The sequence below is a fragment of the Inquilinus limosus DSM 16000 genome (genome assembly GCF_000423185.1).
GTDB classification, from domain to species: domain Bacteria; phylum Pseudomonadota; class Alphaproteobacteria; order DSM-16000; family Inquilinaceae; genus Inquilinus; species Inquilinus limosus.
The window spans coordinates 68,817-125,269 of sequence record NZ_KE383988.1 but is presented as its reverse complement, the minus strand read 5'-3'; the positions used below and the strand labels follow the sequence as shown (position 1 = coordinate 125,269).

Annotated in this window: 50 protein-coding genes (1 of these 50 only partly in view); 18 read left to right on the top strand and 32 right to left on the bottom strand. The window is 69.6% G+C overall.

The genetic code is table 11. From position 1 onward, the window contains the following. Positions 1-1,032 carry the 5' portion of a hypothetical protein gene (locus G537_RS0134715; RefSeq protein WP_155888919.1) on the bottom strand. The gene continues 30 nt to the left of window position 1, outside the view, so only the first 1,032 of its 1,062 coding nucleotides appear in the window; the start codon lies at positions 1,030-1,032; the stop codon falls past the left edge of the window. A 434-nt stretch (positions 1,033-1,466) separates the two neighbouring features. Here G537_RS0134715 and G537_RS0134710 point away from each other — a divergent pair, with 434 nt between their 5' ends. Then, on the top strand, positions 1,467-2,561 hold the full coding sequence (locus tag G537_RS0134710) for a YeiH family protein (RefSeq protein ID WP_081689246.1): 1,095 nt from the start codon (positions 1,467-1,469) through the stop codon (positions 2,559-2,561). Positions 2,562-2,565: 4 nt separating this feature from the next. Here G537_RS0134710 and G537_RS0134705 read toward each other — a convergent pair whose 3' ends face one another. The 6 genes from G537_RS0134705 to G537_RS0134680 form a co-directional block, all read right to left on the bottom strand. Continuing rightward, positions 2,566-2,982: a type II toxin-antitoxin system VapC family toxin gene (locus tag G537_RS0134705; protein WP_026873952.1), complete on the bottom strand. Its 417-nt coding sequence runs from the start codon at positions 2,980-2,982 to the stop codon at positions 2,566-2,568. Further along, positions 2,979-3,251: an AbrB/MazE/SpoVT family DNA-binding domain-containing protein gene (locus G537_RS0134700; RefSeq protein ID WP_026873951.1), complete on the bottom strand. Its 273-nt coding sequence runs from the start codon at positions 3,249-3,251 to the stop codon at positions 2,979-2,981. The genes G537_RS0134705 and G537_RS0134700 overlap by 4 nt, the downstream gene beginning before the upstream one ends. Positions 3,252-3,334: 83 nt before the next feature. Then, entirely contained in the window at positions 3,335-5,146 is a 1,812-nt protein-coding gene (gene edd, locus G537_RS0134695; protein WP_034854019.1) for a phosphogluconate dehydratase, read from the bottom strand. A gap of 130 nt (positions 5,147-5,276) precedes the next feature. After that, on the bottom strand, positions 5,277-5,975 hold the full coding sequence (gene pgl / locus G537_RS0134690; protein WP_026873949.1) for a 6-phosphogluconolactonase: 699 nt from the start codon (positions 5,973-5,975) through the stop codon (positions 5,277-5,279). A gap of 13 nt (positions 5,976-5,988) precedes the next feature. Next, positions 5,989-7,467, bottom strand: a complete 1,479-nt coding sequence (zwf, locus tag G537_RS0134685; RefSeq protein WP_026873948.1) for a glucose-6-phosphate dehydrogenase — start codon at positions 7,465-7,467, stop codon at positions 5,989-5,991. A gap of 172 nt (positions 7,468-7,639) precedes the next feature. Next, the gene (locus G537_RS0134680; protein WP_026873947.1) at positions 7,640-10,456 is read right to left on the bottom strand and encodes an ATP-dependent Clp protease ATP-binding subunit; all 2,817 of its coding nucleotides are present in this window, start codon (positions 10,454-10,456) and stop codon (positions 7,640-7,642) included. Positions 10,457-10,755: 299 nt separating this feature from the next. Here G537_RS0134680 and G537_RS41570 point away from each other — a divergent pair, with 299 nt between their 5' ends. Beyond that, complete coding sequence (locus G537_RS41570; protein ID WP_051249496.1) at positions 10,756-11,838, top strand: C45 family autoproteolytic acyltransferase/hydrolase; 1,083 nt, start codon at positions 10,756-10,758, stop codon at positions 11,836-11,838. A 13-nt stretch (positions 11,839-11,851) separates the two neighbouring features. On the opposite strand, the gene G537_RS0134670 is transcribed toward G537_RS41570, so the two are convergent. The 3 genes from G537_RS0134670 to G537_RS0134660 form a co-directional block, all read right to left on the bottom strand. After that, positions 11,852-12,190 carry a hypothetical protein gene (locus G537_RS0134670; protein WP_026873946.1) on the bottom strand — a complete coding sequence of 113 codons (339 nt, stop codon included), beginning with the start codon at positions 12,188-12,190 and terminating at the stop codon, positions 11,852-11,854. Positions 12,191-12,290: 100 nt separating this feature from the next. Beyond that, a complete protein-coding gene (locus tag G537_RS0134665) occupies positions 12,291-12,932 on the bottom strand; it encodes a chloramphenicol phosphotransferase CPT family protein (RefSeq protein WP_026873945.1) in 642 nt (213 codons plus the stop codon). A 45-nt stretch (positions 12,933-12,977) separates the two neighbouring features. Then, complete coding sequence (locus G537_RS0134660) at positions 12,978-13,598, bottom strand: phytanoyl-CoA dioxygenase family protein (RefSeq protein ID WP_211230617.1); 621 nt, start codon at positions 13,596-13,598, stop codon at positions 12,978-12,980. 172 nt (positions 13,599-13,770) lie between these two features. Between G537_RS0134660 and G537_RS0134655 the strand changes: the two genes are divergently transcribed. Both G537_RS0134655 and G537_RS0134650 read left to right on the top strand, forming a co-directional pair. Next, positions 13,771-14,424: a MarC family protein gene (locus G537_RS0134655; protein WP_026873943.1), complete on the top strand. Its 654-nt coding sequence runs from the start codon at positions 13,771-13,773 to the stop codon at positions 14,422-14,424. Between the two features lie 255 nt (positions 14,425-14,679). Continuing rightward, positions 14,680-15,624, top strand: a complete 945-nt coding sequence (locus tag G537_RS0134650; RefSeq protein ID WP_034854017.1) for a threonine/serine dehydratase — start codon at positions 14,680-14,682, stop codon at positions 15,622-15,624. A gap of 523 nt (positions 15,625-16,147) precedes the next feature. Here the strand turns inward: G537_RS0134650 and G537_RS44180 are convergent. The 8 genes from G537_RS44180 to cyoA all read right to left on the bottom strand — a co-directional run bounded on the left by G537_RS44180 (position 16,148) and on the right by cyoA (position 24,376). Further along, the gene (locus tag G537_RS44180) at positions 16,148-16,552 is read right to left on the bottom strand and encodes a hypothetical protein (RefSeq protein WP_155888918.1); all 405 of its coding nucleotides are present in this window, start codon (positions 16,550-16,552) and stop codon (positions 16,148-16,150) included. Between the two features lie 111 nt (positions 16,553-16,663). Continuing rightward, entirely contained in the window at positions 16,664-17,587 is a 924-nt protein-coding gene (locus G537_RS0134640; protein ID WP_155888917.1) for a hypothetical protein, read from the bottom strand. 236 nt (positions 17,588-17,823) lie between these two features. After that, on the bottom strand, positions 17,824-19,254 hold the full coding sequence (locus G537_RS0134635; RefSeq protein ID WP_026873939.1) for an aldehyde dehydrogenase family protein: 1,431 nt from the start codon (positions 19,252-19,254) through the stop codon (positions 17,824-17,826). Positions 19,255-19,417: 163 nt separating this feature from the next. Beyond that, on the bottom strand, positions 19,418-20,179 hold the full coding sequence (locus tag G537_RS41565) for an SURF1 family protein (protein WP_051249494.1): 762 nt from the start codon (positions 20,177-20,179) through the stop codon (positions 19,418-19,420). Next, positions 20,176-20,553: a cytochrome o ubiquinol oxidase subunit IV gene (gene cyoD / locus G537_RS0134625; protein WP_026873938.1), complete on the bottom strand. Its 378-nt coding sequence runs from the start codon at positions 20,551-20,553 to the stop codon at positions 20,176-20,178. The genes G537_RS41565 and cyoD overlap by 4 nt, the downstream gene beginning before the upstream one ends. After that, positions 20,550-21,173, bottom strand: a complete 624-nt coding sequence (cyoC, locus tag G537_RS0134620) for a cytochrome o ubiquinol oxidase subunit III (RefSeq protein WP_026873937.1) — start codon at positions 21,171-21,173, stop codon at positions 20,550-20,552. The genes cyoD and cyoC overlap by 4 nt, the downstream gene beginning before the upstream one ends. Then, a complete protein-coding gene (gene cyoB / locus G537_RS0134615) occupies positions 21,173-23,185 on the bottom strand; it encodes a cytochrome o ubiquinol oxidase subunit I (protein WP_026873936.1) in 2,013 nt (670 codons plus the stop codon). Before cyoB ends, cyoC begins: the two co-directional genes overlap by 1 nt. Positions 23,186-23,290: 105 nt before the next feature. Beyond that, positions 23,291-24,376, bottom strand: coding sequence for a ubiquinol oxidase subunit II (gene cyoA, locus G537_RS0134610; protein ID WP_026873935.1), 1,086 nt, complete (start codon positions 24,374-24,376; stop codon positions 23,291-23,293). A gap of 259 nt (positions 24,377-24,635) precedes the next feature. Between cyoA and G537_RS0134605 the strand changes: the two genes are divergently transcribed. Together G537_RS0134605 and G537_RS0134600 are read left to right on the top strand one after the other, a co-directional pair. Continuing rightward, positions 24,636-25,955, top strand: a complete 1,320-nt coding sequence (locus G537_RS0134605; RefSeq protein ID WP_026873934.1) for an MFS transporter — start codon at positions 24,636-24,638, stop codon at positions 25,953-25,955. A gap of 144 nt (positions 25,956-26,099) precedes the next feature. Continuing rightward, positions 26,100-27,932: an adenylate/guanylate cyclase domain-containing protein gene (locus G537_RS0134600; protein WP_281171523.1), complete on the top strand. Its 1,833-nt coding sequence runs from the start codon at positions 26,100-26,102 to the stop codon at positions 27,930-27,932. Between the two features lie 55 nt (positions 27,933-27,987). Here the strand turns inward: G537_RS0134600 and katG are convergent, their stop codons facing one another. The 4 genes from katG to G537_RS0134580 form a co-directional block, all read right to left on the bottom strand. After that, positions 27,988-30,168, bottom strand: coding sequence for a catalase/peroxidase HPI (gene katG, locus G537_RS0134595; protein WP_026873932.1), 2,181 nt, complete (start codon positions 30,166-30,168; stop codon positions 27,988-27,990). Positions 30,169-30,274: 106 nt separating this feature from the next. Then, positions 30,275-31,042 carry an SDR family NAD(P)-dependent oxidoreductase gene (locus tag G537_RS0134590; protein ID WP_026873931.1) on the bottom strand — a complete coding sequence of 256 codons (768 nt, stop codon included), beginning with the start codon at positions 31,040-31,042 and terminating at the stop codon, positions 30,275-30,277. Between the two features lie 59 nt (positions 31,043-31,101). Continuing rightward, a complete protein-coding gene (locus G537_RS0134585; RefSeq protein ID WP_034854015.1) occupies positions 31,102-32,301 on the bottom strand; it encodes an arabinose transporter in 1,200 nt (399 codons plus the stop codon). A gap of 74 nt (positions 32,302-32,375) precedes the next feature. Beyond that, a complete protein-coding gene (locus tag G537_RS0134580) occupies positions 32,376-33,689 on the bottom strand; it encodes an amidohydrolase family protein (protein ID WP_026873929.1) in 1,314 nt (437 codons plus the stop codon). A 114-nt stretch (positions 33,690-33,803) separates the two neighbouring features. Here G537_RS0134580 and G537_RS0134575 point away from each other — a divergent pair, with 114 nt between their 5' ends. Continuing rightward, positions 33,804-34,718 carry a LysR family transcriptional regulator gene (locus tag G537_RS0134575; protein WP_245579205.1) on the top strand — a complete coding sequence of 305 codons (915 nt, stop codon included), beginning with the start codon at positions 33,804-33,806 and terminating at the stop codon, positions 34,716-34,718. A gap of 21 nt (positions 34,719-34,739) precedes the next feature. On the opposite strand, the gene G537_RS0134570 is transcribed toward G537_RS0134575, so the two are convergent. Further along, complete coding sequence (locus G537_RS0134570) at positions 34,740-35,882, bottom strand: alpha-hydroxy acid oxidase (protein ID WP_026873927.1); 1,143 nt, start codon at positions 35,880-35,882, stop codon at positions 34,740-34,742. 136 nt (positions 35,883-36,018) lie between these two features. Here G537_RS0134570 and G537_RS0134565 point away from each other — a divergent pair, with 136 nt between their 5' ends. Then, the gene (locus G537_RS0134565; RefSeq protein WP_026873926.1) at positions 36,019-37,575 is read left to right on the top strand and encodes a D-aminopeptidase; all 1,557 of its coding nucleotides are present in this window, start codon (positions 36,019-36,021) and stop codon (positions 37,573-37,575) included. Here G537_RS0134565 and G537_RS0134560 read toward each other — a convergent pair. After that, positions 37,572-38,459: a LysR family transcriptional regulator gene (locus tag G537_RS0134560; protein WP_026873925.1), complete on the bottom strand. Its 888-nt coding sequence runs from the start codon at positions 38,457-38,459 to the stop codon at positions 37,572-37,574. The genes G537_RS0134565 and G537_RS0134560 overlap by 4 nt on opposite strands. 243 nt (positions 38,460-38,702) lie before the next feature. Between G537_RS0134560 and G537_RS0134555 the strand changes: the two genes are divergently transcribed. The 3 genes from G537_RS0134555 to G537_RS0134545 all read left to right on the top strand — a co-directional run bounded on the left by G537_RS0134555 (position 38,703) and on the right by G537_RS0134545 (position 41,373). Further along, positions 38,703-39,551, top strand: coding sequence for an NmrA family NAD(P)-binding protein (locus tag G537_RS0134555; protein WP_034854013.1), 849 nt, complete (start codon positions 38,703-38,705; stop codon positions 39,549-39,551). 78 nt (positions 39,552-39,629) lie between these two features. Continuing rightward, positions 39,630-40,460 (top strand): isocitrate lyase/PEP mutase family protein, encoded by an 831-nt coding sequence (locus G537_RS0134550; RefSeq protein ID WP_026873923.1) that lies wholly within the window; start codon positions 39,630-39,632, stop codon positions 40,458-40,460. Positions 40,461-40,506: 46 nt separating this feature from the next. Further along, positions 40,507-41,373, top strand: a complete 867-nt coding sequence (locus G537_RS0134545) for a TauD/TfdA dioxygenase family protein (protein WP_026873922.1) — start codon at positions 40,507-40,509, stop codon at positions 41,371-41,373. On the opposite strand, the gene G537_RS0134540 is transcribed toward G537_RS0134545, so the two are convergent. The 4 genes from G537_RS0134540 to G537_RS0134525 all read right to left on the bottom strand — a co-directional run bounded on the left by G537_RS0134540 (position 41,370) and on the right by G537_RS0134525 (position 44,953). Beyond that, positions 41,370-41,762: a RidA family protein gene (locus G537_RS0134540; protein WP_026873921.1), complete on the bottom strand. Its 393-nt coding sequence runs from the start codon at positions 41,760-41,762 to the stop codon at positions 41,370-41,372. The two genes, G537_RS0134545 and G537_RS0134540, sit on opposite strands and share 4 nt — an antisense overlap. An 8-nt stretch (positions 41,763-41,770) precedes the next feature. Continuing rightward, on the bottom strand, positions 41,771-42,592 hold the full coding sequence (locus tag G537_RS0134535; RefSeq protein WP_026873920.1) for a carbohydrate ABC transporter permease: 822 nt from the start codon (positions 42,590-42,592) through the stop codon (positions 41,771-41,773). Next, the gene (locus G537_RS0134530) at positions 42,585-43,478 is read right to left on the bottom strand and encodes a carbohydrate ABC transporter permease (RefSeq protein ID WP_081689245.1); all 894 of its coding nucleotides are present in this window, start codon (positions 43,476-43,478) and stop codon (positions 42,585-42,587) included. Before G537_RS0134530 ends, G537_RS0134535 begins: the two co-directional genes overlap by 8 nt. A 236-nt stretch (positions 43,479-43,714) precedes the next feature. Continuing rightward, positions 43,715-44,953, bottom strand: coding sequence for an ABC transporter substrate-binding protein (locus G537_RS0134525; RefSeq protein ID WP_026873918.1), 1,239 nt, complete (start codon positions 44,951-44,953; stop codon positions 43,715-43,717). Between the two features lie 310 nt (positions 44,954-45,263). On the opposite strand from G537_RS0134525, the gene G537_RS0134520 reads away from it, so the two are divergent. The 7 genes from G537_RS0134520 (at position 45,264) to G537_RS42635 (ending at position 52,536) form a co-directional block, all read left to right on the top strand. Further along, positions 45,264-46,058: an SDR family oxidoreductase gene (locus G537_RS0134520; protein WP_026873917.1), complete on the top strand. Its 795-nt coding sequence runs from the start codon at positions 45,264-45,266 to the stop codon at positions 46,056-46,058. 14 nt (positions 46,059-46,072) lie between these two features. Continuing rightward, positions 46,073-47,140, top strand: a complete 1,068-nt coding sequence (locus G537_RS0134515) for an ABC transporter ATP-binding protein (protein ID WP_026873916.1) — start codon at positions 46,073-46,075, stop codon at positions 47,138-47,140. Between the two features lie 13 nt (positions 47,141-47,153). Beyond that, complete coding sequence (locus G537_RS0134510; RefSeq protein WP_051249493.1) at positions 47,154-48,461, top strand: amino acid deaminase; 1,308 nt, start codon at positions 47,154-47,156, stop codon at positions 48,459-48,461. Between the two features lie 337 nt (positions 48,462-48,798). Further along, positions 48,799-49,746 (top strand): SIS domain-containing protein, encoded by a 948-nt coding sequence (locus G537_RS41560; protein ID WP_051249492.1) that lies wholly within the window; start codon positions 48,799-48,801, stop codon positions 49,744-49,746. After that, complete coding sequence (locus G537_RS0134500) at positions 49,739-51,196, top strand: N-acyl-D-amino-acid deacylase family protein (RefSeq protein WP_026873914.1); 1,458 nt, start codon at positions 49,739-49,741, stop codon at positions 51,194-51,196. Before G537_RS41560 ends, G537_RS0134500 begins: the two co-directional genes overlap by 8 nt. A gap of 88 nt (positions 51,197-51,284) precedes the next feature. Then, a complete protein-coding gene (locus G537_RS41555) occupies positions 51,285-51,626 on the top strand; it encodes a DUF6404 family protein (protein WP_051249491.1) in 342 nt (113 codons plus the stop codon). A gap of 13 nt (positions 51,627-51,639) precedes the next feature. Further along, entirely contained in the window at positions 51,640-52,536 is an 897-nt protein-coding gene (locus G537_RS42635; protein ID WP_051249490.1) for an ATP-grasp domain-containing protein, read from the top strand. A 293-nt stretch (positions 52,537-52,829) separates the two neighbouring features. Here G537_RS42635 and G537_RS0134485 read toward each other — a convergent pair whose 3' ends face one another. The 4 genes from G537_RS0134485 to G537_RS0134470 form a co-directional block, all read right to left on the bottom strand. Continuing rightward, positions 52,830-53,333 (bottom strand): DUF4262 domain-containing protein, encoded by a 504-nt coding sequence (locus tag G537_RS0134485; protein WP_026873913.1) that lies wholly within the window; start codon positions 53,331-53,333, stop codon positions 52,830-52,832. A gap of 52 nt (positions 53,334-53,385) precedes the next feature. After that, on the bottom strand, positions 53,386-53,790 hold the full coding sequence (locus G537_RS0134480) for an MAPEG family protein (protein ID WP_026873912.1): 405 nt from the start codon (positions 53,788-53,790) through the stop codon (positions 53,386-53,388). Positions 53,791-53,977: 187 nt separating this feature from the next. After that, positions 53,978-55,456 (bottom strand): DUF1176 domain-containing protein, encoded by a 1,479-nt coding sequence (locus G537_RS0134475; RefSeq protein ID WP_081689244.1) that lies wholly within the window; start codon positions 55,454-55,456, stop codon positions 53,978-53,980. Positions 55,457-55,530: 74 nt separating this feature from the next. After that, positions 55,531-56,154, bottom strand: coding sequence for a YqaA family protein (locus tag G537_RS0134470; protein WP_245579203.1), 624 nt, complete (start codon positions 56,152-56,154; stop codon positions 55,531-55,533). Positions 56,155-56,453: the final 299 nt, after the last annotated feature.

The window sequence follows — 56,453 nt, the reverse complement described above, 5'->3', positions numbered from 1 at the left end:
CCGCGCGATCACGGCATCGCCGTCCGTCGTGCCTTCGATCCGGTTCACGACGGCGTGCAGATTGTCCAGGGCGCTGCCCTCGAACGACTCCATGTCTCCCTTCCAGCCGGTGAAGTCGATCGGATCGGGCAGGCCGCCGATGCTCTCCATCACGTTCAGGGACTGGCCGACGACCTGCGCGGCCAGCGGCCCGTCCATGTCCTTGGTCAGCCATTCGAGGCGCCGGAACATCTCCAGCCCGCCTTCGTGCAGGCTCCGATCGCGATCCTCCAGCGGCATCGTCACGAACTGACTGAGGGACGAGAGGGCCAAGGGCTCATCGGACAGCTTCTGCGCCAGCTCCTGCTGCGCCGCCGATGACGCATATCGGGCGCCGATCGCGAGATCGTAGAACTGCTGGTTCGGGATCCCGTATTCCTGCGTCTCGGAATAGCCGCCCATGGCGGCGGCCCGGGCATAGATGGCCTGGGCCGCCGCATGCGTGCCCGCGCCCTTGTGCGAGGTCGGCTCCAGTTCAACTCCACCTTCCGCGGCGACCTGCTCGATAGCCTGCATCACGGGCCCGGCATCGACCCAATCCCGCTCATAGAGCCGATTGAGGACTTCCCCCTTGGTGACCGAAGCGCCGCGCGTCGTCTCGTCGAGGAATGCCCGGATGTCTTCCGCCATCGCCCCGGCGCTGTCGTCGGTCTCGTCGGCGTGATACTCGAGCCGGTTGCCACGGCTGCGCAGCTGCGTCGCGAACGCCTCCTCGCCTTCGCGCCGTTCCGCCTCGGCGGGGTCGGTGGCGAGTCCCGACAGGGCGGCGGCGTATTCGATGCCGTTTCGCACCCAGGCTTCCCTCGCGTCCGTGGTGTCCGATGTGCCGCCCTCGGGGAAGGCCTCGAGCAGGCGCAGCACGGTCGCCTGCCGCTCCGCCGGGGACTGCTTCTCGAGGAAGGGCATCACCTGGTTGAGGGCCATGGCCCCGCCCATCTCGTTCGCCTCGGGATTCTGCCCCGCCACGATCTCGCTGCGGAGCAGCTCGACCAATTCCGTCTCCGTCGACGGCTCGTCCGGCAGGTAGGTGGACAGCGAGGCGGGACGCGCCGAGGCCGCCCGCTGCAGCGCCGCCTGGAAGGCCTGCTGCTGCGGCGCCGAAATGCTGGTGCGGACGATCGGCCGGTCACTGCGCTCGATTCTGAGCGACATGGTCTCTCCCCCAAGAGAAGCTCACGGTCGCCCTTCTTACGCGACTCCTAGGGAGGAAATCCTCACCTTCTGCCGGTACAAATGTGAATTTATTGTTGCAATTTTGTGTAACACATTCCTATTGGATCGCCCTCTTCACACTCCAAGGATGTGCCGCGCCGGCAGCCTGTAAAATACAGACCGATCGGCAAAATCGATCGATTTCAAAAAATGAATGCGTTGGATTGGTTGAAAGCCGCGGATCATCTTTGTGACAGTTCTGCAACGAGACTGTCATGGCGATCGTCGATCCGCTCCAGCCCTCCCTTCCCACAACGCAGCGTCTGAGAGCGGCGGCCAGCTCGATCCCCGGCGCCGTCGCCCGGCTGGCGCCCGGCTTGGTGCTGTGCGGTGCGGTGACCCTCGCCGCCCTGCTGCTGGAGCGTATCGAAGCCGGGCTGTTCGGCCATGCCTGGCTGGAGGCGCTGGTGCTGGCGATCCTGGTCGGCGCCCTGGTGCGCACGCTGTGGAGCCCGAGCCAGCGCTGGACGCCTGGAATCTCGTTCAGCGCCAAGACCCTGCTGGAGATCGCGGTCGTCCTGCTGGGCGCCTCGGTCAGCGTCGGCGCGATCGTGACGGCGGGCCCGGTGCTGCTGCTCGGGATCGCCGTCGTGGTGGTCGTGGCCATCGCCGCCAGCTACGGGCTGGGGCGCCTGCTGGGCCTGCCCCACCGCATGGCGGTGCTGGTCGCCTGCGGCAACTCGATCTGCGGCAACTCCGCGATCGCGGCGGTGGCGCCGGTCATCGGCGCCGACGGCAAGGAGGTGGCGGCGTCGATCGCCTTCACCGCCGTGCTCGGCGTGCTGGTGGTGCTGGGCCTGCCGTTCCTGCCGGCGCTGCTGCAGATCAGCGAGGTGCAGTACGGCGTCCTGGCGGGGCTGACCGTCTATGCCGTGCCGCAGGTGCTGGCCGCCACGGCGCCGATCGGGGCGATCGCGCTGCAGCTCGGCACCCTGGTCAAGCTGGTGCGCGTGCTGATGCTCGGGCCGATGATCCTGGTCCTGACGCTGGTGACGCGGCGCCGGACCGACGGCGCCGCCCCGGCCCCCACGCGCCGGATGCCGTGGCACAAGCTGGTGCCCTGGTTCATCGACGGTTTCCTGCTGCTGGCCGTGCTGCGCTCCTTCGGGCTGCTGCCGGAGGCGGTGCTGGCCCCGGCCGCCGCGGTGGCAACCTGGCTGACCGTGTTGTCGATGGCCGCGCTCGGCCTCAGCACCGACCTGGGCAGCGTCGCCAAGGCCGGCGGCCGGGTCACGGCAGCGGTCACCCTGTCGCTGCTGGTGCTGGGCGCGATCAGCTTCGGGCTGATCCGGCTGCTGGGGATCGTTTGATTCTTCAGGTCCCGGCCGCTGAATTCGGAGAGATCAAAGTTACCGCCGGAAAGTAAGCCCGGTAGCGCTCGACATCGCGTGTGAGGATCGACAGCCCGCTGACCTCTGCTTGGCTGCCGATGAAGAAATCGGGCAAAAGTCGATCCCGCTTCCCGCCTGTCTTGCGGTATTCCGCGAATGCCTTCCCGGCGCGAAACAGCGCCGGGCGGGTCATTGGCAAGACCTCCAAGCCGGTCTCATCGATAAAAGTGTCGAGTTCCTCGATCCGAGGGTAGCGGATACTCAATTCGGCATAGACGATGTCATTGATCAGAAGCGGCCCACGCTCGGCCGCAGCTTCGAGTTGCTCAAGCGACCATTTCGCCCAGGCTGGATCCCCGGTCACGATGTCGAGCAGGACGTTGGTATCGACCAGCGTCATTCATCGCCGCGCGTGAGCGCCATGATCTCGTCTGTCGTCGGGCCGGGCCCGGCATGTCCGAGAAACTCGGCGAACCGACGTCTCGGGCGCCTCTCCTCGACCACCCCGATCACACGGCCTCGGGCATCTTTCAGCCGCACCGTCCAATTCCCGTCGCGCGTCCGAACGAACTCCATCTTCGTTCCCGGCCGGATATGGAGCTGATCCCGCACGGATTTGGGAATGGTGACGCGACCTCCCGGCCCCACCGTTGCTTCAGCTGTGCTCATGTGACGTCCATCGAACGATCGGTAAGGCGTTGCACTTCGACAGAAGATATCATGCACATTCGCCGATGGCGCCAGGGGTCGTCTCAGAAGATCGACGCCCCGGCATCGGCGCGGCCGGCGGCGTGGCGGAAGGCGGCGAAGAGCTCGCGTCCGACGCCGACATGCGACGGCGCCAGATCGGCCGTGGCGTCAGCACGCGCCGCCCATTCCTCGGCGTCGATGCCGCGGATCTCGAGCCGGCCGGTCACGGCGTCGAGGCGCAGGATGTCGCCGTCGCGCAGCTTGGCGATCGGCCCGCCGACCGCGGCCTCGGGCGTCACATGGATCGCCGCCGGCACCTTGCCGGAGGCGCCGGACAGGCGGCCGTCGGTGACCAGCGCCACCTTGCGGCCGCGGTCCTGCAGCGCGCCGAGCGGCGGCATCAGCTTGTGCAGCTCCGGCATGCCGTTCGCCTTCGGGCCCTGGAACCGGACCACGGCGATGAAGTCCTGGTCCAGCGCCCCGGCGCGGAACGCGGCCTGCAGCTCCTCCTGCGAATGGAAGACCTTGGCCGGCGCCTCGATCACATGGCGCTCCGGCGCCACGGCCGAGGTCTTGATCACCGCCCGGCCGAGATCGCCGTCCAGCACGCGCAGCCCGCCGGTGGCCTGGAACGGCTCGGCCGCGCCGCGCAGCACCGTGGTGTCGCCGCTGGCCGTCGCCGCGTCGCGCCACACCACCTCGCCGTTGCCGTCGAGGCCGGGCTCGACCGTGTAGCGGTCCAGCCCCCCGCCCCAGATCGTGGCGACGTCGTCGTGCAGCAGGCCGGCGCCGAGCAGCTCGCGGATCAGGAAACCGGTGCCGCCCGCCGCATGGAAGTGGTTCACGTCGGCCTTGCCGTTCGGATAGACGCGGCACAGCAGCGGCGTGACCTCGGCGAGATCGGAGAAGTCGTCCCAGGTCAGGGTGATGCCGGCCGCATGGGCCATGGCGATCAGGTGGATGGTGTGGTTGGTCGACCCGCCGGTGGCGTGGAGCCCGATCACGCCGTTGACGAAGGCGCGCTCGTCGAGCAGCCGGCCGACCGGCAGGAACTCGTTGCCCAGCGCCGTGATCGCCAGCGCCCGCTTCGCCGCCTCGATCGTCAGCGCATCGCGCAGCGGCGTGTTCGGGTTGACGAAGGACGAGCCCGGCAGGTGCAGGCCCATGATCTCCATCAGCATCTGGTTGGTGTTGGCGGTGCCGTAGAAGGTGCAGGTTCCCGGCCCGTGATAGGACTTGGCCTCGGCTTCCAGCAGGGCGTCACGCCCGACCTTGCCCTCGGCGTAGAGCTGCCGCGCCTTGGCCTTCTCGTCGTTCGGCAGGCCTGAGGTCATCGGCCCGGCGGGGATGAACACCGCCGGCAGATGGCCGAAGGACAGGGCGCCGATCACCAGGCCCGGCACGATCTTGTCGCAGACGCCGAGGAACACGGCGGCGTCGAACATCTGGTGCGACAGCGCGACCGCGGTCGACAGCGCGATCACGTCGCGCGAGAACAGCGACAGCTCCATCCCCGCCTCGCCCTGGGTGACGCCGTCGCACATCGCCGGCACGCCGCCCGCGACCTGCGCCGTGCCGCCGACCGACCGTGCCGCCTGCCGGATCAGGTCCGGAAAGCGCTCGAAGGGCTGATGCGCCGACAGCATGTCGTTGTAGGAGGTGACGATGGCGAGGTTCGGTCCCTCGCCCTCACGCAGCGCGCCCTTGTCGATGCCGCAGGCGGCGAAGCCGTGCGCGAAGTTGGCGCAGCCCAGGCGCCGGCGGGCCGGCCCCTGCTCCGTCGCCTTGACGATGCGGTCCAGATAGGCGGACCGGGCGTCGTGGCTGCGCCGCGCGATCCGCTCGGTCACCTCGGCAATGCGGGCTTGCACCATCGGGCTGGCTCCTTGGCTCACTGTCTCGCCGCCGACCGGGCCAGGCAGCACCCTCCGACCCGATCATGCCTCATGATCAATACGTTAGCACATTTTGTTGAAGTTTATATTTGGCCTTCCGGCAGGGCCGTCACGGGCACCAGAAGATCTCGACCGGCCGCTCGGACCGGGTCAGCACGGCACGGATCGGCATCGCCTCGGCCGGGCCGCTGACCAGCGCCGCCTCCAGGACGCGCTGCTTCCCTGCCCTCTCGATATGAAGGCACAGAGTCTCCGCCGCCAGCAAGACCGGCAGCGTCAGGGTGATGCGCGGCTCGCCCGCCGCCGGCGCCCGCATGGTCTCTAGCAGTTGCCCGGCGGCCGGGTCCAGGGCCCGCGCCAGCCGGTCGCCACCCGGGAAGAAGGAGGCGGTGTGCCCGTCATCGCCCATGCCCAGCACCACGGCCGCGAAGGGTAGCGGCAGGGCGGCGATCCGCGCCTCCACCTGCGCCCTGCCGTCCTCCGGCGTCGGTGCATCGACATGCAGCGGCACGAAATTCGCCGCCGCGGCCGGGCCTTGCAACAGATGCTTCCGCACCAGGGCGGCGTTGGAGCGGTCGGAGTCCTCGCCCACCCAGCGCTCGTCGACCAGGGTGACGTCGATCCGGGACCAGTCGACCGGCCGCTTCGACAGCGCCTCGAAGAACCGGGTCGGGGTGCGCCCGCCGGAGACGGCGAGCGCCGCCCGGTCGGACCGGGACAGGCGCGCCGTCAGCGCCGCCGCGACATGGTCGGCCAGGGCGTCGGCCAGAGCCTCGGGGGTCGAGAAGTCGTGGCGGGCGATGGACATGGCCTTGGTCCTCTCAGTCCTCGTCCTCGTGCCAGGTGCGGCCGTCGCGCTCGATCAGGGCGATCGCGGCGGATGGGCCCCAGGTGCCGGCGGTGTAGGGCTTCGGCGGCTCCTTCGACGCCTTCCACGCCTCGATGATCGGGTCGACCCAGGTCCAGGCCTGCTCGACCTCGTCGCGGCGCATGAACAGGCTCTGGTTGCCGCGGACGACGTCCATCACCAGCCGCTCATAGGCGTCCGGGTTCCGCACGTTGAAGGCCTCGGCGAAGCTCATGTCCAGCGGCACGTGCTGCAGCCGCATGCCGCCCGGGCCGGGGTCCTTGATCATCAGCCACAGCTTCACGCCCTCGTCCGGCTGCAGCCGGATGACGAGGTGGTTCTGCGAGATCGTGCCGGCCGAGCTGTCGAACACCGAATGCGGGATGGCGCGGAAGGTGACCACGATCTCCGACATCCGGGTCGCCAGGCGCTTGCCAGTGCGCAGGTAGAAGGGGACGTTGGCCCAGCGCCAGTTCTCGATCTCCGCCTTCAGCGAGACGAAGGTCTCGGTGTGGCTCGCCGAATTGCCGAGCTCCTCGAGATAGCCGGGCACCGCGCCGCCCGAGGAGGCGCCGGCGCGGTACTGGCCGCGCACGGTGACGTGGTTGACCGTGGCCTCGGTGATCGGCTTCAGCGCCTTCAGCACCTTCAGCTTCTCGTCACGCAGCGCGTCCGCGTCCATCGAGGTCGGCGGCTCCATGGCGACGAGGCAGAGCAGCTGCAGCATGTGGTTCTGCACCATGTCGCGCAGCGCGCCGGCGCCGTCGTAGTAGCCGGCGCGGCCCTCGACCCCCAGGCTCTCGGCCACGGTGATCTGGACATGGTCGATGTGCGAGGCGTTCCACAGCGGCTCGAACAGGGCGTTGGCGAAGCGCAGCGCCATCAGGTTCTGCACCGTCTCCTTCCCGAGGTAGTGGTCGATCCGGTAGATCGACTCCTCGGGGAAGACCTTGCCGATGGCGTCGTTCAGGGCCCGGGCCGAGTCCAGGTCCTTGCCGATCGGCTTCTCGACCACCACCCGCGCCCGCTCGGTGACCAGCCCGTGCCGGCCCAGCTGGCCGCAGATCTCGTCGAACAGGTCGGGCGAGGTGGCGAGATAGAAGATGCGGATGCGGTCGGCGTTCGCGCCCAGCGCCTCGCCCAGCTCTTCCCAGCCCTTCTTGGCCGTGGCGTCGACGGGAACATAGGACAGCCGCGCCAGGAAATCGTCCAGTACCGTGCCGCTCTGCTCCGCGCTCGGCACATGCTCCACGATCGCCTTGCGGGCGAAGTCGCGGAACTCGGCGTCCGACATCGGCCGCCGCGACGTGCCGATGATCCGGGCCTCCCGCGGCACCTGCCCGGCCTTGTCGCGCTCGAAGAGCGCCGGCAGCAGCTTGCGCTGGGACAGGTCTCCCGTCGCGCCGAACACGACGATGTCGAATGGCTCCACGGCGATGACGCGCGCGATCATGTATCCAATCCTCGGGACCACATCGAGCCGCTGTTATCGACGGCCCGGGCGGCAAGTGCCAGAGGGAAATGCGGGCCGAGGGCCGGTCCGGCGCATGCGTCGGTTGAGGCAGGCGCGGGTGCGGCCCGTCGCCGCCCCGTGCCTGCCCAAAGTCTGGGCAAATGCCCGTGGATCAGCCCTTCGGCCGGGCCGGCGGGCTGCGTTTGGTCGTCTTGGCTGTCTTGGCCGCCTTCGCCGCCGCCCGCTTCGCCGGCGCGCGGCCGCCTTTCGCCGATTTGGCGCGCCGCGCCGGCGCTGCCTTGCCTTCCCACGGCTTGGCGGGCCTCGGCCCCCGGACCTTGATGGCGACCCCGCCCTCGTCGTAGCTGAAGACGACGCGGTCCCCCTCCTTCACCTCGCCGCTCAGCATCGCCTTGGCCAGCCGGGTTTCCACCAGCTGCCGGATCTGCCGCCGCAGCTCGCGGGCGCCGTATTCCGGCTGATAGCCTTCGGCGGCGAGGTGGTCGACCAGCGTGTCGTCGATCACCAGCTCGATATCCTGCCCCCGCGCGTTCTTGATCACGCCGTCGAGCTGCAGCCGGACGATCTGCTTGATCTGCTCCGTGGTCAGCGTCTGGAAGATGATGATCTCGTCGATCCGGTTCAGGAACTCCGGCCGGAAGTGCTGGCGCAGCACGCCCATCACGTCGTCCCGGACGCCGCTGGCCGTCGGGTTGAAGCCGATCCGGCTCTGCCGCCCCATGATGATGTCGGAGGCGAGGTTCGAGGTGGCGACGATCAGCGTGTTGGTGAAGTCGACCACCCGGCCCTTGCCGTCGGTCAGCCGGCCGTCGTCGAACACCTGCAGCAGCACGTTGTAGACATCGGCATGCGCCTTCTCGATCTCGTCGAGCAGGATCACGCTGTAGGGCCGCCGGCGCACCCGCTCGGTCAGCTGGCCGCCCTCCTCGTAGCCGACATAGCCGGGCGGGGCGCCGATCAGCCGAGACACGGTGTGGCGCTCCATGTACTCGCTCATGTCGATGCGGATCATGGCGGTCTCGTCGCCGAACATCACCTCGGCCAGGGCCTTGGCCAGCTCGGTCTTGCCGACGCCGGTCGGGCCGAGGAACAGGAAGGTGGCGATCGGCTTGTCGGCCTGCCGCAGCCCGGCCCGGGCCAGGCGGATGGCGTCGCTGACGGCGCGGATCGCCTCCTCCTGGCCGATGACGCGCTGGTGCAGCCGCTCCTCCATCTGCAGCAGCTTGGTCTTCTCCTCCGCCGTCAGCTCGGTGACCGGGATGCCGGTCAGCTTCGATATGATCTCGGCGACGTGCTCGACCATGACCTCGGCCGTGCTCGATCCGATCCGGCGCTTCCACTCGTCGGTCAGCGTCGCCAGCTGCTTCTGCTTCTCGGCGATCTGCTCCGCGAAGGCCTTGGCCTGGTCGTACCGCTTGCGCGAGCCGGCATAGTCCTGCTCGCGCTTGAGCTGGGCGATCTCCGCCTCCAGCTCCTGGATCTCGGCCGGGCGCGAGGTGGTGGAGAGATGCACCCGCGCCGCCGCCTGGTCGATCAGGTCGATCGCCTTGTCCGGCAGGAAACGGCCGGTGACGTAGCGGTCCGACAGCTCGGCGGCCGCGACAAAGGCCTGGTCCTGGATGGTCACGTTGTGGTGTCCCTCCAGCCGGTCGCGCAGCCCGCGCAGGATATTGATCGTCTGCTCCACCGTCGGCTCGGAGACGAAGACCGGCTGGAAGCGCCGCTCCAGCGCCGCGTCCCTCTCGATGTACTTCTGATACTCGTTGAGCGTGGTGGCGCCGATCAGGTTCAGCTCGCCGCGCGCCATCGCCGGCTTGAACACATTGGCGATGTCGAGCCCGCCCTCGCCGCCGCCCTGCCCGGCGCCGACGATGGTGTGCACCTCGTCGATGAACAGCACCAGCTCATCGCGGTGCTGCCTGATCTCGTCGAGAGCCTGCTTCACCCGCTCCTCGAACTCGCCGCGGTATTTCGAGCCGGCGACCAAGCTGTTGACGTTGAGCTCCACCAGCCGCTTGTCGCGCAGCGTCTCCGGCACGTCGCCGCCGATGATGCGCTGCGCCAGCCCCTCGACGATCGCGGTCTTGCCGACGCCGGGCTCGCCGATCAGCACCGGGTTGTTCTTCTTCCGCCGGGCCAGGACCTCGATCGTGGTCTCGACCTCCCGCGACCGGCCGATCACGGGATCGAGCTTGCCGGCGCGCGCCAGCAGGGTCAGGTCGCGGCTGTACTTGTCGAGCTGCGGGGTGTTGGACGGGCCGGCCACCCGCCCCTCCTCCGCCCCGGCGCCGATGATGCGCACGGTCTGCTGCCGCAGCGCCTGCGGCGTCAGCCCGTATTTGCGCAGCAGGTTGCCGGCGAAGCTCTCCGGCACCTCGGCGAGGCCGAGCAGCATGTGCTCCGGCCCGACATAGGAATGGCCGAGCTGGCGCGAGATCAGGAAGGCCTGGTCGAGCGCCGCCTTCATCCGCGGCGAGACGCCGATCTCGGTGCGCGGGCCGACCCGGGCGTCGCCGCGCAACGCGTTCTGGTCGATATAGCTGCGCAGATCCTCCGGTGAGATCTTGAAGGCGTGCAGGATGGTCTGCACCACCTCGCTCTCCGACAGCTCGTGGAGCAGGTGCTCGGTATCGACCTCAGCCTTGCCGAACTGGACCGCCCGTTCGGCCGCGCGCTGCAGCATCTCCTTCGCCTGCTCGCTGAAATGGCTCTGCAGATCCACGCCGGCATGCTCGGGCCGGGGCGGGCCGCGCCGCGGCATCCCGACCGGCTGGGCCTGGCCGAAGAAGTCCTCCAGCATGCCGCCGCGGACCAGCGCCTCCAGCGGCGAGACGTAGCGCTGATGGCGGGCGATCTGGGCATAGTGGTAGTCGCAGACATCGAGCTGCCGGCGCTGGCCGTCCCGCAGCACGGTGACGCGCACCGTGGCGGGCCTGGCCTGGCAGATGTCGCAGAGCTTCTGGGGCATGTGACGTCTCCACTCCGAAGCCTTCGGACGAGGCCTGTTGCGGAACGGCCCGGCGTACGTCCGGGTCGGGAAGGCGGTCGAGGCTGCTCCCCCTCTCCGCCAACGGTCAGCGCCGGCAGCGGTTCCGGCGCCGGGCCATAATGCCTGCGCCGGACCCCGAAATTAAGATTGCGGGCGCTGCGGCCGGGCTGGCGACGACCGGCTTCACCCGCCTCCGCTCGCCCGCCCCTTGACGCCGGCATCGCGATCACGCTTCCTATCCATGCCTTTCATTAATACAAAAGGCACAGAGAGGCACCATGCGGACCGAGGACATGCCGATCGTCGACATCACCGGCACGCCGCATCAGCGCGGCCGGGCGCATGGCGAGGCGCTGCGGCCGCAGATCGCCGAGATGGTCGATCGCTGGAGCCGCCGGGTCGGGCACCGGACCGGCGCCGCGGCCGACGCGTTCCTCGGCCGCTTCTTGACCGAGACCGGTTTCCGGCCGGCGATCGCCCGCTGGACGCCGGAGCTGGAGGCGGAGGTCCGGGGCATCGCCGAAGGTGCGAATCAGCCGGCGGAGATCATCTTCGCGCTGCAGCTTCTGGACGAGGAATGGTGGTACGGCGGCGCCCGATGGCCGGCCCATTGCAGCAGCCTGGCCCTGGCGCCGGGCGACGCCCGGCCAGCCCGGGTGGCGCAGACGCTGGACCTGCCGCAATGGCGCGAGGGGCTGCAGGCAGTGCTGCGCGTCACCGATGCGAAAGGCGGGCCGGCTTATGTCTTCACCTGTGCCGGGATGATCGGGCTGATGGGCGTGACCGGCCGCGGCTTCGGCCTGTGCGTCAACACCCTGATCCAGCTGAGCCACAGCCCGAAGGGCCTGCCCGTCGCCTTCGTCGTCCGCGGCACGCTGGCGCAGCCCGACCGCGCAGCGGCGACCCGGTTCCTGACCGAGATCGACCATGCCTCGGGCCAGAACTACGTGCTCGGCGACCGGCACGGCGTCGCCATGATCGAATGCTCGGCCGGGGCCAAGGCAGAGGACCGGCCCGGCGCCGACCGGCTGTGGCACACCAACCATCCGCTGGCCAGCAAGGACTTCGCTTCAGGCGGCATCGGCGACGACTGGCGCACGGATTCGGTCCTGCGCTGCGCCGCGCTGGAGCGGCGCCTGGCTGATCCCACGGCGCCGGTCGACCTGGCGGCGGTGAAATCCGCCCTGGCGTCGCGCGACGATCCGGCGTCGCCGGTCTCGATCGTGCCCGACCCGGCCGCGTCGCCGGACCGGAGCTGCACGCTGACGGCCGTGATCTACGAATTCGACGACGCCACCACCCTGCACTACACGGGCGGCGCCCCCTCCGCCACCGGCTGGGCGACGCTGCGGGTGGCCTGAGCGCCGGACCGGATCATGCGCCGCTTCGGATCGCCCCGCCCGGCAGATCCTGGATCGCCAGGTCGAAATGCAGGCAGCGGGCGTCGAAGCGGTCCAGCAGCTCCCGGGCCCGCGGCGCGACATGCGCCGCCTCGAGGTCGTCGCCGGCGAAGCGCCGGATGGCCTCCAGCGAGTCGAAATACGTCACGGTCATGAACTCGATCTCCGCCCCGGCGGGGCGACACAGAACCGAAGCCCCGCGATACCCGTCGATCGCATGGGCCGCGGGCAGGAACTCCGAGCGCAGGAACGCCTCGTAGAGATCCGCCGTCTCCACGGTCGACGCCCAGCCTCGCCACACGCGCGCGATCATCAGCTTCTCCTTTGGATCGCATGACACCCAAGTCCAGTTGGGTCCTGGCGGCCCCCCCCGTATTGGCGGAAATTGCACGGCAGGCTCGGAACCGCACCGATCAGGCCTGCTCCGCCAGCCGACGGAAGGCCGAGGGCGGCGTCGGGTCGTCGAGGCGCCGGCGGATCGCCGCGGCGCAGTCCTCCGGATTCAGCCGCGCCGTGTCGACCTCCAGGTCGTAGATCCCGGGGCGGTGCACCTCACGCTGCCAGCGCAGGACCGCCTCTGGCACCGGTTCGGCCGCCGAGCCGGTGACGTATTCGCCCTCCCGCCCCGGCTGCCCGGCCAGCCGCCGGCGCATGATCTCCTCCACCGGGCAGCGCACGCCGACCAGGAGCGCCGGCAGCCCCGCCAGGCGCCGGGCGCAGTCGCGCAGGATGCCGTGAGGCGCGGCGTGCGCCTCGTGATGCCCGACATCGACCACCACGTTCAGCCCGGCACGGCTGTGGGCGGCGACCGCGTCATAGAGCGCGGCATAGAATACCGGGACCCAGGCCTCGATCTCCGGCCGCTCGCCGCCGGGCCGCAGCCCGATCCCGGGCCGGTAGCGCGGCGGCGTTACATGCCGGGCGTGGACGTCGACGCCCAGATTCATCCACGGGCCGTCGAATCCGTCCTGGATCGCCGCGACGATGCTCGACTTCCCCGATCGTGGCGCCCCGTTGAGGACGACGATCCATCCCGGCTCCGTCACCTGCGTCATCGGCCTGGCCTCACTTCAACGATGATCCGGCTGGGGCCTCTCGGCTCAGACCCCAGACCATTCCAGCCCGCCCGGCAGCTCGCCGGCTGCGAAATCCACCTGCAGGACCCTGCGGCGCGCAGGCTTCCGAGCCGCCTCCGACGCATGCAGTATCGCTGTCGCGTACAGCCAGATGTCGCCGGCGTCCGCGAGGCAGGCCGCTGTGCCGCACCGCCCGACGACATCCGCCACCTCCGCCTCCGCGATGCGGCCGAACCGATGCGATCCGGGCGCAACCAGCAGCGGGGCATTGGTGATGGGCACCGGGTCGAGATGGACACGCAGCGTCACCATGCCGGCCAGCACGCCGAAGGGCGGGGCGACGTGGAGCTGGCCGTCCTTCACCGTCCAGGGCCCGAAGCCTTCGACCTCGACGCGGCGCGCCACGGCCACGGTGCGGTCCTGATGCCAGGCGAGCGACCAATTGGCGGCCGGCGTCTTGTCGAACAGGATCGCCCTGACCGGACGCGATTCGCCGCCCAGGATCGAGGCGGCCGCAGCGCCGACGGGCCCATCCTTCGCCAGAAGGGGCCGCAGGCCGGCGATGCCTCGCAGCCTGATGCCGGCGCGATCCGTCGGCATGCCGGCGAGCGCGGCGTCGAGGCGGCACAGCTCGGCTTGCGTCATCGCCGACCGCAGGCGTCGCGCGCCATGCGGAACGAAACGCAGCACATCCGGATCGGGCCAGTCGGGAGAAGGCATGCCTCAGCTAAGGCGACGGGGGCTCGCGGCGCAACACCCGGAGTTGCAGCACGCCCGGCAGATCGGTCAGGCTGTCGGCAGCCAACCGGAGTCGCGGATGAGCGGTTCGATCCAGACCTTTCTGCTCACCCTCTCGGCCCTGTTCTCGATCGTCAACCCGATCGGTGCCGCCCTGATCTTCAGCCAGATCACCGCCGACCGGTCGCATGCGGAGCGGCTGCAGCTGGCGCGGATGATCGGGGTCTACTCCGCCCTCGTCATGCTCGGCGCGCTGTGGGGCGGCGCCTATGTCCTGAGCTTCTTCGGCATCAGCCTGTCCGCCCTGCGCATCGCCGGCGGGCTGATCGTCGCCGCCAGCGCCTGGCGGCTGCTGCAGTCGCCGGAGCAGCAGGAGGAGCGCAAGCAGCAGCAGGCGTCGGAGGCGGAGGGCATCGATTCGGTCGCCTTCTACCCGCTGACCATGCCCTTCACCACCGGGCCCGGCACGATCTCCGTCGCCATCGCGATCGGCTCGAACCTGCCGGTCGGGCAGCCGAGCTTCCTGCCCTTCGTGCTCGGCGCCTCGGCGGCGGCGCTGGTGATCGCGATCGGCGTCTGGATCGCCTATGCCTCGGCCGACCGGCTGGTCGCCCTGCTCGGCCAGTCCCAGGTCCGCGTGCTGTCGCGGCTGATGGCCTTCCTGCTGCTGTGCGTCGGCACGCAGATCACGCTGAGCGGCATCAGCGACTTCGTCCACTCGCTGACGCGCTAGGCCGAGCGACGGTCCAGGACTTTTCCGGAACTCCCAACATCGTCATTGCGAGCGCAGCGAAGCAATCCAGGGCCACTCGCACCGGCTTCTGGATTGCTTCGTCGGCTTCGCCTCCTCGCAATGACGGATGGGGTGTTCCAAAAAGAGTCCTGCCCAGACTGCACGACACGCCTGTTGCGTTCGGGCCCATAGGGAATTAGCAATGCGACGAAGTATCTGACCGACAGGCCGATCCGAAACCAGGGAGAGACGACAATGGCCGAGACGCGGGTGGACCGGGACAGCATCGCACGAATCGAACCGGTCATCCGGCCGCATATCCGGCGGACGCCGGTGATCGAGGCGGCCGGGCGCGATTTCGGCGTCGACGCCGGGCCGATCACCTTCAAGCTGGAGCTGCTGCAGCACGCCGGGTCGTTCAAGACCCGCGGCGCCTTCGCCAACCTGCTGACCCGCGCGGTGCCGGCGATCGGGGTCGCCGCGGCCTCCGGCGGCAATCACGGCGCGGCGGTGGCCCATGCCGCGGCGTCGCTGGGCCTGCCGGCGCGGATCTTCGTGCCCGGCATCTCCTCGCCCGCCAAGATCGAACGGATCCGCCGCACCGGCGCCGATCTGGTGGTCGGCGGCGACCGCTACGCCGACGCGCTGGCCGCCTGCGAGGCCTGGGCCGTGGCCTCCGGCGCCCTCTCGGTCCACGCCTTCGACCAGGCCGAGACCATGCTGGGTCAGGGCACGCTGGCGCTGGAGCTGGAGGACCAGGCGCCGGACCTCGACACCGTGCTGGTCGGGGTCGGCGGCGGCGGCCTGATCGGCGGCATCGCCGCCTGGTACGCCGGCCGGACCAAGGTCGTCGGCATCGAGCCCGAGGCCTCGCCCACCCTGCACCGCGCCTTCGAGGCGGGGCGGCCGGTCGACGCCGAGACCGGCGGCATCGCCGCCGATTCCCTGGCGCCGAAGCGGATCGGCGAGCTGGTCTTCCCGGTGGTGCGGCGGCACGTCTCGGCCGCGGTCCTGGTCACCGACGAGGCGATCCGCGAGGCCCAACGCGCGCTGTGGCAGGGGCTGCGCGTCGTCGCCGAGCCGGGTGGCGCCGCTGCCTTCGCGGCGCTGCTGTCGGGCCGCTACCGGCCGGCCGCGGGCGAGCGGGTCGGCGTCGTGGTCAGCGGCGGCAACACCACCGCGGTCGATTTCGACCGATGAGGGCGCGTCACGCAGGGCAATCGCTTGAAAGCCGTGGGATATTCTGGTCCATTCTGTCCACGATCTATCCGGTCCGGACCATTGCGTTGCCTCTCCCGCCGGACGCGGGAAAGGCCGGACATCCGCCAGGATGTCCGGGTGAGGGCAGGTCCCGGCCTCGACAAAATCCCCTCACCCGGAGCCGCTTCGCGTCTCCGACCTCTCCCGCAAGCGGGAGAGGCAATCGGACCGCGCTTTTTGCCACTGTAGGCGCTTCAGGCGATTGCCCTGGCGCGTCACGGCGGCGACAGTGACTTCCCCGTACGATATCGTTCCCGAGTGCGGCGCATCGATGCGCCGACACCGGGGGAACACCATGGATCGAAAATCTGCGCTCACACGGAGCAGGGCTATCGTCGTGGCTCTTGCCCTCGCTGCCTGTCAGGGCAGCGAGAACGGAACGAAGATGCTAACAACCACCACGCCGCCGGCTTCCGGCCAGACCGCAGGGGTCCAGGGCATCAGGATTCCCGAGATCTGCCGCTCAACAATGCAGACCCTGTCGACGCGGGATCAGGAAATCTGGGACAAGCTCATCGGCGATCCCGCATATCGGCACGACAGCAAAGCTCACTCCGACTTCATGCACGCCCAGATCTCGGCCTATCTCAAGGCCGGCTGCAAGGAGAAGCCCGGAGCTGATCTTGGGAGTTGTCTGGCCGACGGCACTGAATCCGGCCAAGCCAACACCGTCGAGGCGAACCGCGCCCTTCACGACCGTTGCTTTGCCGCCTTCTTGGCAAACTACTGAGCTTTCGGGCGGCGGACCCGGCGGCTTCAGCGGACCCACCTCGGCCGAGCGCATCTGGCCGCCATTCTTCAGCAGCAGCACGGCGCCACCTGCATTCAGCGAGAAGATCACCTCCTTCACCGTGTTGGTGACCACCATGGCTATGCCCGGTCGAAATCGGCCTATGCCAAGGCCCAGGGGCTGGGGGCCCAGAAGCTTCGCCGGCGCGCCGGCAGCCAGAGATCCCGCCGCACCGCCTGAGCCGCGCCTTCAGGCGGCCGCGGCGCTTCCTTCGTCCGGCTGCGGCAGGGTCAGCACCCGGCCGTCACCGACGGCGATGCCGGCCAGCCCGGCCTCGGGCCGGAAGCAGCAGCGCCAGGACGGTCGCGTCCGGTCGTCGGCCGGTGCCGGAGCGCCGTCGAGAAGCAGCGCCCGTCCGGTTTCGTCGATCAGGAAGTCCAGCGTGAAGAGGATCCCGTCCGGCCGCGCCGGATCGCCCTGCAGCCGCCGCAGGACATGTTCCGCCCGCATCCGGTCGAACAGGCGCCGGGCCGCCGCCAGCGCCGGGCCGCAGCCGGATCCGGCAAGCCATTCCGGCGCCACCGGCGCTTCCGGATGGACCAGCGACGCGGCGATGATCCCGTCCGCGCCCAGGAAGATCCGCCACGCCTCCGGATGCGGCCGCGTGTCGCCGGCGATCTTGCGCGGCTCGATCCAGGGCCTCAGCCACGCCGCGACCCGTGGCTGCGGCCACAGGATCGCCTGCCGCGCCAGCCGCGCGTCGCGAAAGCAGGGATGGACCCGGCCGCGGAACACGCTGTAGCCGCGCTCCGCCCCCTCCGGCCGGCGACCGGCCTTCGCCGCCGCCCGCGTGATCTCCAGGCAGCCGATGTCCCAGCGCAGGACGCTCGCCGCCGGGGCGTCCCGCAGGGCTGCGGTCAGGCGCTGCACGGCCGCATGGCCATCGGCGCTGACCGGATCCTCCGAGTCGCCGGCCAGCGAGGCCAGGTCGAACGCCGCGATGTCACCGAGCCGAAGGGCGGGCACGGCCGCGACCCCGGCCGCAGCCGCCAGGGCAAGCCAGTCGCCGAGCCGGACCGGGCTGAACGGCGCCAGGCACTCCTCGGTCCGGACTGCCTCGGTGGCGCGCTCACGGCCAGCCGCGCGGAAGAGAGAACGCAGAGCAAGCGTCAAGGACACATCGACCTCCAGGTCCCACCCCGATGCCGCGGAGGGCCGCAATCGGGTGTGCCGCCGACGCGGACAGCACGTATGGGTTGTGGCCGAGAATACGTCCGAATCCTTACCGCATGGTTTCGATTTATTACTGCAAAATTGTCGTAAAATTATAGAAATCGCAGGCGCCGCAGCACCGGGTCGGGGTGCCGAGACGGGCCGGAGCCCTCCCGCAGGAAGGCTCCGGCAAGGACTCAGGCGGCCTCGTAGCCGATCACGCCCTTGATCTCGAGGAACTCCTCGAGGCCGAACTCGGCGTATTCCCGGCCGTTGCCCGACTGCTTGTAGCCGCCGAAGGGCGCGGCGGTGTCCCAGGCCGGGTAGTTGATGTGGACATTGCCGACGCGCAGCTGCGACGCCACCTTGCGCGCCCGCTCCAGGCTGCCCGACTGGACATAGGCGGCCAGGCCGTAGGGGGTGTCGTTGGCGAGTTCGATCGCCTGCGCCTCGGTCTCGTAGGTCAGGATCGACAGCACCGGGCCGAAGATCTCCTCGCGTGCGATCGTCATGTCCGGCGTCACCCGGGCGAAGACGGTCGGGCGGACGAAATAGCCGCGGTTCAGCCCCTCTGGCCGGCCGGGGCCGCCGGCCACCAGCTCCGCCCCCTCGGCGATGCCGCTCTCGATCAGGCGCTGGATCTTGTCGTACTGCAGCTGGCTGACCACCGGCCCGAGCATGGTGTCCGGCGCGTCGGCCGGGCCGACCTTGAAGCTCTCGGCCGCCGCCTTGGCGTAGCCGATCGCCTCGTCCTCACGGTCGAGCGGCACGAACATTCGGGTGGGGGCGTTGCAGGACTGGCCGCTGTTGCCGAAGCAGCCGGCGACGCCCTTGGTCACCGCCCGCTTCAGGTCCGCATCCGGCAGGATGATGTTGGCCGACTTGCCGCCCAGCTCCTGGTGCACCCGCTTGACCGTGTCGGCCGCGGCCTTGGCCACCAGGATGCCGGCGCGGGTGGATCCGGTGAAGGACACCATGTCGACGTCGGGATGGCTGGAGATCGCAGCGCCGACCGTGGGCCCGTCGCCGTTCACCAGGTTGAACACGCCCTTCGGCACGCCGGCCTCGTGCAGGATCTCGGCGAAGATGATGGCGTCCAGCGGCGCGATCTCGCTCGGCTTCAGCACCATGGTGCAGCCGGCGGCCAGCGCCGGGCCGACCTTGCAGGTGATCTGGTTCAGGGGCCAGTTCCACGGGGTGATCATGCCGACCACGCCGACCGGCTCCTTCACCACCATCGACGTGCCCTTGGGCCGCTCGAACTGGAAGGTCTCCAGCGCCTCGATGATCCGGGTCAGGTGCGCCTCGCCGGCCCAGGTCTGGGAATCGAGCGCGAACTTCCGCGGCGCGCCCATCTCGCGCGACACGGCCAGCGCGATGTCGGGGGCGCGGCGCTTGTAGATCTCCAGGATCCGGCGCAGCAGGGCCAGGCGCTCCTCGCGGCTGGTGCGGGCGAAGGCCGGGAAGGCCCGCTTCGCCGCCGCCACCGCGCGGTCGACATCGGCCGCGGAGCCGAGCGAGATCTGGGCGAAGGGCTCCTCGGTCGAGGGATCGATCACGTCGAGCGTCTTCGGCGTGATCGGGTCGACCCATTCGCCGTCGATGTAGAACTGCAATTCGTGCGCCATCAGAACCTCGTGCGGTCGTGGGGCGGAGGGGAGCCAGGGCCCCTCCTCCGTCGCATCGCCGTCGCCTCCCGCGACGGCCTGATGGACGGTAGAGCACGGCAGCAGGGGGGAGAAGCGCCGCCGGGTGGGGAGCGGCCATGCGCGGCCCCTGCCCGGCGCCCCGTCAGCCCGCCGCGGCCTGTTCCCGCCGGGCGCGGCGCTCCGACCGGATCGCGCGGACCACGCCGAAGGCCAGCAGCGCCGCCAGCCCGTACCAGGTGACGGCGTAGACCAGGTGGTTGTCCGGGAAGGAGATGACGGTCAGGCCGCCGATCGGCAGCCCGCCCGGGTTGGGCGTGGCGTCGGCATCGATGAAATAGGGGGCGACGTTCGTGAGCCCGCGGGCGGCGGCGATCGCGGCGACGTCGCGGGAATACCAGCGCTCCGCCGCCGGCTCGTTCGAGCGCAGGAAGCCGCCCTTGGGCTCGGTCATGCGCAGGAGGCCGGTGACTGAAACCGGGCCGTCGACCTGCCCCGCCGCCCGGGTCGCCGGGTCGCGGTTCTCGTTCGGCACGAAGCCGCGATTGACCAGGATCACCGAGCCGTCCGCCGTCTGCAGCGGCGTCATCACCCAATAGCCGCTGCCTTTCGCCGTCGAGGCGACGACCTGGGCCTCGCGGTCGTTCAGGAAGCGGCCGGAGATGCGGACATGGCGGTACTCGTCGGCGGCGGCGTTGACCTTTGCCCAGTCGGCCGGGCCCGGCGGCGCCACCGGCTCGGCGCCGACGCGCTGGTCGACCCGGGCGATCAGCTCGTGCTTCCAGGCCCGCCGTTCGACCTGCCAGGTGCCGAGCGCCAGCAGGCCGACGAACACCGCGAGGGCCGCCGCCCCGAGGACGATCAGGGCGGCGATCGAGCGGGGCCGGCGGGCCTCGCCCTCGGTCACGGCATGTTGCGCATGTCGTGCGCGGAGACCGGCATCATGTTGTGGTTGAGGTGGTACATCACCCACAGCGAGCCGGCGAGCGTGATCACCACCAGCACCACGGTGAAGATCAGCGACAGCATGGTCCAGCCGCCTTCCGACTTCGAGTTCATGTGCAGGAAGTAGACCATATGGACGATGATCTGGACGACCGCGAACGCCATGATGACCAGCGCCGTGGTCTGGGCGTCGGCCAGCACGTCGCCCATGACCAGCCAGAACGGGATCGCGGTCAGGATCACCGACAGGATGAAGCCGGTCAGATAGCCCTTCAGCGTGCCGTGGGCCGGGGCGTCGCCGTGATGATCGTCGTGGGCGTGGGACTGTGCGCTCACTGGAGGGTCCCCATCAGATAGACGAAGGTGAAGACGCCGATCCAGATGACGTCGAGGAAGTGCCAGAACAGGCTGAGGCACATCAGCCGCCGCTTGTTGTCGGCGATCAGCCCGTGCCGGGCGACCTGGACCATCATCGTCACCATCCAGACGATGCCGACGGTGACGTGCAGCCCGTGCGTGCCCACCAGGGTGAAGAAGGACGACAGGAAGGCGCTGCGCTGCGGCCCCGCCCCTTCATGGATCAGATGCGCGAACTCGTAGAGCTCGAGCCCAACGAAGACGATGCCGAACAGGGCGGTGACGCCCAGCCAGAACAGCGTCGCCCCCACCCGCCGCCGCTCCATCTCCAGCATGGCGAAGCCGCAGGTGATGGAGGAGAGCAGCAGCATCGAGGTGTTGACCGCCACCAGCGGCAGGTCGAACAGGTCGGCGCCGGACGGGCCGGCCGCGAAGTTGCGGCCGAGCACGCCGTAGGTGGCGAAGAGGACTGCGAAGATCAGGCAGTCGCTCATCAGGTAGATCCAGAAGCCGAGCATCGTGCTGCCGCCCGAATGCTCGTGCTCCTCCTCGACGTGGAAGCGGACCGTGCCGTTTGCGGCTTGATCGAGTGGCGACATCAGGAAGCGGCTCCCGCCCGGGCCAGCACGCGGCTGCGCTCACCCTCGGCCTTGGCGACGATGTCGGCCGGGATGTGGTAGTCGCGCTTGTAGTTGAAGGTGTGCCCGATCGACACGGCCAGCATGGCCAGGAAGCTGAACGCCGCCAGCCACCAGATGTGCCAGACCAGGGCGAAGGAGAGGACCACGCTGAGCCCCGCCAGGATGACGCCGGTGCCGGTGTTCTTGGGCATGTGGATCGCCTTGAAGCCGGCCAGCGGACGGGCGTAGCCGCGCTTCTTCATGTCCCACCAGGCGTCGTGGTCGTGCACCAGCGGGGTGAAGGCGAAGTTGTACTCCGGCGGCGGCGACGAGGTGGACCATTCGAGGGTGCGGGCATCCCACGGGTCGCCGGTCAGGTCGCGCAGCTGCTCGCGCCGGACGAAGCTGATCACCAGCTGGATGATGAAGGACAGGATGCCGAAGGCGATCAGCACCGCGCCGAAGGCGGCGATCACGAACCAGATCTGCAGCGACGGGTCGTCGAAGTGGTTCATGCGCCGGGTCACGCCCATCAGGCCGAGCACGTAGAGCGGCATGAAGGCGAAATAGAAGCCGGTCAGCCAGAACCAGAACGACATCTTGCCCCAGAAGGGATCGAGCTTGAAGCCGAAGGCCTTCGGGAACCAGTAGGTGACGCCGGCCATCAGCCCGAACACCACGCCGCCGATGATGACGTTGTGGAAGTGGGCGATCAGGAACAGGCTGTTGTGCAGCACGAAGTCGGCCGGCGGCACCGCCAGCAGCACGCCCGACATGCCGCCGATGACGAAGGTCACCATGAAGCCGACCGTCCACAGCATCGGCACCTCGAAGCGGATGCGGCCGCGATACATGGTGAACAGCCAGTTGAACATCTTCGCCCCGGTCGGGATCGAGATGATCATCGTGGTGATGCCGAAGAAGGAGTTCACGCTGGCGCCGGAGCCCATCGTGAAGAAGTGGTGCAGCCACACCAGGTACGACAGGATGGTGATCACCACCGTGGCGTAGACCATCGAGGTGTAGCCGAACAGGCGCTTGCCGCAGAAGGTGGCGACGACTTCGGAGAAGATGCCGAAGGCCGGCAGGATGAGGATGTAGACCTCCGGATGCCCCCAGATCCAGATGAGGTTCACATACATCATCGGGCTGCCGCCGAGATCGTTGGTGAAGAAGTTCGTCCCGACGTAGCGGTCGAGCGACAGCATGGCCAGGACGGCGGTCAGCACCGGGAAGGCGGCGACGATCAGGACGTTGGTGCACAGCGCGGTCCAGGTGAAGACCGGCATCTTCATCATGGTCATGCCCGGCGCCCGCATCTTGACAATGGTGGCGATCAGGTTGACGCCCGATAACAGCGTTCCTATGCCCGCGACCTGCAATCCCCAGATGTAGTAGTCGACGCCGACATCCGGGCTGTAGGCGATGCCGGACAGCGGCGGATAGGCCAGCCAGCCGGTCTTCGCGAACTCACCGACGAACAGCGAGATCATGATGATCACCGCGCCGGCGGTGGTCATCCAGAAGCTGAAGTTGTTGAGGAACGGGAAGGCGACGTCGCGCGCGCCGATCTGCAGCGGCACCACGAAGTTCATCAGGCCCGTCACGAAGGGCATGGCCATGAAGAAGATCATGATCACGCCATGGGCCGTGAAGACCTGGTCGTAGTGGTGCGGCGGCAGGTAGCCTTCGTTGGCGCCGAAGGCGATCGCCTGCTGCGCCCGCATCATGATCGCGTCGGCGAAGCCGCGCAGCAGCATCACCAGCGCCAGGATCACGTACATGATCCCGATCTTCTTGTGGTCGATGCTGGTGAACCAATCGCGCCAGAGAGTGCCCCACAGGCGGAAATAGGTGATGCCCCCGAGCAGCGCGATGCCGCCCAGCGCCACCGCGATGAAGGTGACGACCAGGATCGGCTCGTGCAGCGGCAGCGCCTCGAAGGTCAGCTTTCCGAAGACCAGCTTCTGGAGATCTATGTCAGAGAACATCGGGCTACTCTGTCGTTCCGGAGGCCGCAGCACCGGGCGGCGGCCTCCGTGGAAGGTGTCGGTTGCGCGGCCCCCTTCGGAGCCGCGGCGGGCACGGATCGGCCGTCACTCCGTTCGCGGGGGCGTCCAGCGGGTCAGCAGCGGGGCCGCCGCGCTGGCCTCGGCCATGTCGCCCTCGGTGGTGCAGATCGCCGCGACATAGGTCCGGACCGGACCGGCGCCGCGCCGCACGTCCTTGTCGTGGGTCAGCGCGATGACGTTGTTGAGGCCGGCCATGCCGCCGCCGCCGCGGGCGTCGATGCTCATCATCTCGTTCATGCACATCTTCGATCGGTCGACGCACATGTTGAGGATGGCGGTGTAGAGGTCCGGGGCCACCGTGCCGTAGTGGCGCACCGGCTCGCGCTCGCTCGGCCGCTCCAGCGTCAGATATTCCTCGCGGCTCAGATTGCCGCCCTCGGACTTCACCTTCTGCACCCAGGCGTCGAAATCGGAAGGGGCCAGGCCGTGGAAGGCGAAGCGCATGCCGGAGAAGCCGGCGCCGCTGTAGTTGGCGGAGAAGCCCTCGTATTCGCCGGGCTTGTTGATCACGGCGTGCAGCTTCGTCTCCATGCCCGCCATGGCGTAGATCTGGCCCGCCAGCGCCGGCACGTAGAAGGAGTTCATGACGGTGGCGGAGGTGATCTTGAACTGGATCGGCACGTCGACCGGCGCCGCCAGCTCGTTCACCGTGGCGATGCCCTGCTCCGGGTAGAGGAACAGCCACTTCCAGTCGAGCGCCACGACCTCGACTGTCAGCGGCTTGACGTCTGCCGCCAGCGGCCGTTCAGAATCGATCCGGTCGAGCGGCCGGTACGGGTCGAGCTTGTGGGTGGCGACCCAGGTCAGCGCCCCCAGCGCGATGATGATGGCCAGCGGCGCCGACCAGATGACGAATTCGAGCCGAGTCGAATGGTGCCAGTCGGGGTCGTAGGTGGCGGCCTTGTTCGACTGCCGGTACTTCCAGGCGAAGAACAGCGTCAGAGCGATCACCGGCACGATGATCAGCAGCATCAGGACCGTGGAGACCACGATCAGGTCCCGCTGCTGCACCGCAATATCGCCGGAGGGTTGCAGGACCACCATGTTGCACCCGCCCAGGAGGACCAGGAGCGGAAGCGCAGCGAGGCGGCCTAAAGCTTTGATGGGCATGCCGTTGCCTGAAAGAGAGAGTACGAAGGGCGCCGGTGCCTTACCGAAGCGTAACGCGGTGTAACAAGTGGACAGTTTGTCCTACCAGATAGCGAATGGTTGCAGTGCAACATCGTCGCACCGGGGTTGACGCGAGGCATCCCGGGTGATTCAGGCGCCGCTCCGCCTCGCTTGGTACGATTTGACGCACCGGAATCCTGGGTCATACTCAAAAGAAAAAAGCGGCATCTCGGCCCCGGCCCACCCAGGAGGAACCCTAATGGCCACTGTCAGTCGAGACCTCGGCTCCCGCGCCCCGACCGCCGCGTCTCGACGCCGTACCGGCGTATCCCCCGGCGATATCGCGATCGGAGTCATCATCGGCCGGACCGCGGAGTTCTTCGATTTCTTCGTCTACGCGATCGCCTCCGTCCTCGTCTTCCCGCGCTTCTTCTTCCCCGACGCCGCACCGCTGCAGGCCCAGCTCTACTCCTTCGCCGTCTTCGCCCTCGCCTTCGTCGCCCGCCCGATCGGGTCGGTCCTGTTCATGGCGATCGACCGGCGGCACGGGCGCGGCGTCAAGCTGACCGCGGCGATGTTCCTGCTCGGCAGCTCGACCGCGGCGATGGCCTTCCTGCCCGGCACCAACGACATCGGCCCGGCGGCGATCGTCCTCCTGTCGCTGTGCCGGATCGGCCAGGGCCTGGCCCTCGGCGGCACCTGGGACGGGCTCGCCTCGCTCCTCGCGCTGAACGCGCCGCAGAACCGGCGCGGCTGGTACGCGATGATGCCGCAGCTCGGCGCGCCGCTCGGCTTCATCCTGGCGGCCGGGCTGTTCTCCTATTTCGTCGCCAGCCTGTCGGCCGCGGACTTCGTCGACTGGGGCTGGCGGTTCCCGTTCTTCGTCGCCTTCGCCATCAACGTCGTCGCCCTCTTCGCCCGCCTGCGGATGGTCGAGACGCCGGAATTCATACGGCTGATGGAGAGCCGCGATCTCGAGGCGCGGAGCGTGCCGGAGACGCTGAAGGCGCAGGGCCACAACATCCTCGTCGGCGCCTTCGTGCCGCTGGCGACCTTCGCCCTGTTCCACCTGGTGACCGTGTTCCCGTTCAGCTGGGTCGTGCTCAACACCGATCACGATCCCGGGGCGTTCCTGCTGCGGGAGATCGGCGCCGCCGTGCTCGGCGTGATCACGATCATGGCCTCGGGGATCATCGCCGACCGCACCGGGCGGCGCACCCTGCTGGCGATCTGCGCGGTGCTGATCGCGATCTACAGCTTCGTCACGCCGCTGCTCCTCGGCGGCGGGCCGGAGGCGCGGGTCGCCTATGTCATGATCGGCTTCGCCCTCCTCGGCCTGTCCTTCGGCCAGGCCAGCGGCGCGGTGGCGGCGAACTTCCCGAACGCCTACCGCTACACCGCTTCGGCCCTGACCTCGGACCTGGCCTGGATGGTCGGCGCCGGCTTCGCGCCGCTGGTGGCGCTGGTCATCGCCAGCCAGTTCGGCCTCGCCCTGGTCGGCGCCTATCTGCTGTCGGGCGCGATCTGCACCCTGGCGGCGCTGCGGGTGAACAAGGAGCTGGAGATGCGGGGCGACTGACCCCGGCCACGGCTGTCCGCGGGGCGATGCCGCCCCGCGGACGCCTCGGTATCAGGTCATCCTCCCGGGTTTCGCTCGATCGCGGGCGACCCGCCCTTGCTCCGGCCTCCGTGTCGTCGCCTCATTGCTGAATTGCTGAGGGTCATGGCTCATGAGACCCTGGCGAAACCCGACATTCGCGGCCTCGCAACGGTCTCCAGGGTGATTGAAGGATCGGGCCATCACCGCCGGTTGGCCGCCATTCTGGTGGCGGATGTGGTCGGCTTTTCGCGGATGGTGGAAGCCGATGAGGCGGGGACGCTCGCGCTCTTGAAACAGCGCAGAAGCGAGGTGATCGAGCCCACCGTGCTCTCCCATGGCGGCCGCATCGTCAAGCTGCTGGGCGACGGGGTTCTGCTGGAGTTCGCGAGCGCGGTCGCCGCGGTCGAGTGCGCGATCCAGCTTCAGGGAAAGATGGCCGAGGCCGATGCCGGCACGCCCGGGCCGGACCGCATGGTCCTCAGGATCGGCATCAATCTCGGCGAAGTCGTCGGAGAGGGATCGGACATCTATGGCGAAGGCGTGAACGTCGCCGCGAGGCTGGAAGCCATGGCGCCGCCCGGCGGCATCTGCCTGTCCGAGAAGGTCTACACGGAGGTTCGAGGCAAGGTGGACGCCGTCTTCGTCGATCTCGGCCCCAGGAAACTCAAGAACATCACCATCCCGGTCAAGACGTTCGGCATCACCGTCGCCGGTCAGCCCGACGCGGCCGGGCATCCTGAAGCGACAGCCGAAAGCGCCCCGGGACTACCCGTCGGCCCCTCGATCGCGGTGCTGCCGTTCCTCAACATGAGCGGCGACGCGGCACAGGACTATCTCGCGGACGGGATCACCGAGGACATCACCACCGCCCTCTCCCGCCTGCGCTGGCTCTTCGTGATCGCCCGCAACTCGGCCTTCACCTACAAGGGGAGGTCCGTCGACGTCCGGCAGGTCGCGCGCGAGCTGGGGGTCCGCTACGTCGTCGAGGGCAGCGTCAGGACCGCCGCCGGGCGTATCCGGGTCACGGCCCAGCTGGTCGACGCGGAAAACGGCAAGCACATCTGGGCCGAGCGGTACGACCGCGCCCTCGACGACATCTTCGCCGTCCAGGACGACATCACCGGCCGTGTCGTCGCCGCGATCGAGCCGCACCTTTACGCCGAGGAGGGCTTTCGCGCCGCGTCCAGGTCACCCGGAAGCATCGACGCCTGGGGCCTGGTGGTGCGCGCGATGGGTCTGATCAACCGGGTCGGCCGCCGGCAGAACGAGGAGGCTCGGGCCCTCCTGCAGCGGGCGATCGAGATCGAGCCGGGCTACGCCAGGGCCCACGCCCTGTTGAGCTGGGCCGTCTGGTGGGCGGCGCTGTGCTACTGGTGGCCGGATGTGGCGGAAGGCTATCGGCAGGCGGCGAAGCATGCCGAGGACGCTATCGCGCTCGACCCGAGCGAGCCCTGGGCGCGGATGACGCTCGGGCTGAGCCTCAGCACGGCGAGGCACCATGAGCGGGCGCTCGCCGAGCTCCGGGCCGTGCACGACCTCAACCCCAGCTTCGCGCTGGGCCGGACCGCGCTCGGTTGGGCACTGCTGCGCGCCGGGCGGTTCGAGGAGGCGATCGCAGAGACCGGCAAGGCGCTGCGCATGAGCCCGATGGACAGCTTCGCCGGGATCTACACCGCCATCCACGGCCTCGCCCTGCTCGGCGCGCGCCGGTTCGGCGACGCCCTGCCCTTCCTGCGCGCCTCGGTGGCGGCCTTCGCCGAGTATTCGGGGCACTACAACACGCTGATCAGCTGCTGCGGCCATCTCGGGCTGATGCAGGAGGCGCAGGCCTTCATCGAGGCGCGGAACAGGGTCGGTCCCCCGATCCGCGTCGGCGAACTCCGCCGGGCCCTGGCGGGCTTCGCGCATTGCGACACCTTCGTCGAGGGCCTCGTCAAGGCCGGCGTGCCGGAGTGAGGCGGAGCCGCGGCGGGGCGGGTCCCCGGCGCTACCGGGAACCCGCTGCCGAGGTTCAGGCGGCGAGGTCGAAGCGATCGAGGTTCATCACCTTGGTCCAGGCCGCCACGAAGTCCTTCACGAACTTCTCCTGCCCGTCGGAGCTGCCATAGACCTCGGCCAGTGCCCGCAGCTGCGAATGCGACCCGAAGATCAGGTCGACCCGGGTGCCGGTCCATTTGAGTTCTTCCGTCTTCCGGTCCCGGGCCTGGAACACGCTCTCGGCATCCGAGGACGGCCGCCACTGCGTGCCCATGTCGAGCAGGTTGACGAAGAAGTCGTTGGTCAGCACACCCACCCGCTGGGTGAACACGCCATGCTGGTTCCCGACATTGGCGCCCAGCACGCGCAGGCCGCCGACCAGCACCGTCATCTCCGGCGCCGTCAGCGTCAGCAGCTGCGCCCGGTCGACCAGCATCTCCTCGGGCGTCAGGCTCAGCAACGTCTCGCCGAGATAGTTGCGGAACCCGTCGACCTTCGGCTCGAGCGGCGCGAAGGAGGCGACGTCGGTCTGCTCCTGTGACGCATCGGTGCGGCCCGGGGTGAAGGGCACCTGCACGTCGTGCCCGGCATCCTTCGCCGCCTTCTCGACCGCCGCGCCGCCGGCGAGGACGATCAGGTCGGCCAGCGAGATCTTCTTGCCGCCGGAGGCGGAGGCATTGAACTCCTGCTGGATTGCTTCCAGCTTGGCGAGCACCGTCGCCAGCTGGTCCGGCTGGTTGACCGGCCAGTCCTTCTGCGGCGCCAGGCGGATACGGGCGCCGTTGGCGCCGCCGCGCTTGTCGGAACCGCGGAAGGTCGAGGCCGACGCCCAGGCGGTGGAGACCAGCTGCGGGACGGTGAGGCCGGAGGCGAGCACCTTCGCCTTCAGCGCCGCGACATCCGCTGCGTCGACCAGCGGATGGTCGACCTCAGGCACCGGGTCCTGCCAGATCAGGGTCTCCTTCGGCACGAGCGGGCCGAGATAGCGCACCTTCGGCCCCATGTCGCGATGGGTCAGCTTGTACCAGGCGCGGGCGAAGGCGTCAGCGAACTCCTCCGGATGCTCGAGGAAGCGCCGCGAGATCTTCTCATAGGCCGGGTCGAAGCGCAGCGCCAGATCGGTGGTCAGCATCGCCGGTGCGTGCCGCTTCGACGGGTCGTGCGCGTCCGGGATCGTGCCGGCGCCGGCGCCGTTCTTCGGCCGCCACTGATGCGCGCCGGCCGGGCTCTTGGTCAGCTCCCATTCGTACTGGAACAGGTTCTTGAAGAACTCGTTGCTCCACCGGGTCGGCGTCGAGGTCCAGGTCACCTCCAGACCGCTGGTGATCGCGTCGCCCGAGTGGCCGGTGCCGTGGGTGCTGCGCCAGCCCAGGCCCTGCTCCACGATATCGGACCCTTCCGGCTCCGGTCCGACCAGGGCCGAATCGCCGGCGCCATGGGTTTTGCCGAAGCTGTGGCCGCCGGCGATCAGGGCGACCGTCTCCTCGTCGTTCATCGCCATCCGGCCGAAGGTCTCGCGGATGTCGCGCGCCGCGGCGACCGGGTCCGGGTTGCCGTTCGGGCCTTCCGGATTGACGTAGATCAGCCCCATCTGCACGGCGCCGAGATGGCCCTGCAGCTCGCGCTCGCCGCTGTAGCGCTCATCCGCCAGCCACTTGCCCTCCGGGCCCCAGAAGATGTCCTGGTCGGGCTCCCAGGTGTCCGGGCGCCCGCCGCCGAAGCCGAAGGTCTTGAAGCCCATCGACTCGAGGGCGACGTTGCCGGCGAGGATCATCAGGTCGGCCCAGGAGATCTTGCGGCCGTATTTCTGCTTGATCGGCCACAGCAGCCGGCGCGCCTTGTCGAGATTGGCGTTGTCCGGCCAGCTGTTGAGCGGCGCGAAGCGCTGCTGGCCCCGCCCGCCGCCGCCGCGGCCGTCGCCGATGCGGTAGGTGCCGGCGCTGTGCCAGGCCATGCGGATGAACAGCCCGCCATAATGGCCGAAATCGGCCGGCCACCAATCCTGCGAATCCGTCATCAGGGCGTGCAGGTCCTTGATCACGGCGTCGAGGTCGAGGCTCTTGAATTCCTTGGCGTAGTCGAACGCCTCCCCCATCGGGTCGGACAGGGCGGAGTGCTGGTGGAGCACCTGAATGTTCAGTTGGTTGGGCCACCAGTCTCGGTTGGTGTACGCGCGGGTTCCGCCCGTGACGGGGCACTTGCCTTCGCTGGCCATGTTCCCTCCGATCGCGTTGCCTGACTGATTTTTGAATCATTCTAAAGCGACCGGGATCATTGGCCAAGGACGAAAGGACGACGGCATCGGCGGCGTCCCCGGCGGGCTATGGGATCGCGATGCCCGAGATCTCCCGGCAGATGTCGAGCAGCCCGTCCTGGAGGGCGACGTCCCGGGCCTGCGGGTTCGGTCGGCGCGGCTTGAGATGGTAGAAATAGCCGCCGGTCGTCCGCGCGGCGGGCTCGTCGCTCGCCGCGAGCCAGGCCTGGGTCAGGTGCGCCTGGCCGATGTCGTCGGGCGCGCCGGGGCCGCCCATCTTCGTTGGCACCCAGCCGGGCTCCAGCGCATTCGACAGAACCTCGGGCCACAAGCGGGCGACGGCGAAGGCCAGCATGGCGTCGTGCAGCTTGCTTTCGGCATAGGCCTCGGACCCGCTCCAGCGCCGCTTGCGCCAGAGGATGTCCTCCAGATGGGCGTCGGCGTGCTGGTGCATCCCCGAGCTGAGATAGACCAGCCGCTTCGGCCGTTCAATCAGCGCGGTCAGGATATAGGCGGCGAGCGTGTTGATCGCGAAGACGTGCGGCAGCCCGTCCGCGGTGATGCGGTGGCCCTCGCGATAGCCGACGGCGGCGTTGTGGATGACCGCGTCGAAACGGCCAAGCGCGTTGACCTGCGCCGCCACCTCTCCGGCGCCGGCGATCGTCTCCAGGTCGCCGATGACGACCGCTTCGGCTTCCGGCAGCTCCCGCCTGGTGTCCTCCGCCCGCGCTTCGCTGCGCGCATGCAGCACGACCCGATGCCCCTGCTCCGCCAGAAGCTGCCCGGCCATCAGGCCGAGCCCGGTCGATGATCCGGAGATGAAGATGCGCGCCATCTGGCTTCTCCTGCGTTGGTTTGCCTGAAGGGATATGGTTGTCCTGTGCGTCCCGGTGGTCACGCCGCGCGGCGTCTTCCGGTCAGGACGGCGGCCATGCCCAGGATGCAGCTCGCGGCCCCGAGCAGATAGACCGCGGCGTAGCCGAACCGGCCCGCGACCAGGCCCGCCATCGGGCCGGAAAGGCCGTAGGCGATGTCGAGGAAGGCGACGAAGGCGCCCATGGCGCTGCCGCGATTGGCCTCGGGCACCCGTTTCAGCGCCTCGACCCCGAGGGCCGGAAAGACCAGGGCGCAGCCCAGGCCGGTGACGAGGCTGCCGGCGAGGGCGACGGCTTCCTGCGGCGCCCCCCACAGCATGAGCTGGCCGAGGGCTTCGATGCCGAGCGACGCCAGCGCCACGCGGTAGCCGCCGGCCCGGTCCGGCAGATGGCCGAAGGCGAGCCGCACGAAGATGAAACCGATGCCGAAGCAGGTCATGACGACGCCGGCATGCTCCCAGCCGCGCGCGCCGAAATAGAGCGAGGCGAAGGCGCTGAGCGCGGCGAGGCCGACGCCGGAGAGCATGAGCCCGAGCCCTTCCCGCCAGATCAGGCCGACGACGCGATGGAAGGGCAGCCGCTGGCCGCCGGCGGAGGCATAGGAGGTCGCGCCGAAGGCGATCGCCGCCGCCAGCAGAGGGACCGCGATGCAGGCCAGCATCACCGCGCCCAGGCCGGCGCTGCGGTAGAGCAGCATGCCGATCGGAGCGCCGACCGCCAGCGCGGCGAACATCGCGATGCCGGTCCAGGACATCGACATGCCGGCCCGCTGCGGGCCGACCGAGGCGATCGACCAGGACACGCAGCCGGTGACGAACTGGCTCTCGCCGAAGCCGGCCGCCAGGCGCCCGAGGACCACGACGGCGAGGCTGGCCGCCGGCGGGATCCCGGGGATGGCGGCGATGAAGTAGAGCAGGCCGGCGAGCGCGCAGACCCCGGCGCCCTGCAGCGCGGCCCGCCTCCCGCCCCGCTGGTCGGTCACGCGGCCGGCGTAGCCGCGGGTGAGGACCGTCGCCAGGAACTGCACGCCGATCGTCAGGCCGACGACCAGGGTTCCGAAGCCGAGCCCGTCATGGACGAACAGCGGGATGACGGGAAGCGGCAGTCCGACGCAGAGATAGCCGCAGAACAGGGCCCCGATGATGGCGGAGGCCGGGCGGGCCAGCCGGGCCGGCGCGGCCTCGGCCGGTTCCTCCGCCTCGACGGTGAGTGATGGCATGGGAGTCTCCAGATGCCCGAACGCGCGGCAGGCCGGCCCTCCGCCGAGGGGACGGCCGGGTCATGCCGCCGGAGTCAGGGCCGGTAGCCGGTGGTGCCGAACAGGTGGTCGCGGGAGGCCGCGACATCGGCCAGCAGCTTGGCCGTATCCACATCGACCAGCGTGCCGCCGCGCTTGCGGAACCGGCCCGCGACCATGACGGTGTCGACGTCGGAGCGCCCGACCGCCTGGACCACGGTGCCGACCGCATGGCTGGCGGGAAAGACGCCGATCCCGTCGGTGCGGACCATGATGATGTCCGCCTGCCTGCCCGGCGTCAGCGTGCCGATGGAGCGTTCAAGCCCCGCCGCCCGCGCGCCGTTGACGGTGGCGGCTTCGAGGACCGCCTGGACCGAGATCGGCGCCGCGGCGCCGGCGTCGCCGCGGAACCGGCGGGTGCGCATGGCCGAGCGCTGCTGCGAGAACAGGGCGTGCATCTCGCCGAACATGTCGCTGCCGAAGGCGGTGTCGAGGTCGATGCCGAGAGCCGGTGCCAGACCATGATCGACCGCCTGCTGATAGGCGAAGCCTTCGTCGTCGAACCCGAACAGCGCGTCCGAGCGCGGGTTGACGGTGACGGCGACGCCCGCGTCTGCGAGCAGCTTCCAGGTTTCCTGCGGGATGCGCGTGCAGTGATTGAAGATGTTGTCCGGCCCCAGCACGCCTTTCTCCGAGAACTCGGGCCCGAGCCGGAAGAGGTCGCCGATGAACTCGGTCAGGATCCGCATGCCCAGGCGCCGGGCGACCGTCCAGGCCTCCAGATCGAGCTGCCCGAACAGGCCGACCCGCACCAAGCCGCCATCCCCGTTCCAGTTGGCGGCGAGGCGTTCGAGGTCCCCCGGCAGATGGTCCGGCGACGCCGTCTTGTCCATCGGCTTGCCGACCAGGTGCAGGGCGCGGATGCCCGCCGATTCCAGGGCATCCAGCGCCGCGTCGGTGTGTTCCGGGCTGCGCGAATTGTGGCAGGCGTCGACGATGGTGGTGATGCCGGCGTCGAGCGACGCCACGGCGGTGAGCTTCGTGCTCAGATACATGTCCAGCGGCCGGTAGGCGGCGCCCAGTGTTTCGGCGACCACCGCGATATAGGCGAAGAGGTCGTCGACATCCGGCATCATGCGCCGCATCACGCCGAGCCAGGCGTGGTGATGGGCGTCGATAAGGCCTGGAAGGACGATGGCGTTCGCCGCGTCGACCACCTCGGCATCCTCGACATCCAGGCCGGCGCCGACGGCGGCGATCCGGTCGCCTTCGACGAGAACATCGCCGGCCTCGAGGTTCGGGAGGGTCCGGTCCATCGTCAGGACGGTGCCGCCCTTGAACAGCGTGCGCCGTGCGTGCTGCGTGCTCATGCTGAAATCCCTTGCTGCGATCCAGGCCGTGACCGGCTGCGGCTCTGATATCGCTCGCGAGGGATGTTGAATTAAGTGCGGTTATGTCAGATTGTTCCTGACTGAAAGTCAGGAATGACCATGGCATTCGATGGGCGTGTTCTGGCCGGCGTCAGCGTCCTGGCGGCCGTCGTCGAGGGCGGAAGCTTCGTCAGGGGCGCCGAGCTGATCGGCATCACCGCGTCGGGGGTGAGCCGGGCGATCGGCCGGCTGGAGGCGAGGCTGGGCGTGCGGCTGCTGGACCGGACGACGCGCTCGATCACGCTGACGGACGAGGGCCGCCGCTTCTACGAGCAGGCCAAGCCGCATCTCGCCGCGATCGAGGATGCGGCGGCGCTGGCCTCCGGCGCGGCCTCGGCCGTGCGCGGCCGGATGAAGGTCGACATCGATCCGTTCTTCCTGCCCCTCGTGCTGGCGGGGCAGCTGGGTGCCTTCTGCGACCGCTATCCGGAGCTGTCGATCGAGTTCGTGTCCCGGGAGCAGCTCGGCGATCTCGTCTCTGACGGGATCGACCTCGCCATCCGCTTCGGTCAGCCGCGGTTTTCGACGCTGGTGTCGCGCAAGCTGGTCGAGGCTCCGATCCTCACGGTGGCCTCACCGAAATACATCGCCCGGCATGGCCGGCCGGAGCATCCGGCGGATCTCGCCCGGCATCGCTGCCTGCAGTTCCTCGATCCGCATTCGGGCAAGCCCTTCGAGTGGGAGTTCGTGAGGGGCGACCGGATCCTCCCGGTCGAGACCAGGGGACCGCTCACCTTCACCGACCCGAAGGCGATGCTGGAGGAATGCGTCGCCGGAACCGGCATCGCGCAGGTGATCGGCTGGGGCGTCGGCCCGCTGCTGGAATCGGGCCAGCTGATCGACCTGTTCCCCGATTGGCATGGCGAGCTGTTCCCGCTCTTCGCCTTTCACCCGTCGCGGAAGCATCCGCCGGCCAAGGTCCGGGCCTTCACCGATTTCTGCGTCGAGATCATCGGCAAGCTGCGCTGACCGGCGTTTAGGGTCCGCCCCCTACCCCCGGATCACCAGGCTGCTGCGGTCGACCTTGGTGATGTCGCTGGTGCCGGTCAGCGCCATGCTGACGTCGAGCTCCTTGCGCATGATCTCGAGCGCCAGGGTCACGCCCTTCTCGCCCATCGCCGCGAGGCCGTAGAGGAAGGCCTTGCCCATCAGGCAGCCGCGGGCGCCGAGCGCCACCGCCTTCAGGATGTCCTGGCCGGACTGCACGCCGCCGTCGAACAGGATCTCGGTCTTGTCGCCGATCGCCTGGACGATGCCCGGCAGCGCCGAGATCGAGGATTGCGCGCCGTCGAGCTGGCGGCCGCCATGGTTGGACACGACCACCGCGTCGGCCCCGGTCGAGGCCGCGATCTTCGCGTCCTCCTCGTCCAGCACGCCCTTCAGGATCAGCTTGCCGGGCCAGATGCTGCGCACCCATTCGACGTCCTTCCAGCTCAGCGAAGCGTCGAACTGGCTGGCGATCCATTGCGACAGGGTGGTCAGGCTGTCCGCCCCCTTTATCTGGCTTTCGAGGTTGCCGAAGCTGCGCCGCTTGCCGAGCAGCACGCCCAGCGCCCAGGCCGGCTTGGTGGCGATGTCGAGCGCGTTCATCAGCGTCAGCCGCGGCGGCACGGTCAGGCCGTTCTTCAGGTCGCGGTGCCGCTGGCCCTGGATCTGCAGGTCGAGCGTCAGCACCAGGGCCGAGCACTGGGCGGCCACGGCGCGCTCGATCAGCGACTTGGAGAAGCCGCGGTCGCGCATGACGTAGAGCTGGAACCAGAACGGCTTCTGCACCGCCCCGCGCACATCCTCGATCGAGCAGATCGACATGGTGCTGAGGGTGAAGGGGATGCCGAAGGCCTGGGCCGCGCGGGCGCCGTGGATCTCGCCGTCGCCGTGGAACAGGCCGGTCAGGCCGGTCGGCGCGATGGCGAGCGGCATGGTCACGTCCTCGCCCAGGATCCTGGTCGCGACGCTCCGCTTGTCGACGTCGATCATCACCCGCTGGCGCAGCCCGATCGCCGCCAGGTCCGCCCGGTTCGCCCGCAGCGTCGCCTCGTCGTAGGAGCCGCGGTCGGCGTAGTCGAAGATGGCGCGCGGGATGCGGCGCGCCGCCAGCACTCTCAGGTCCTGGATGTTGGTGATGGTCGGCATCGGCAGTCTTCTTGGCCAGGGGGCTTCTCGGGCAGGGTCTTATGTCTGATAAAACGCGGCGGGGCGGCTGTCATCCGCGATTCCGGCGGCGGCCATCTTTACACGGCCGGGGCGGGACGCCAGGGTGGCGGCCATCATGACGACTCTCTCCTCCCGCCTCGACCGGGCTCTCGCCGCCCTTCCCCGCAGCTTTCCCGGGCCGGGCGGCGCCGCCGCCGTGCTGCGCGACGGCGAGGTCATCGCCCGCCGCGCCTGGGGCTGGGCCAATGCCGAACGGCGCATCCCGTTCACGCCGAAGACGCTGTTCCGGATGTGCTCGATCACCAAGCAGTTCACCTGCGGCCTGATGCTGGACGCCTTTCCGGACCCGGCGGCGCTGGACGGCGACGTCCGCGCCCGCCTGCCGCGGCTGGAGGGCGAGGCGCCGGGCGCGCTGCACCTCTGCCACAACCAGTCCGGCCTGCGCGACTACTGGGCCGTCGCGATGCTGCACGGCGCGCCGGCCGAGTCGCCCTTCGGCGACCGCGAGGCCGCGCGGGTGATCGCCGGCACCCGGACGCTGCATTTCGCGCCGGGCACCCGCTACTCCTACGTCAACCAGAACTTCCGCCTGCTCTCCGATATCCTCGAGGCCCGCACCGGCCGCGGCTTCGGCGAGCTGCTGCGCAGCCGCATCTTCGACCGCGTCGGCATGGGCAGCGCCTTCCTCGCCGCCGATACCCGCGCCATGCCGGACGGCACCGAGGGCTATGAGGGCAGCCAGGCCGGCGGCTTCCGCGCCGCCGAGAACCGGGTGTTGTGGACCGGCGATGCCGGGCTCGGCGCCAGCCTGGACGACATGATCGCCTGGGAGCGCCACATCGACGCCACCCGCGACGATCCCGAGGCCCTGTACAGCCGCCTGTCCGCGCCGGTCGCCTTCTCGAACGGCGCCCCGGCCCCCTACGGCTTCGGCCTGAACCGGGCGACCGAGTTCGGCCGCGCGATCACCGGCCATGGCGGCGCGCTGCGCGGCTGGCGCAGCCATCGGCTCTACGTGCCGTCGGAGCGGGTCTCTGTGGTGGTCATGTTCAACCACCTCTCCGACGCCCAGGCCGCGGCGCTGGACCTGCTGGCCGCCGTGCTGGGCCAGGAGCGGACGAAGCCGGCCGCCGGCCTGCCCGCTCCGGACTGGCTGGGCAGCTACACCGAGCCCGAGACCGGCCTGGTCGCGCGGATCGACATGGCGGGGGGCCGGGTGCGGCTGCGCTACGGCCACTCGGCCGAGCGGCTGGACCTGCGGCCCGACGGCGGCGCCGGCAACGGCCGCACCCGGCTGCGCCCCGCCGCGGACGGACTGTGGATGGACCGGCCGCAGGAGAACCAGAGCTCGCGCCTCGTGCCCTGCGCCGGCGCGCCGGCCCTCGACGTCGCCGGCCGCTACCGCTGCGAGGAACTGGACGCCGAGCTGGAGGTGGTCGACGCCGGCGGCGTGCTGTATGGCGGCTTCTCCGGCTTCCTCGGCCAGGGCCGGATGGAGCTGCTGGACCCGGTCGGGCCGGATGTCTGGACCCTGCCTTGCCCGCGCGCGCTGGACCACACCCCGCCGGGCGACTGGACGCTGGCCTTCCGCCGCGACGGCGCCGGCCGGGCGGCGGCGGTCGAGCTCGGCTGCTGGCTGGCCCGCCGCCTGCGCTACGAGCGCGTCGGCTAGAGCCGGTCCAGCTTCAGGGTCTCCGCCAGGTAGTCGACGAACAGGCGGGTCTTGGCCGGCGGCAGCCGCGTCGCCGGCCAGACCGCATGGATCGGCACCTTCGGCACCTCGTATTCGGTCAGGATCAGCTCCAGCACGCCCCGGTCGACCAGGTCGCGGATCTGCCACAGCGGCGTGAAGCCGATGCCGAGCCCTTCCGCCACCGCGGCATAGGTCGCCGCCGTGCCGTCGGCCCGGAACCGGCCGTTGACCCGGACCGTGCGGGTGCGGCCGCCGATCCGGAACGGCCAGGCCTCGCCCTCGGCCGTCCGCACGACGCATTGGTGGCGGGCCAGGTCGTCCGGATGCTGCGGCCGGCCGTGCCGGTCGAAATAGGAGGGCGCGCCGAACGCCACCCGCCGCAGCGCGCCCAGCCGGCGGGCCTTCAGCGCCGAATCCGGCAGTTCGCCGATCCGCACCGCCAGGTCGAAGGCGCCGTCGGTCAGGTCGACGAAGCGGTCGGAGAGCTTCAGCTCCACCTCGATCCGCGGATAACGCCGCATGAAGCCGGCCACCACCGGCACCAGATGCGGGGGCGTGAACAGCACCGACGCGCTGATCCTGAGCAGGCCGGACGGCTCCGCCCGCCGCTCCGCGGCCTCGGCCCGCGCCTCCAGGATCTCCGCCAGCGCCGGCTTCACCCGCCGGTAGAAGGCGAGGCCGGCGTCGGTCGGCGTCGACCGCCGGGTGGTCCGCTGCACCAGCGCGACGCCCAGCCCCTGCTCCAGCGTCGCCAGCGATCGGCTGACCGATTGCAGCGACCGGCGCAGGTCGCGCGCCGCCGCGCTCAGCCCGCCGGCCTCGACCACGGCGACGAAGGCGGCGAGATCGTCCAGCCGGTCCATCGGTACCCTCTCGAATTGAAGCTCTTTCAGAAAGCTTTCCCTCACCGTCATTGCGAGGCGGCGAAGCCGACGAAGCAATCCAGGGCCGGTGCGAGCGGCCCTGGATTGCTTCGCTGCGCTCGCAATGGTGGTGTTGAGAACCCGAAGGTCTCTCGGGTTGCGAGAGAATGTATCACGAAACTGACCTATTCTCACGAATATCGGTCGTCCCAAAATCGACTCCAGCCTTGCCTGGAGATCGACATGACCGCATCCACCATCCTCGTCGTCGGCGCCGCCGGCCGCTTCGCCGGCCTGGTGGTGCCCGAGCTCGCGCGCCGCGGCGTCACCGTCCGCGGCCTGGTGCGCGACGACGCCAAGGCTGCCGTCGCCCGCGCCGCCGGCGCCACGGAGATCGCCTTCGGCGACCTGCGCGACCGGGCCAGCCTCGACGCCGCCCTGCGCGGCGTCGACGGCGTCTTCCACATCGGCCCGGCCTTCGCCCCGGACGAGGCCGAGTTCGGCGTCCGCATGGTCGAGGCCGCGCGCCAGGCCGGCGTCCGGCGCTTCGTCTTCTCCTCGGTGATCCAGGCGACCAACACGGCGCTCGCCAACCACGCCAGCAAGATCCCGGTCGAGGCGGCGCTGCACGGCTCCGGGATGCAGTACACGATCCTGCAGCCGACCAACCTGATGCAGAACATCGGCGCCGCCTGGCCCGGCGTGCTGGCCACCGGAGTCTTCGCCGAGCCCTTCCCGAAGACGGCGCGGGTGGCGCGGGTCGACTACCGCGACGTGGCCGAGGCTGCCGCCATCGCCCTGACCGGCGACCGCCTGGCCTATGGCAGCTTCGAGCTCTGCGCCGACGGGCTGCCGGATCGGCGGAAGATCGCGGCGCTGATGAGCGCGGCGCTGGGCCGCCCGATCGCCGCGGGCGAGCCCAGCTTCGCCGAATGGGTGGCGCTGGCCGGCCCGCCCTATGACGCGCGGCAGCTGGCGCTGCTGGAGAAGATCTTCGCCCACTACGCCGCCCACGGCCAGCCGGGCAACAGCCTGGTGGCGCGCGCCGTCCTGGGCCGCGAGCCGCGGTCGCTGCGCGCCTATGTCGAGTAGCTGGCCGCCGGGCGCTGAGCCTTGACCGAGTTCGAACAAAAGAGGAACAATGGGTTCCAGCCAATCGGGAGGAACCCCATGCCGAGCCAGACCGAGAAGGCCCTCGCCTTCCAGCGCCTGCACGCCCGACCGGGCATCTTCGTCATCCCCAACCCCTGGGACGCCGGCACCGCCCGCCTGCTGGCCGGCCTCGGCTTCGAGGCGCTGGCCACCACCAGCGCCGGCCATGCCTTCACCCTCGGCCGCAGCGACGGCGCGCAGAAGGTGAGCCGGGAGGAGACCCTGGCCAATGCGCAGGCCATCGTCGAGGCCGTCGACCTGCCGGTCTCCGCCGATCTCGAGAACGGCTTCGGCGACGCGCCCGAGGCGGCGGCGGAGACCATCCGCCAGGCCGCCGCGGTCGGGCTGGTCGGCGGCTCGATCGAGGACGCCACCGGCCGCGACGACGACCCGATCTACGGCTTCGACCAAGCGGTGGAGCGGGTGCGCGCGGCGGTGACGGCGGCGCGCTCCCTGCCCTTCCCCTTCACCCTGACGGCACGGGCCGAGAACTTCCTGCACGACCGCCGCGACCTGGCCGACACGATCCGCCGGCTGCAGGCCTTCCAGGAGGCCGGCGCCGACGTGCTCTACGCCCCCGGCCTGAGCACGCGGGAGGAGATCGAGGCTGTGGTTCGTGCCGTTGACCGGCCGGTCAACGTGGTGATGGGCCTGGTCGGCGCCCGTTTCACCGTCGCGGAGCTGGGCGAGATGGGTGTGAAGCGCATCAGCGTCGGCGGCTCCCTGGCCCGGGCCGCGCTGGGCGGCTTCCTGCGCGCCGCCCGCGAGATCAAGGACCGGGGCAGCTTCGGCTACGCCGAAGACGCCGTTCCGCACAAGGAGATCAACGCCCTGTTCGGCCGAAGCTGACGGGCGTGCCTTCCAGCCGGCCGGATCGGATGCCTATACTGCCGTCATGACCAGCCCTCGCCTCACCATCCGGCCGATGGCCGGGTCGCTCGGCGCCGACATCGACCTCGCCGGCCCGGTCGACGATGGGATCTTCGCCGCGATCCGCCAGGCCCTGGACGATCATCTGGTGATCCATCTGCACGGGCTCGACCTGGCGCCGGAGGAGCTGGTGGCGCTGACCCGCCGCTTCGGGCCGGTCAGCCGCGCGCCCTACATCAGGCACATGGACGAGCACCCGGACGTCGTCGCGGTGAAGAAGACGGCCGACGAGCGCAAGGTCAGCACCTTCGGCAACGCCTGGCATTCGGATTTCAGCTTCCTCGACCAGCCGCCGATGGCGTCGCTGCTCTATGCCTGCCAGGTGCCGAGCCATGGCGGCGACACGCTGTTCGCGAACATGGTCGAAGCCTATGAGGCGCTGTCCGACGGCATGAAGCGGCTGCTCGACGGCCTCGACGCCATGCATGCCGGCAAGCCCTACGGCACCGGCGGCGTACCCGGCACCATCGCCGTCTCACGCTCGATCGGCATCGAGCGCAACCGGCCGGAGGCGGACCGCGAGGTCGCGCATCCCGTGGTGCGGGTCCATCCTGACACCGGCCGCAAGGCGCTGTTCGTCAACCCGATCTACACCATCCGCTTCGCCGGCATGACGGTGGAGGAGAGCAAGCCGCTGCTCGACTTCCTCTACGCCCATGCGATCCGCCCGGAATTCACCTGCCGGCTGCGCTGGAAGGCGGGCGACCTGGCGATCTGGGACAACCGCCGCACCTTGCACTACGCCGTCAACGACTATGACGGCCAGGACCGGCTGCTGTACCGCACCATGGTGCAGGGCGAGCCGCCGGTCCCGGCGGTGCCGCGGGCCTAGCCCAGCGGCTTGTACGCGATCGCTTCTATCTCGACCTTGCAGTCGACCATCATGTCGGCGCGGACGCAGGAGCGCGCCGGCCGGTCGCCGGTGAAATAGCTGTCATAGGTGCGGTTGAAGGCGGCGAAGTCGCGGGTGTCGGCCAGCCAGACCGTGACCTTGATCACGTCCTCCAGCGTGCAGCCGGCCAGCTCCAGCGCCGCCTGGACGTTCTGCATCGTCTGGCGGGTCTGGATCTCGATCCCGCCGGTCACGACCACGCCGTTCTCGTCGAACGGCACCTGGCCCGAGACATAGACGTAGTCGCCGGCCCGCACCGCCTTGGAGAAGGGCAGCTTCTGCCCGCCGGCGCCGGTGACGGTGGTTCCGAAATGTTCGCGCTTGCTCATTCCATCCTCTATTTGACGGCGCCGAGCGCCAGGCCGCGCACCAGATAGCGCTGCAGCCAGGCGAAGACGATGGCGACGGGGATCGTCGCCAGGAACGTCGCGGCCATGACGTGATGCCACTCGATCGTATAGCGGCCGGCGACGAGGGAGAAAATCTTGATCGGCAGGGTGTGCGTCTCCGGCGCGCGCAAGAGGCTCAGCGCCACCGCGAACTCGTTCCAGGCGTTGATGAAGGTGAAGATCGCGGTCACCACCATGGCCGGCGCCGCCAGCGGCAGGAACACGCGGATCACGGTGCGCAGGCGCGACGCGCCCTCCAGCCACGCCGCCTCCTCCAGGTCCAGCGGGATGGTGGCGAAATAGCTCTGCAGCATCCAGACGGCGAAGGCGATGTTGAAGCCGGCATAGACCAGCACCAGCGAATCGACCGACCCGACGAGGCCGAGCCAGGCCACCAGCCGGAACAGCCCGATCACCAGCACGATCGGCGACAGCATCTGGGTGACCAGCAGGAAGTCGCGGTAGAGGCCCTGCCCCGGAAAGCGCCAGCGCGACATGGCATAGGCGGCCGGGATGCTGACGGCGAGCGCCAGCAGCGTCGCCAGGGTGGACGCATAGAGGCTGTTCAGCAGCGCCGTGCCGAAATCGGTCGCCCGCCACATGGTGGCGAAGTTCTCCCAGGCGATGCGGCTGGGCAGCCAGGACGGATCGGCGGACAGCACCTCCGCCGCCGGCTTCAGCGCCGTCGCCACCATCACCGCGAAGGGGAACAGCACCACCAGGATCAGCGGCGACAGCACCAGCCAGCAGAGGATGCTCTTCCTAAGCATTCCGCTCGCCCTTCATCGCCATGCGCAGATAGATCAGGGTGAAGGCCAGCAGGATCGCGAACATCACCAGCGAGATCGACGCCGCCTCTCCCATCTTCCCGAGCTTGAAGGCCAGCTTGTACAGGTAGGTGACCAGGATCTGCGTCGAATCCGACGGCCCGCCCTCGGTCAGCACCCAGATGATCGGGAAGGAGTTGAAGACATAGATGATGTTCAGCACCACCGCCATGTTGATGAAGGGCCGCATCAGCGGCAGCGTCAGGGTGCGGAACTGCTGCCACGGCGAGGCGCCGTCGGTCGCGGCCGCCTCGTAGATGTCGTTCGGGATCGACGACAGCCCGCCGAGGAAGATCGTCACCGTGAACGGGATCGACACCAGGATCCCGATCAGGATCTGCACCGGGAAGGCGGTGGCGGCCGAGGCCAGCCAGACCACCTTCTGGTCGATCAGGCCGAGATCCTGCAGCGTCAGGTTCAGGAGGCCGGATTCGCCGTTCAGCGCCCAGCGCCAGACGATCGCCATCATGGTCAGCGACACCGACCAGGGCAGCATCACGATCACCCGGGCCACGCCGCGGCCGTAGAACTCCGTGTTCAGGATCAGCGCGACGGGCACCGAGACCGCGACCGTGCCGGCCACCACCCCGGCGGTCCAGACCAGCGTCCGCCACAGGCTGTCGATGAACAGCGGGTCGGCCAGGACGTTCTCGAGATTGGCCAGGCCGGTGAAGCCGCGCAGCTGGCCGAAGCGGTTGACCTGGTGCGAGGCGACCGTCAGCAGGTCCCAGACCGGATAGGCGATGATGAAGGCCGCCAGCAGGAAGCTGGGCAGGATCAGCAGGACCGGCGTCATCCCCGGCAGCCGCGCGGCCAGGGGCGCCGACATCGGAACGGCCTGCCTCTCGGTCTCGGACGTCACTGTCTTTCCCTGATCAGTACCTGATCCTCGACGGCACGGCCCTGCCCCCTCACCCTCCCGTCGCCTGCGGCGCCGGGTCCCTCCCTCTCCCCGAGGAGAGGGGAAGAAGAGCGGCTTTCTTCACCTCTCCTTGGGGAGAGGTCAAAATCGCGTCAGCGATTTCGGGTGAGGGGGTGGCTCCGGCCCATCCGGCCAACCGAGACCTACTGCGCCCCCAGCACGGCGTTGGCCTGCTCCGCCGCCGCCTTCAGCGCCTCCTCCGGCTTGGCCTCGCCGAGATAGATCTTCTGCAGCGCCCGGCCGGTGGCGTCGGCGATCTCCTCCCACCCCGCGATGGTCGGGGCGAACTTGGCGTTCGGCAGCATGGCGGTGAAGACCTTGAGGTCCGGGTCGTCGGTGAAGTGCGGCAGCTTGGCCACCGCCTGGTTCTCGGTCAGGAAACCCTCATTGACCGTGAATTTCTCGCGCCACTCGTTCTGGAACAGGAAGTCCAGGAACTTCCAGGCCTCGTCCTTCACCTTCGAGTTCTCGAACAGCACGATCGAGTCGGTGACGGCATAGGTCGCCTGGGTGGTGCCCTTCGGCACCGGGGCCACGCCGTATTTCAGGTTCGGCGCCTCCGTCTTGATCTGGCTGGCCAGGAACGGCGCGGTGAACATCATGCCGATGCGGCCCTGCTTGAACAAGTTCTGCACGTCCTCGCGGTTGTAGGCGGTGACGCCGGGCTGGGTCAGGCCGTCGTCGATCATCTGCTTGTACAGGGTCGCGGCCTTGCCCGCGGCCTCGCTGTCGAGGCCGCTCTTGCCGTCGACGACGATGTCGCCGCCGAAGCTCCACATCGCATAGTAGAAATAGACGTCGGTCTCGATCTCCTTGCCCTGCAGGCCGAAGCCGTAGGTGTCCTTGATGCCGAGGTCCTTGATCTTCTTCGCGTCCTCGACCAGCTCGTCCCAGCTCGCCGGCGGGGCGGAGATGCCCGCCTTCTCGAACAGATCCTTGTTGTAGTACATGGCGCGGGCCGAGGCGGCGATCGGCAGGCCGTAGGTCTTGCCGTCCAGCACGCCCGGCTGGAAGAAGGTCGGGATGAACCGCGCCTTGAAGTCGTCGTTCATGTAGCCGTCGAGCGGCGCGACCACGCCCTGCTGCACGAAATCCACCAGCCAGCGCGTGCCGATGATGGCGAGGTCGGCATTGGCGTTGCCGGAGATGTCGGTGGTCAGCTTCTGCTGCAGCACGTCCCAGGGCACCACCTCGATCTGGATGTCGGTGCCGGGGTTGGCGGCCTCGAAGGCCTTCGCCGCCTCCTCGAAATAGGGCCCGGTCTTGGAACTGTATTCGGCCACCGTCACCCGCACCTCGGCGGCGATGGCGGGGGCGGCGGCCAGCGCCGCCAGGATCGAGGCGCCCGCGCCGAGGAGCACGGACCGGAACGCATGCTGCATGGAGGGCCTCCTGTTTCGGCGGCAGGGCCGCACGAGTTCGCAATTGGGACCGGATCACCGGCGGGCGGCCGCGCCCGGCTTTCCGCCGGAACCGCCCTGGATGTAACTCTCTTACAATCCCCGGGAAGGCGCAATTCGGAAGTGGCGTGCAGGCCTATTTTCTTCCGCTATTCCGCAGCAACGCTGAATCTTCTGACGATTCCCGGCGCCACGCCGATGCTGCAGCGCACACGCGCGACGCCCGCCTTGTAAGTTTCAAACATTGAGCTACCATCGGCCTTCACCCCGTCTTCCTGCCGGAACCACAGCCATGACGCGCTTCGCCGACCAGACCGTTCTCGTCACCGGGGCGCTCGGCGGCATCGGCGGGGCGATCGTCGATCATTTCGCCCGGGCCGGGGCAGCGCTGGTCCTGTCCGACCGCGACGCCGCGGCGCTGGAGGCCCGCGTGGCCGAGCTGGCCGCGTCCGGCATCAAGGCTGCGGCCGCGGCAGCCGATCTGCGCGACCCGGCCGGCACCCGCGCCGCGATCGAGGCCGCGGTCGCCGGCACCGGCCCGGTCGGCATCGTCGTCAACAATGCCGGCGGCGGCGACCGCGGCAGCCTGGCCACGACCACGGCAGAGACCTGGGCCGCGGATGTCGAGCTGAACCTGAACGGCGCCTATCACGTCACCGCCGCGGTGATCGACGGCATGAAGGCGCGGCGGCGCGGCGCCATCGTCAACATCAGCAGCGTCAACGCGCTGCAGGCGCTGGGTCACCCGGCCTACAGCGCCGCCAAGGCCGGTCTGATCAGCTACACCCGCGCCCTGGCGGTGGAGTACGGGCCCTTCGGCATCCGCGCCAACGTCATCTGCCCCGGCACGGTGCGCACGCCGATCTGGCAGGCGCGGGTGGACAAGAAGCCGGAGATCTTCGAGTCCCTGCGCAAATGGTACCCGCTGCAGCGGGTGGCCGAGCCCATGGACATCGCCAAAGCGGTCGCCTTCCTGGCCTCGGACGAGCAGGCCGGCTTCATCACCGGCGCGGTGCTGCCGGTCGATGGCGGCCTGACCGCCGGCAACCGGGTGATGGCGGGCGAGCTGACGCTGGAAGACTTCTGAGGGAGGCCCGACCCATGGCGACGGTGCGGCTGGACGGGGTGGTGAAGCGCTACGGCGACGCGCAGGTGATCCATGCGATCGACCTGGACATCGCCGACGGCGAGTTCGTCGTCCTGGTCGGGCCGTCCGGCTGCGGCAAGTCCACCCTGCTGCGCATGATCGCGGGTCTGGAGACGATCTCGGGCGGCGAGCTGCGGATCGGCGGCACGCGCGCCAACGAGGTCCCGCCGCAGAAGCGGAACATCGCCATGGTGTTCCAGTCCTACGCGCTCTACCCGCATATGACCGCCCGGCAGAACATCGCCTACGGCCCCAGGCTGCGCGGCGAGGCGAAGCCGGAGATCGAGGCCAAGGTCGGCAAGGCCGCAGGGATCCTCAACCTGTTCGACTATCTCGAGCGGCTGCCGCGGCAGCTGTCCGGCGGCCAGCGCCAGCGCGTCGCCATGGGACGGGCGATCGTGCGCGACCCGGCCGTGTTCCTGTTCGACGAGCCGCTGTCGAACCTCGACGCCAAGCTCAGGGTGCAGATGCGCACCGAGATCAAGGCGCTGCACCGGCGCCTCGGCACCACCATCGTCTACGTCACCCACGACCAGATCGAGGCGATGACGCTGGCCGACCGGATCGTGGTGATGAATGGCGGCCGGATCGAGCAGCAGGGCGTGCCGCTGGACCTCTACGACCTGCCGGCCAACACCTTCGTCGCCGGCTTCCTCGGCTCCCCGGCCATGAGCTTCCTGCCCGGCCGCTACCGCCGCGGCGCCGAAGGGCCGGTGGTGGAGGCCGAGGACGGCACCCGCCTGCCCGCCCCCGACCGCGCCGCCGAGGACGACCAGCCGGTGCTGCTGGGCGTCCGGCCGGAGCATTTCACTGTGGCCGAAGGCGTCGGCGGCGTGCCGGTGACCATCGATCTCGTGGAGCCGACCGGCGCCGAGACCCATCTCTACGGCACCCTGGCCGGCATCCGCATCGCCGCGGTGATGCACGGCCGCCGCCCGGTGGCGCCGGGCGACGTGGTGCCGCTCCTCCCCCTCGCCGCCCACGCCCACTTGTTCGACGCGGCCTCCGGCCGCCGCATCTGAAAGAAGGCCCGCCATGCAGGCGTCCGTCCTCGCCCTCGACCCGATCCTCGACGCCCCGATCGACGGCGCCAGCAAGGGGCTGCCGCCCGACCTGAAGCCGATCCCCTTCCGCGCCATCGGCGACCAGGGCTGGAACGCGCTGTCCGGCGACCTGCCCTTCCCGCAGGCGCTGCTGAAGCGCTCGGTGCTGGAGCGCAACGCCCGCTGGATGCGCGACATCCTGGCCGAGACCGGCGTCGCCCTGGCGCCGCACGGCAAGACGACGATGAGCCCGCAGCTGTTCGACCTGCAGCTCGCCAACGGCTCCTGGGGCATCACCGTCGCCACCGCCCAGCAGTTCGAGGTGTGCCGCCGCTTCGGGGTGAAGCGGATCCTGGTCGCCAACCAGCTGGTCGACGCCGCGGCGATGCGCTCTGTCCTCTCGGCCCTCGCCGCCGACCCGGATCTGGAGGCCTTCTGCCTCGTCGATTCCGTCGCCGGGGTGCGCCGGCTGGCCGAGGCCGCCCGGACGACGCCACCGCAGCGCCCGCTGGGCCTGTTGGTCGAGCTCGGCATGGTCGGCCGCCGCACCGGCTGCCGCACGGCCGAGGAGGCTCTGGCGGTGGCCCGGGCCGCGGCGGACGTCCCTGGCCTCGCCCTGCGCGGCGTCGAGGGCTATGAGGGGCTGGTCGTCACCAAGGACGCGGCGGCGGACGAGATCGCCGTCGCCGGCTTCCTCGACCGGCTGGCGGCGCTGGCGGCCGAGATCGACCGCGCCGGCCTGTTCGCGGACGGGCCTGTCCTGCTGAGCGCCGGCGGCTCGGCCTATTACGACATCGTCGCCCGGAAGCTCTCGGCGGTGCGCCTCTCCCGCCCGACCCAGGTGGTGGTGCGCAGCGGCTGCTATCTGACCCATGATTCCGGCGAGTACACCCGGATCTTCGAGCACATCCTCCGCCGCATCCCGGCCGACTGGCGCCGGCATGGCGCCCTGGAGCCCGCGCTGGAGGTCTGGTCGATGGTGCAGTCGCGGCCGGAGCCTAGGCTGGCGCTGCTGACCATGGGCAAGCGCGACGTCTCCTACGACATCGAGCTGCCGATCCCGACCCTGTGGCGCCCCGCCGGCGCCGCGGCCTCGCAGCCGGTGCCGGCCGGCGCCGCGCTGACCGCGATGAACGACCAGCACGCCTATCTGAAGCTGCCCGAGGGCTTCGATCCGCAGGTCGGCGACCTGGTCTGCTGCGGCATCTCCCACCCCTGCACCACCTTCGACAAATGGCAGGTGATGATGGTGGTGGAGGACGACTACCGCGTCTCTGGCGCGATCCGGACGTTCTTCTGATGCGGACGCGCATTGCCCTCGACCATTCCTTCCCTGGCACTCACAGATCTGCCGGGCGCGATCCAATTGCCTCTCCCGCTTGCGGGAGAGGTCGGACCTCCGAAGGAGGTCCGGGTGAGGGCCAGCGGTCTAGCCGAGTTTGCGGAATATGTCGTGAAGCGCATGGTCTCCACCCTGAAGCGTCGCTTCCGGTAGCACGGGCGCTCGGCCCTCACCCGGTCTCGCTGCGCGAGCCCGACCTCTCCCGCAAGCGGGAGAGGCAATTCCTTCGCACGCGCGCGATCGGCCTTTCGGATCGACGCGTAAGTCCGCTCCACCACCCCCGCGAGGCCGTCTGATGGCCTATGTGGTCGACATCGTCTCGCGCCTGCGCCGGATGGAGGCGTCGCTGCGGCCCTCCGAGCAGCGGGTGGCGGAGGCGGTGCTGGCCGATCCCGGCTTCGCCACCCGCGCCAGCATCGCCGAGCTGGCGCGCCGTGCGAAGGTCAGCGAGCCCTCGGTGACCCGCTTCTGCCGGGCGCTGGGCTGCGACAGCGTGCGCGACTTCAAGGTCAAGCTGGCGCAGAACCTGGCCGTCGCCAGCCCCTATCTGGCGCGGCGCGCGTCCGCCGCCATGGGGGCCGGCGCGCCGCCCGACGACGTCGCCCAGCTGGCGGACCGGGTGCTGGACAGCGTGATCGAAGCGGTGACCGTCGTCCGCGACCAGATCGACCCGCAGCCGCTGCGCCAGGCGATCGAGGCGATCGCCAAGGCCCGGCGGCTCGACATCTACGGCGTCGGCGGCGGCTCGCACGCCGTCGGCCACGACGCCTATCTGCGCTTCTTCCGGCTCGACCTGCCGACCGACTTCCACGCCGACACCCAGCTGCAGCGCATGTCGGCCGCGACGCTCGGCCCCGGCGACTGCGTGCTGGCGGTCTGCGCCTCCGGCCGCTTCCGCGACCTGGTGGAGAGCGCCGAGATCGCCCGGCAATACGGCGCCACCGTGATCGCCCTCACCCGCCCGGACACGCCCCTGGCGCACGCCGCCGACATCGTCCTGGCGGCCGCCCCGCCGGAGGATGCCGACATCTTCAAGCCCACCGCCTCTCGCCTCGCCCATATGGCGGTGATCGACGTGATCGCCACCGGCGTGGCCATGCGGCGCGGCCCGGCCGCCCTCGAAAGCCTGCGCCGGGTCAAATACACTCTCAGCCAGATCCCCACCCTCGACGAGCCGGCGCCGCCAGCGCCGCCCCGCGACGTGTCGCCCCGCCCCGCCCGACGGAAGAAGATCCATGCCTGACCGCGCCCCCTACGACCTGCTGCTCCGCAACGGCACCGTGATCGACGGCTCCGGCGCGCCGCGCCGCGAGGCCGACGTCGCCATCCTCGGCGACCGCATCGCCGCCGTGGCCCCGCCCGGCGGCATCGCGCCGGCGCAGGCGCTGGAGACGGTCGACGTCGCCGGCCGGGTGGTCGCGCCCGGCTTCATCGACGTGCACACCCATGACGACCGGGCGGTGATCGACGACCCGGCGATGCTGCCGAAGATCAGCCAGGGCGTGACCACGGTGGTGGTCGGCAATTGCGGCATCAGCCTGTCGCCGCTGACGCTGGACCGCGCCCCGCCGCCGCCGCTGAACCTGCTGGGCGACCGGTCGGCCTACGAGTTCCCGAGCTTCGCCGACTACCGTGCCCGGCTGGACGAGGTGACGCCCGGCGTCAACGTGGCGGCGCTGATCGGCCATTCTTCGCTGCGCGTCGGCACCATGCCGGATGTCGGCCGCAAGGCGAATGCCGGCGAGATCGATGCCATGCGGCGCCTCCTGGCCGACAGCCTGGACCAAGGCGCCATCGGCTTCTCCACCGGCCTCTACTACAAGCCCAACGCCGGGGCCGATGCCGACGAGGTGGTGGCGCTGGCAGAGCTGCTGGCCGACCGCGGCGGCGTCTACGCCACCCATATGCGCGACGAGCACGACAAGGTGCTGGATTCGCTGGAGGAGAGCTTCAGCACCGCCCGCCGCGCCCGGGTGCCGGTGGTGATCTCGCACCACAAATGCGCCGGGCCGCACAATTGGGGCCGCAGCCGCGAGACCCTGCCGGTGATCGAGGCGGCGAGCGAAAACCAGCCGGTCGGGCTCGACGCCTATCCCTACACCGCCGGCTCGACCGTGCTGGACCCGGACCATGTCACCGGCGACATCCGGATCATGGTCGCCTGGTCGAAGGCCAAGCCGGAGATGGCGGGCCGCGACCTGGCCGAGATCGCCGCGGAATGGGGCTGCACGGAGAAGGAGGCGGCGGTTCGGCTGCACCCGGCCGGCGCCATCTACTTCCAGATGGACGAGGCCGATGTCCGCCGCATCCTGTCCTTCCCGCTGACCATGATCGGCTCGGACGGGCTGCCGCATGACAGCCACCCGCATCCGCGGCTCTGGGGCACCTTCCCGCGCGTGCTGGGCCATTACAGCCGCGACCTCGGCCTGTTCCCGCTGGAGACGGCGGTGCACAAGATGACCGGCCTGTCGGCGATGCGCTTCAACCTGCCCGACCGCGGCCTGGTGCGCGAGGGCTGCGCCGCCGACCTGGTGGTGTTCGACCCGCACCACATCGCCGACGCCGCCACCTACGAGTCGCCGAAGACCCCGTCGCGCGGCATCGACTTCGTCCTGGTCAACGGCCGGATGTCCTGGCGCGCCGGCGAGACGGAGGTGGATCGGGCGGGGCGGCTGCTGGTGAGGGCGGGGTAGCCTCTCCGGTTCAGGGCGGCATTGCGCAGGGGCGGCCGATGGAACACCATCAGAAGCCCTTCAGGCGGGTCGGACCGTGGAGATGCGGATGAGCTTCCAGGACAGGCTGGCCAGGGCTCGCGCATTGCTGGAGACGAAGGGGATCAGGCGCGGGGCGCCCCTGCTCCATCGCCTGCTCTGGCGCCTCGGCGTCGCCGTGCCGCCGCCGCTGTTCGCCCCTCCGTTGGTCAATGCGGCGATCATGGGTCTCTCCTTCGCGGTCGGCTACGGCATCCTTACTTGGCTGATGGATGGGGCACCCGGCGGATCGGCGATGCCTGGGCGGATCATCGGATCTCTGCTCGCAGGAACCGCATTCGGCGTCATGATGGCTTGGTTGCTGCGCCGCACCGCGCGCAAGCACGGGCTGCCGTCCTGGGAAGAGGTCTAGCCGGCGCCGCTGCATGCCGGAATCGTACGTCCTCCTCTGCGCTGATCCCCTGTCGCCACGATCTCCGGACCCGGCGTTCGGCGAGGAGGCGGAGATCGCGGATCGGCTCGGGCTGCGCCGGCTGCTGGTCGACCATGACGCGGTCGAACGCTGGCCCGACGCCGGAGCGGCCCTGCAACGCGCCCCGATCGACGGTCCCGGCCTGGCCGTCTATCGCGGCTGGATGATGTCCGCCGAGGCCTATGGGCGGCTGTTCACTGCCTTGTCCAAGTGCGGGGTCCGGCTCCTCAACACGCCCGAGGAGTATGCGGCCTGCCACCATCTGCCAACGGCTCACGCCTTCGTCGGCCGCTGGATGCCGCAGACCACCTGGGTTGACCGGGAACGCATCGGCGACGACGCGGCGCTGTCCAGAGCGCTGGCCTCGTTCGGCAACGCGGCGGCAACAGTCAAGGACTGGGTCAAGTCGCAGGCCGCCGGCTACTGGTCCAAGGCCTGCTTCATCCCGGATGCCGCCGATCGTGCGGCCGTGCGCCGCGTCATCGGGCGTTTCGTAGAGCTGCAGGGCGACAGCCTGACCGGCGGCTTGGTCTTCCGCCGCTATGTCCCCCTCGCCGTCGCGACCGACGGCGCGGCCGAGGAATGGCGCTGCTTCGCTCTGGATGGCCGGATCCTGGGCTGCTGGCCGCGCTTCACGGCCTCGACCACCGCCGAAGCCCCGCCGCCGCAGTTGCTGAAGGCCATCGCCCGCGCGCTGCCGAGCCGTTTCGCCACGGTCGATAACACACGGCGGCTGGATGACGGCTGGCTGCTGGTGGAGACCGGCGACGGCCAGGTCTCAGGCATCCCCGCCGGCGGGGCGGCCGAGACCGTCCTGACCTCGGTCGCCGCGGCCCTGCGCTCCGCCTGACGACACGCGCCGCCCACCGGAACGCAACTTCGTCATGGCGAGCCCCGAAGGGGCGTGGCCATCCAGCGGTGCCGGCCTCTGGATCGCCACGGCGCTTCGCACCTCGCGATGACGGAGAAGAAGGCATTCGCCGGACCCATTCCATCCCGGCCGTCGCCAAGCTGGTCGCCATGCCTTTCGCCATCGGCGCCTTCTCGATGTCCATCTATTCGTTCCAGACGAAGCGAAGCCGGATGGTATCGGCCGGCCTGGATCGTCTCGACGGTGTGAGGGGCGGCGCTCGCGCGGGGTCCTCAGGATTTCAAGGCGTGAATCCACCCCGCCGGAGTCAGGTCCGGATGCAATTGCGGAAAGGATTGCTGCCAAGCCGCCTCCCATGGAAAGGCGCCCCGCTTGTCCGGCCAGACCAGTTGCAGGCAAGGGAAGTCGTCGTTGCCGTAGAACCAGCGGCTCCAGCCGAGATGATCGGCGTAGTGCTGCCTGCCGACGGGCATCAGATAGGCGTCGACATTCGCGAACACTTCCGAGAGCCGCACGCCGACCGGAAAGACCCGGCCTTTCTGGAAATCGCGGTAGAGGTCCCAGAGCACCCGACCCGCGACCTGCTGCGGCAGGGAGAAGACGATGATCTCGGGGTGCCGGAGCGTCAGCCAGAAGCCCGTGGAGTAGGAGAACTCCGAATGCTCGGCGTCGCCGAGCACACCCATGTGATGCCAGCCATGCTCGCGCATGATGGCGACGAATGTCTGCTCCTGCGGATTCAGCGCGTCGGCCGGCGCATCCAGGGCCGTGGTCATGGTCGATGCTGGTCGCGCGGGGGTCGGCAAGTCAACGGGTCGCCCTGGGGAATCACACCGGCTCCACCCCGGCCAGCAGGATGCGCAGGGCGAAGATCACCCACATCGCCAGCAGCAGCAGGATGGCGGCCGCGAAGGCACCGGCGCGGAGTCGCGGACCGCCGGATCCGGCCTCGGCCGCCGCATGGACAACGAGGACGACGACCAGGACCCAGGACATCACGACGAACAGCAGATCGGCCTTTCTCGTCATCATCGCCAGGATGACGAGGACGAAGAACAGCAGCGACAGCTGCAGCTGGCTTTGAAGGCGGTCCGGGATCCCGGTGCCGCGCGCCGGCTGGGCGGAGGCGGCCCCCTGCAAGGCGCGATGGCGCGATCGCAGCGTCCGGATCGCGAGCAGGAAGATCAGCGCGACGTGGACGAAGAGGGGCAGCAGGATGGCTTGCGTGGACATGGCCCGACCTCCCTGGCGACGGGCCGGGCGGCTTCGGCTGGACCTGCGTCATCACGGCGAAGCCGAGGGCAGCCAGCATGGGGAAGCCCCGGAAGGCCCGTTCAGCGACTTCTCCAGACAACACCGCGCCTGGCCGCCATGGATCCGCATCGGCACCGCAGCCAGGGAGAGCGAGCCGCCGCCCGCCTCACCGCCCCGTCCGGAACAGCACCGGCCAGTCGTCCGGCGCCACGCCGCGGCACTCGTCCATCCTAGCCAGCCGGGCCAAGCGCAGAGCCTCGCCGTCCCAGGCCCAGTCGGCGACCTCGCCGCAATCGCCCACGCCCCTGCTCTCGTAGAAGCCGTTGAGCGTCATGCCGTCATCCGACAGCGACGGGTTGACCAGCAGGGCTGAGTCGGACCCGTCCAGGTCCCCGGCAATGGCGAAGGACACCGGCTTCGGCGCGCCCGCGCCGGTGATCCAGAACCGGTAATCCTGGTTGTAGGCGCCGGCATCGTCGCACAGGCCCCAGAGGACCGCCGTATCCGAGAGCCTGAGCACGACATCCTCGGCATCCTTGCAGCTCTCGTCGCGCGACCGCTCGAGTCCCTGCGGCAGCGGCGGCAACGGGTCGGACAGCGCGGCCATCTTCCTGGCCTCGAGCTTTGGCGGGTCCGGCACCGGCGGGATCGACGAGGCGGGCGCATCCCCCTTCCGCACCAGCGCCGTGACCGTGCCGACGCGTTTCTGCTGGTCGTCCATGAACAGCAGTGCCGCCGTCGCGCCCGCGAGAGAGACCGTGGCGCTCTTCACCGTCTTCGATCCCGCCCGCAGGCCGACCGTCAGGGTCCTGGCGGAGCGCAGCGCTGCCAGGAGCTGCGCCGCCGCCGCATCCGGGAGCGCGGCGGTGGCATAGTCGCCATCCCAGGTCACCGGCAGCGGCGCGCTCCCTTGCCCGTCCACGGCCAGCGTCAGGGCCGCGCCCGACACCGGATCATCGGCCAGGAGGGTGACGGCGACGCGCGGCCCCTCCTCCGCCGCCCCGGTCCGGGACACCGACAGATAGGCGACGTCGGCGCCGTCCTCGGCCGTCAGCCCCAGCGCGGTGCAGCCCCGCAGGTTGTCGCAGCCGATCACCCAGTCCTTGAACTGCTTGAGCGGCCCGGCGGACGGGGCCGCGGCCGTCTTGGCCGGCGTCGGCGCGGGTGCGGGTGCCGGCGCGGCCGCCCCTTCCGGCCCGGGCTGGATCGTGACCACCTGGACCCGGACCGACTTGCAGGCATTGTCGGCGCAGATCCCGGAGATCCACACCTCGCCGTCGCCGACCCTGAGGCCCTGATCGTTGACGCCGAGATCCTCGTAGGTCTCGTTCAGCACCGCCGCCGTGATGGCCGGCGTCATGACCTGGTCGTAGCGGGCCGCGAAATCCTTCGGCGTCCGGATCGCGACCTTGCGGCCGCCGATGGTGACGTCGATCGGGTAGGAGACCAGCGCCGCGACATCGGCGGCGGCATGCGCCCGGACCGCCTTCTGCAGGGCCTCGAACACCTGCCGGTACGGCGCGGGGTCGCCCAGCAGCTCCGTGATCGCCTGGTCCGTCGTCTTCTCCTGCCCCGCCGCCGGATGGCAGACGGCGACAAGCAATGGGAAGACGATCGCCGATACTGGTAAGATGCGCGGCATCATTCCGGAAATCCTCCCCCAGGGACGTCCGGACTAGGAAAACATGTCTTTGGCTGGAGGGCCAGACCGTTCTTTCGTCAGAACTGCGTCATCACCGCGAAGCCGACGGCGACGAGGGCCAGGAATCCCCAGAAAGCCCAGTTCAGATACTTCTCCAGATAGTAGCGCACCTGGTCGCCATAGATCCGCATCAGCACCGCGATCAGGAAGAACCGCAGGCCGCGCGAGGCCAGCGAGGACAGGATGAATGGCACGATCGGGAACTGGGCCACGCCGCTGGTGATGGTCACCAGCTTGTAGGGGATCGGCGTCACCCCCTTGGCCAGGATGATCCAGCTGCCCCATTCGGCGTATTTCTGCTGGAACTCCTGGAACCCGGCCTGCAGGCCGTAGACGTTGATCAGCCAGGAGCCGACGGTCTCGAACAGGAAGTAGCCGATGGCGTAGCCGACCAGGCCGCCCAGCACCGAGGCCACGGTGCACAGCCCCGCCAGCCACCAGGCCCGCCGCGGATTGGCGAGCATCATCGGGATCAGCACGACGTCGGGCGGGATCGGGAAGAAGGAGCTTTCGGCGAAGGACACGCCGGCCAGCGTCCACTGCGCCCGCGGCCCGTGCGCCGCCCGGATCAGCCGGTCGTATTGCCGCCGCAGAAAGCCCGGCTGTTCGACCCCGGCCTGAACGCCCCCGTCCTGCACCACGCGTTGATCCTCTGCCCGGTCGCTCCTGCGATGGTCATAGACGGCGGGCGGTCCGGTGTCACGGCCGGGATTGGGCGTAGCCCCGGGACCGGCCCTTACTCAAAATGTCATGCCCGGGCGTGACCCACAGGTGTCCGGTCAAGGGTTTCCGAGGTGGGAAAGAGGAGTAAGGCCCTTTTTATTGTCATCGCCGGGCTTGACCCGGCGATCCAGGGGCCGCCCAGAGTGGCATCGACATTCCAATTCCACCAATGACGGAGTTTCGATCCACGCCCCCGTGACAGGGGCAACCCCGTCAA

Excerpts from the sequence above, each read along its gene's own strand:
- cyoC (WP_026873937.1), bottom strand. The coding sequence starts at position 21,173 with ATGTCGCCACTCGATCAAGCCGCAAACGGCACGGTCCGCTTCCACGTC.
- G537_RS0134535 (WP_026873920.1), bottom strand. The coding sequence starts at position 42,592 with ATGCTTAGGAAGAGCATCCTCTGCTGGCTGGTGCTGTCGCCGCTGATC.
- G537_RS0134510 (WP_051249493.1), top strand. The coding sequence starts at position 47,154 with ATGCAGGCGTCCGTCCTCGCCCTCGACCCGATCCTCGACGCCCCGATC.
- G537_RS0134665 (WP_026873945.1), bottom strand. The coding sequence starts at position 12,932 with ATGACGCAGGTGACGGAGCCGGGATGGATCGTCGTCCTCAACGGGGCG.
- cyoA (WP_026873935.1), bottom strand. The coding sequence starts at position 24,376 with ATGCCCATCAAAGCTTTAGGCCGCCTCGCTGCGCTTCCGCTCCTGGTC.
- G537_RS0134580 (WP_026873929.1), bottom strand. The coding sequence starts at position 33,689 with ATGAGCACGCAGCACGCACGGCGCACGCTGTTCAAGGGCGGCACCGTC.
- G537_RS41570 (WP_051249496.1), top strand. The coding sequence starts at position 10,756 with ATGCGGACCGAGGACATGCCGATCGTCGACATCACCGGCACGCCGCAT.
- G537_RS0134650 (WP_034854017.1), top strand. The coding sequence starts at position 14,680 with ATGGCCGAGACGCGGGTGGACCGGGACAGCATCGCACGAATCGAACCG.
- G537_RS0134520 (WP_026873917.1), top strand. The coding sequence starts at position 45,264 with ATGACGCGCTTCGCCGACCAGACCGTTCTCGTCACCGGGGCGCTCGGC.
- katG (WP_026873932.1), bottom strand. The coding sequence starts at position 30,168 with ATGGCCAGCGAAGGCAAGTGCCCCGTCACGGGCGGAACCCGCGCGTAC.
- G537_RS0134590 (WP_026873931.1), bottom strand. The coding sequence starts at position 31,042 with ATGGCGCGCATCTTCATCTCCGGATCATCGACCGGGCTCGGCCTGATG.
- G537_RS0134485 (WP_026873913.1), bottom strand. The coding sequence starts at position 53,333 with ATGACCACGGCCCTGGATGCGCCGGCCGACGCGCTGAATCCGCAGGAG.
- G537_RS0134670 (WP_026873946.1), bottom strand. The coding sequence starts at position 12,190 with ATGATCGCGCGCGTGTGGCGAGGCTGGGCGTCGACCGTGGAGACGGCG.
- G537_RS0134660 (WP_211230617.1), bottom strand. The coding sequence starts at position 13,598 with ATGACGCAAGCCGAGCTGTGCCGCCTCGACGCCGCGCTCGCCGGCATG.
- G537_RS41560 (WP_051249492.1), top strand. The coding sequence starts at position 48,799 with ATGGCCTATGTGGTCGACATCGTCTCGCGCCTGCGCCGGATGGAGGCG.
- G537_RS0134705 (WP_026873952.1), bottom strand. The coding sequence starts at position 2,982 with ATGACGCTGGTCGATACCAACGTCCTGCTCGACATCGTGACCGGGGAT.
- G537_RS0134605 (WP_026873934.1), top strand. The coding sequence starts at position 24,636 with ATGGCCACTGTCAGTCGAGACCTCGGCTCCCGCGCCCCGACCGCCGCG.
- G537_RS0134655 (WP_026873943.1), top strand. The coding sequence starts at position 13,771 with ATGAGCGGTTCGATCCAGACCTTTCTGCTCACCCTCTCGGCCCTGTTC.
- G537_RS0134555 (WP_034854013.1), top strand. The coding sequence starts at position 38,703 with ATGACCGCATCCACCATCCTCGTCGTCGGCGCCGCCGGCCGCTTCGCC.
- G537_RS42635 (WP_051249490.1), top strand. The coding sequence starts at position 51,640 with ATGCCGGAATCGTACGTCCTCCTCTGCGCTGATCCCCTGTCGCCACGA.
- G537_RS0134550 (WP_026873923.1), top strand. The coding sequence starts at position 39,630 with ATGCCGAGCCAGACCGAGAAGGCCCTCGCCTTCCAGCGCCTGCACGCC.
- G537_RS0134575 (WP_245579205.1), top strand. The coding sequence starts at position 33,804 with ATGACCATGGCATTCGATGGGCGTGTTCTGGCCGGCGTCAGCGTCCTG.
- G537_RS0134700 (WP_026873951.1), bottom strand. The coding sequence starts at position 3,251 with ATGAGCACAGCTGAAGCAACGGTGGGGCCGGGAGGTCGCGTCACCATT.
- edd (WP_034854019.1), bottom strand. The coding sequence starts at position 5,146 with ATGGTGCAAGCCCGCATTGCCGAGGTGACCGAGCGGATCGCGCGGCGC.
- G537_RS0134680 (WP_026873947.1), bottom strand. The coding sequence starts at position 10,456 with ATGCCCCAGAAGCTCTGCGACATCTGCCAGGCCAGGCCCGCCACGGTG.
- G537_RS44180 (WP_155888918.1), bottom strand. The coding sequence starts at position 16,552 with ATGGTGGTCACCAACACGGTGAAGGAGGTGATCTTCTCGCTGAATGCA.
- G537_RS0134560 (WP_026873925.1), bottom strand. The coding sequence starts at position 38,459 with ATGGACCGGCTGGACGATCTCGCCGCCTTCGTCGCCGTGGTCGAGGCC.
- G537_RS0134545 (WP_026873922.1), top strand. The coding sequence starts at position 40,507 with ATGACCAGCCCTCGCCTCACCATCCGGCCGATGGCCGGGTCGCTCGGC.
- cyoB (WP_026873936.1), bottom strand. The coding sequence starts at position 23,185 with ATGTTCTCTGACATAGATCTCCAGAAGCTGGTCTTCGGAAAGCTGACC.
- G537_RS0134540 (WP_026873921.1), bottom strand. The coding sequence starts at position 41,762 with ATGAGCAAGCGCGAACATTTCGGAACCACCGTCACCGGCGCCGGCGGG.
- pgl (WP_026873949.1), bottom strand. The coding sequence starts at position 5,975 with ATGTCCATCGCCCGCCACGACTTCTCGACCCCCGAGGCTCTGGCCGAC.
- G537_RS0134480 (WP_026873912.1), bottom strand. The coding sequence starts at position 53,790 with ATGTCCACGCAAGCCATCCTGCTGCCCCTCTTCGTCCACGTCGCGCTG.
- G537_RS0134565 (WP_026873926.1), top strand. The coding sequence starts at position 36,019 with ATGACGACTCTCTCCTCCCGCCTCGACCGGGCTCTCGCCGCCCTTCCC.
- G537_RS0134500 (WP_026873914.1), top strand. The coding sequence starts at position 49,739 with ATGCCTGACCGCGCCCCCTACGACCTGCTGCTCCGCAACGGCACCGTG.
- zwf (WP_026873948.1), bottom strand. The coding sequence starts at position 7,467 with ATGATCGCGCGCGTCATCGCCGTGGAGCCATTCGACATCGTCGTGTTC.
- G537_RS41555 (WP_051249491.1), top strand. The coding sequence starts at position 51,285 with ATGAGCTTCCAGGACAGGCTGGCCAGGGCTCGCGCATTGCTGGAGACG.
- G537_RS0134525 (WP_026873918.1), bottom strand. The coding sequence starts at position 44,953 with ATGCAGCATGCGTTCCGGTCCGTGCTCCTCGGCGCGGGCGCCTCGATC.
- G537_RS0134475 (WP_081689244.1), bottom strand. The coding sequence starts at position 55,456 with ATGATGCCGCGCATCTTACCAGTATCGGCGATCGTCTTCCCATTGCTT.
- G537_RS0134600 (WP_281171523.1), top strand. The coding sequence starts at position 26,100 with ATGGCTCATGAGACCCTGGCGAAACCCGACATTCGCGGCCTCGCAACG.
- G537_RS0134530 (WP_081689245.1), bottom strand. The coding sequence starts at position 43,478 with ATGTCGGCGCCCCTGGCCGCGCGGCTGCCGGGGATGACGCCGGTCCTG.
- G537_RS0134570 (WP_026873927.1), bottom strand. The coding sequence starts at position 35,882 with ATGCCGACCATCACCAACATCCAGGACCTGAGAGTGCTGGCGGCGCGC.
- G537_RS0134635 (WP_026873939.1), bottom strand. The coding sequence starts at position 19,254 with ATGGCGCACGAATTGCAGTTCTACATCGACGGCGAATGGGTCGACCCG.
- G537_RS0134515 (WP_026873916.1), top strand. The coding sequence starts at position 46,073 with ATGGCGACGGTGCGGCTGGACGGGGTGGTGAAGCGCTACGGCGACGCG.
- G537_RS0134710 (WP_081689246.1), top strand. The coding sequence starts at position 1,467 with ATGGCGATCGTCGATCCGCTCCAGCCCTCCCTTCCCACAACGCAGCGT.
- G537_RS0134585 (WP_034854015.1), bottom strand. The coding sequence starts at position 32,301 with ATGCCATCACTCACCGTCGAGGCGGAGGAACCGGCCGAGGCCGCGCCG.